We start from the raw sequence: 57,671 nt of genomic DNA, 5'->3' as shown, positions 1-57,671 counted from the left end.
GGATCGACCGTCTGGTAGTCGGAACAATAGATCTCGATGCGATGCCCGTCCGGATCGAGAATATAGAGGAAGAAGGCATTGGAGATGCCATGGCGCCCGGGACCGCGCTCGATATTGGCAACCCATCCCGACGTCGCCATCAGATCGAGCAGGTCGATGATGTTGAGGGGCGTCGGCACCCAGAAGGCGGTGTGATGCAGGCGCGGCCCGCGGCCATTGGTAAAGGCGATGTCGTGCACGCCGCCCTTGCGATGGGTCCAGGCCGCCCAGAGCCGGCCGGTTTCTTCGTCCTCGGTATATTCGGTGACGCGAAAGCCGATCTCGTTGTAGAAGGCCACGGCCTCGTCGACATTGGGCGAGAAGCAGTTGAAGTGGTCGATGCGCAGCGGCTTGACGCCACGATAGAGCGCGTATTTCTGGTGGATGGGCGGCAGGCGCTCCATCTTGGCATAGAATTCGAGCGGAATGCCCTGCGGATCGCGGGTGCGGAAGGTCCTGGCCTGGTAGGGGCGCTCGATCCATTCGACCGGCAGCTCTCTGCCTTTGAAGAAATGCGCCGCCCTGTCGAGGTCGTCCTCCGAATAGACCTTGAAACCGAGGTCGCGCGCCTCGGCGGTCTCGGCCTTTTTGAGGACGATGCAATGATGGCCGCGCTCCTCCATCGCCCTGAGATAGATGGTGTCCGATGTCTCGTCGGTCACCTGCAGGCCGAGAATGTCGACATAGAAGGCGCGCGACTTGGCCAGATCCGTCACGGCGAGCTCGACATGGCTGAGCCTGACGATGTTGAAGGGCGGATGGAGAACAGGTTGGGGTAGGGGCATCGGGTCTTCCTCCCGCCCGCTCCCATCGAGGGGCGGGCTGTATTCTATGACGGCTAGGCCTGGGGCCTATTCATGAAGTACCGGTTTGAGGCGTCATCCTCAGCCCAACTTGCGATGCAACTTGGGGCGACAGCGCCACCGCAGGTGGCGGGAAGGGGATCCAGGAGTCGTAAGTTGAGCCATTGAGCCTCTGGATCCCCTTCCCCTCGCCCTCTCTTGCTGCGCTCGCGAGTGGCTCGGCCGGGGATGACGATGTATTTCTGGTGAGCGGTCGATCAGCCGCCCAGCTTCGTGATGGCGTGGGGCTTGGTCGCGAAGGCGATGTTCTTCGTCTCCATGTAGAAGTCGAAGGACCAGTCGCCGCCGTCGCGGCCGATGCCGGAATTCTTGACCCCGCCGAAGGGCGTGGGCAGGTGGCGCACATTCTCCGAATTGACCCAGATCATCCCGGCTTCGAGATGGTCGGTGAAGCGCAGGGCCCGGCCGAGGTCGGCGGTCCACAGATAGCCCGCCAGGCCGTATTGGACGTCGTTGGCCAGGGCGAGGGCCTCGTCCTCGTCGGCGAAGGGGATCGCCGTCAGCACCGGTCCGAAGATCTCTTCCTGAGCGATGCGCATACGGTTGTTGGCACCCGTAAACAAGGTCGGCGAGACATAGCATCCCCCGCCCGGTCCCTCGACCTTGGTGCCCCCCGCGGCCACCTTGGCACCTTCGGCCTGGCCGATGGCGATATAGTCGAGCACCTTCTTCTCATGCACCGGGTGGATCAGCGGCCCGATCACCGTTTCCGGATCGAGCGGATGGCCGACCTTGATCCGGCTGGCCTTCTCGGCGATCAGTGCGGTGAACCTGTCGTAGATGCTCTCCTCGACGAGCAGGCGCGAGGAGGAGGTGCAGCGCTCTCCGTTCAGCGAATAGATCATGAAGACGGCAGCGTCTGCCGCGCGTTCGAGATCGGCATCGGCGAAGACGATCACGGGGTTCTTGCCGCCCAGTTCGAAATGCATGCGCTTCAGGGTTTCGGCGCCCTGCCGCATGATCATCGCGCCGGTGCGGCTCTCACCCACGAAGCCGATCGCCTTGATCAGGGGATGTTCGGTGAGGGCGCGGCCGGCATCCTCGCCAAAGCCATTGACGAGGTTCCACACGCCCTTGGGCAATCCGGCCTCCTCGGCGATCTCGACCAGCAGCCTTGCCGTCAGCGGCGAGAATTCGGCCGGCTTGTGCACGACGGTGCAACCGGCGGCGAGCGCCGGCGCGATCTTCCAGGTCGACAGCATGAAGGGTGTGTTCCAGGGGGTGATGATGCCCACTGGTCCGATCGGCACGCGCGTGGTGACGTTGAACTGGCCCTCGGTGCGCAGGGATTTGCCGTCACGGGCCTCGGGTGCCCGGTCGGCGAAGAAGCGGAAATTCTCGGCGCCGCGCAAGGCTGCCTTGGCCATGAATTTCAGGGCCTGGCCGGTATCCATGCATTCGACGAAGGCGATTTCCTCGGCGCGTGCCACGATGGCATCGGCGATCTTGTGCAGGAGCTTCTTGCGAGCCCCGCCCGGCATGGCCGCCCATTCGGCGAAAGCCGCCTTGGCCGCCTTGGCGGCGCGATCGACATCGGCGCTCGAGCCGCGCGCCACGCGGGCCAGCGGCTTCAGATCGATCGGCGAGATCGTCTCGAAAGTGGCACCATCGGCTGCTGCGACGTCTTCGCCGCCAATGCGGTTGGGCACGACCATGCCCTCGAAACGAGCCAGATAGGCTTCGGCCTTGGCCAGGTTTTCCTGCAGTGTCGACATGAATGGATCTCTCGGTGATCGGGGGCAGCCGTCGCGCAGGCTATTTGCCGCGAAGGCGCGGATGGATGGCATTGCGCTTCCAGCTCAGCTCCGGGTCGATTTCCCGGATCTCCAGCGAAAGCGCGAAATGAGGGGTTGCGAACAGGGCAGCGAGCACCTCGCCCGCCGCGGCGAACAGGGCCTCGCCCGTACGCTTCTTTTCATCGGCACTGCGGCCGTGGCCGATGCGGAAGTTGAGGTCGACGAAGCCGTTCTCGGGCAGGCGGTCGGCTATGGTGAAATGGTCCGCCTTCAAGGCCCGAACGCGAATGGCGCCGAGCTCGAAGAGCCCCGTGGCCAGAATGGTGGCGTGCAGCCGGTCGCAGAGCGCGCCGATCTTGATGCGCCCTTCGAGATTGCCGGAATATTCCACGGTGAGGTGCGGCATGGCCTTGGCGTTTCCCGATCTATTTAATTAACATGTTAATAAAATTGTGAACGGTGTCAAGGGTCGATTTGCACAGTCTCGGCCAGTTGAAAGCTTTCTTTCAGATAACGCGACAGGCGTTCGGCGGCGTCGGGGGTCTCAGGCCGTTGCGCCAGCCAGCCGATATAGGTCAGGCTCCGCAAGAGGAGGAAGAGCGGCAGGGCCGCCAGCGCCTCCTCGCTGAGGCCGCGGCGGCTGCGATAGCCGGCGACCAGCGCCTGCTCGATGGCCGGATAAGCCGGCTCGCGCCGGTTCTTCAGCAGCGCCGTGGCAAGGTCGAACAGGCGGTAGCCGTGGCCGCAATCGTCGAAATCGATGAAGGCCACGCCGCCATTGGTCATGAAGACGTTCTCGCGCACGAGGTCGGCATGGATGAGGCCGTAGTCGAGGCAAGGGGCGTGGCTGTCGAGGGCCTGGCGGAGCCTGATCCGCAGCTTGGCAAGAGCTTCGCTTTCCCGTGGCGAAAGGCCCGGACAATCCCAGAACCGTCCCCAGAGCGGCTGCTCGCCCACCAGCCCTTCGATATCCCAGGCTGGCCGATGGAAACCGGATGGCCGCTGCCAGGCATCGGCGAGATCATGCATGGTGGCCATGGCCTGGCCGATCCTGAAGAAAAGCTCGGCCTGTTTTTCCGGTGGCTGCGCCAGGGGCATTCCCGTTTGGCCGAGCGGCACGCCGTCGATCCAGCTGACGATGTCGGCATGTTGGGCAGCAAAACGGTGAGTGGCTGGCAGCGCGACCAGGGGGTGCCCATCCTCGGCCGGAATGGTGGCGGGTACCGCCAGGCCGCCCTGCCGCAGGGCCGTCATCCAGGCCAATTCCGATTGCAGTGCTGCCTCGTCGTGATAGCCCGCCCGGTGCAGCCGCAAAGCCGCCGGCCGGCCATCGGCGAGGACGACACGGAAAACCGCATTCTCCCGATATTTGAGGAGTTGCGGCTGCTGGGCCGGCGCCGGCCAATGCTGCAGCGCTTCGCTGGCTCGCTCAAACAGCGTGTTCTTCAGTTCTTGCGCCGGATCGCCCATCATCACCGCCTCACAGACCCGACAGCACATCGTCGAGGGTCGACAGCATCAGATCGGCATGTTCCTTGGAGAACGGCATGGGCGGGCGGATCTTGGTGGCGCATTGATGCACACCGATCTTGCCCATCAGCACGCCGCGCTCGCGCATGGCGTTGACGATGCGGCTTGCCTGCTCCGGGGCCGGCTCCTTGGTCGTCCTGTCCAGCACGAATTCGGTGCCCATGAACAGGCCGCTGCCGCGGATGTCGCCGATGAGGGCATGCTTGCCTGCGAGACGCTCGAAGCCTGCGCGCGCATGGGCGCCGACGGTGCCGGCGTTCTCGATCAGCCTTTCTTCCTCGATCACGTCGAGCACCGCCATCGCCGCGGCGCAGGAAACAGGATTGCCGCCGAAGGTGTTGAAGTAGCGGAAGGCCTTGCGGAAGGTGTTCAGCGTATCGATGTTGGCGACCACGCCGCCGACCGGATGACCATTGGCCATGGGCTTGCCCAAAGTGACGATATCGGGAAGGAAGCCGGCGCGCTGGTGGCCCCACATATGGCTGCCCGTTCGGCCGAAGCCGGGCTGGACCTCGTCGGCGATGACGAGTCCGCCGGCCTTGCGCACGGCTGAGACCGTCCGGTCCAGAAAGCCCCGGGGCAGATCGGGAAAGCCTTCATTGGCGAAGAAGGGATCGATGATCAGGGCGGAAAAGCCGTGCGGGCTCGCCTCCAGCGAGGCGATCGCCTCCTCGATCTTGGAGGCGAAGGCCCCCGCGAAGGCCGCGCCCGGCGCCCCGCCCAGCGGGCGGTAGCTGTCCGGCGCCGGCACGTGGCGGACATGGCCACCGAAGCCGCCGACGGGCGGCATGCGGGTGGAGAGCTGCGATACCGCCGCGGTATTGCCGTGATAGGTGTGGTCGGTGGCAATCACCCCGATCCGGCCGGTCATGGCCTGCGCCATGCGCAAAGCGACGTCATTGGCCTCGCTGCCTGTACAGGTGAGGATCGCCGCGTTCAGGTTGGTGTCGAAGGTCGCGGTCAGGCGTTCGACATAGTCGAGGATGCCCTCATGCAGATAGCGTGTATGCGTGTTGAGCGTCGAAGCCTGGCGCGTGATCGCCTCGACCACGCGCGGGTGGCAATGGCCGACATGCGGCACGTTGTTGTAGCAGTCGAGATAGCGCCGGCCCTCATCATCCCAGAGCCAGACGCCTTCGCCGCGCACCAGATGCACCGGCTCCTGGTAGAACAGCGACATGTTGCGCCCGAGCAGCCTTTCGCGGCGCGCGAGCAGAGCGGCATTGCCGGCCATCTCAGCGTCCTCCCGCCGCGGTCAGCCCGGCATCGAGGGCGGCAACGATGCGCGCGACGTCCTCGGCGCTGATCACCAGCGGCGGCGAGATGATGACATTGGCGCCGGAGGTGCGCACCAGCACGCCGGCCTCATAGGCGACGTCCTGCACCTTCTGCACCACATCCTTGGCGGCCGGCGTCTTCTTGGCGCGGTCGCCGACCAGTTCGAGCGCCCACATCAGGCCGATGCCGCGCACGTCACCGACCAGTTCGTGCCTGGCCTTGAGGTTTTCGAGCCCTTGGCCCAGTTCCGCGCCGCGGGCGGCGGCGTTGGCGGCGACGTCGAGCCGGCGGATTTCCTTCAGCGTGGCGATCGCCGCCGCCGCGCCGATGGGGTGGCCGGAATAGGTGTAGCCATGGCTGATGGTAGCGAGCGTGTTCTTGTTGCTCTCGAAGGCCTGAGCGATCGTCTCCGAGATCATCGCCACGCCGAAGGGGAAATAGCCGTTGGTGATCGCCTTGGCTGTGGACATCAAATCGGGCTTGATGCCCCACAGGCGCGCCCCGGTCCAGGCGCCGGTGCGGCCGAAGGCGGTGATCACCTCGTCGGCGATCAGGAGAATGCCGTGCCGGTCGCAGATCTCGCGCATCAGCGGCAGGAAGCTCTCATGCGGCACGATGATGCCGCCGGAGCCGAGCACGGGCTCGAGGATCAGGGCCGCGATGGTATCGGCGCCCTGGAAGGCGATTTCCTCCTCGAACAGCCGGCCGATCGCCGCCGTGATCTCGGCGCCATCGCTGGTCCCGAACGGATTGCGGTAGGGCCAAGGTGCCGGCAGATGGTATACGCCCGGCAACAAAGGCTCGTAATTGCGGCGGAAATGCTGGTTGCCGTTGACGGAGGCGCCGCCGAAATGGGTGCCGTGATAGCCCTTCTTCAGCGCGATGAACTTGGTACGCTCGGGCTGGCCGCTGACCCGGTGATATTGCCGCGCCAGACGCAGGCAGGTTTCCACCGAATCCGAACCGCCGGAGGTGAAGAAGGCGCGGCTGAGTCCGTCCGGCTTAAACCACTCCGCCAGCTCATAGGCGAGCTCGATCGAGGGCGCGTTGGTGGTGCCCCGGAAGGTCGAGTAATAGGGCAGTTCGTCGAGCTGGTCCTTGATCGCCTGTTTGATCGGGTCGCAGGAATAGCCCAGATTGACGTTCCAGAGGCCACCGACGCCGTCCAGCACCGTCTTGCCGTGGATATCGGTGATCTCGACGCCCCTGGCCGAGGTGATGATGCGCGGCGGATTGGCCTGCATGTCGGCCGGATGCGCCATCGGATGCCAGAGCTGGCGTGCATTGTTCTCGATCAGGAAATTGGTCTCACGCATCGTTCATTCCTCTTCAAATTCAAATGCCGAGCATGGCCAGAGCCTGGGCATAGCCCTGGGACGGCCGGGTGACGTCGAAATGGACATGGGGCAGGCGCACCGCTCTGGCGCCTTCGATGTTCTTGAGCTGGTCGTCGACGAAGACACAAGCCTCGCGGGGCAGGTCGAGCTCGGCGAGGACCTGCTCATAGGCGCGCGCATCCGGTTTCAGGATGCCGGTATGGGTGGCATCGACGATGACATCGAAGCGGTCGATCAGGGGAAAGCGCTGGCGGAATTCGACGCCGTAGAACAGGTCGAGTTCGTTGGAGAGGATGGCGAGCTTCAGCCCCGCTGCCTTCACCTGCAGGATGGCCTCGCGCGCTTCCGGGCGCAGCACCAGCTCGGGTTCGGCGCCGCGGGCCCGGCGCACGAAAGTCTGCATATCCGTCCAGTCTTCGCCGACCATGCGGCCGACTTCGCCGGCTCGTGTGAGCCAGTAGTCGCGCTCGCTGATCTCCTGGCGTTGCATCGAGACCCAGAGCGGATCGGTCTCCGGGGCGAAGGGGCCGCGCCAGGTAAGCGTATCAGGCGCCAGGCCGAGGGTGCGCTCTGTGACATCGTGCGTTTCGAACAGGGTGCGGGTCACCACCCCACCGAAATCGAGGATGAGGGCGCGCTCGCCGGTCATGGCCGTCCCTCCGGTACGATGCCCTCGGCCACCCATTCGTCGAAGAGCGCGAGCGCGACGTCCGAGAATTGCGGCGCGTTGATGTGGGCGTTGATCTCGCGAAGGGTGACGCTCGGGGGCAGGGCCTTGCGGATTTCATCCACGAAGGCGGCGTGGCCGGCCGGATCGTGCAGGGGCTCGCCCGGTTTGTCCCATTCCTGCAATCCCTCGATCGGCAGCAGGAAGGCGGTTCTCCCGGCGGCCCGCTTGAGCTTTGCGGCGATCACCCGGGCGATCTCGCGCCGGCCCTCGGGGGAGGCCGTCACCGAGCCGATCAGGCGGTTATGGGCGTGATAGGGGCGGTCCGCCAGGATGGGCGGCGGCTCGCGCCAGGATGGCAGGTCCACCATGTCGACGGCACCCGGGGCGACGATCTGGGGAATGCGGGCGCGTCCGGCATTCTCCAGGCGGTCGGGACCGGAGGTGACGATGCTGCCGTAATGGTGGTTGCTGACTTCCTGGATGCAGAAATCGAACACCGCCGCAAAGCCACCCTTCTCAGCGACCGCCTCGAAGGCGCGTCCGCCCATGCCGGTGGCATGGAACACCGCGACGTCATAGCCGCGCCGTTCCAGCTCGGGCTTGAGATGCTTCATATATTTGAGGCAGGTGGAGCCGAGGGACGTCATGCCGATCAGGGGACGCGCGGAATCCGGCTTCCGGCCATGTCGGGCCGCGCCGACCACGGCGCCGCAGGCCTGCGAGAGCACGGAACAGCAAATGCCGCTGAGACCGTAGAGGCCGCCAGCCCACAGGATCATCATCAGGTCTGGTGCGATGCGCTCGGGCGGAAGGAGGTGGGAGTAGGCGATCGTCGAGACGACGAATTTGGGAACGCCCACCGGCAGGACGGCCGATACGTCCAGGGCGAGGTCGGTGCCCATCGAGCCGCCGAGCGCGATGATGCCATCCACCTTGCCGGCTCGGTAGAGGTCGAGGACGAGGGCTGCCGCCCCCTGTGCCATCAGGGCCATCGCGCTGTTTTCGTCCCCGCTGGCGATGATGGCATCGATGGAGGTACCGGCAGCCGTGGCGACATCGTGCCTGGAATGATCGGGGAGATAGGGCGGATCGCCCAGGATGCTGACATCGACCATGACAGGGTGTCCGCCCGCTTCCCGGATGACGGAGGCCATGAATTGCAGCTCGTCCGATTTGGTGTCGCCCGTTCCGATGACGAGTATTCTGGGCGTCGAGACCGTCACGCTCATCAGGCAGTTCTCCCAAGACGAGCATTGGTTTCAGCGGGCCGTTCCAGACCGTAATATTTTTCCGAGATGACCTCGGCCGTTGCGACGGTCTCGGCACCCAAGGCCTTGAGGGCTGTCTTGGCGACACGCACCGTCGGAGCCGCAACGGCGATGCATCCGATCGGCTCCCCATTGGGCGCACGGATCGGGGCGGCCACGCTGACCACGCCGACCTCGAAGCCCTGATGGCCGATCGAGAAGCCGCGGGCTCTGGTTTCTTCAAGCAATTCGCCAATCCCGGCCGGGTCGGTGATCGTATGCTCGGTGAAGCGTTCCAGCGGCGATGCCAGGGCAGCTTCGATCTCCGCCGCGGGGCGAAAGGCCAGGAAGGCTAGCCCCGACGCCGTCGCGTGGAAGGGCAGGATGCCCCCGACATCAACGATGACCCGATGGGCTTTGGGTGAATCCTCGACATGGATGGTGGCGAGTTGGCTGCCCGAGAATTCAGAAAGATGCACCGTCTCGGCCGAGGCTTCCGCCAGCGCCTTGATATGGGGCAGTGCGATGCGCAGGAAGGGATAGCGGGCCTCGCGAATGCGGGCGAGGCGCACCGGCGCTGCCCCGATGCGGTATTTGCGTGTCACCGGATCCTGCTCGACGAAGCCGTGCTTGGTGAGTTCCACCAGGAAGCGCCGGGCGGTGGCCTTATCGAGGGCGCAGAGCCGGGCGATATCGGTCAGCCCCGCCTCCTCCTGCAGGCGCGACACGGTGTCCAGCAATGAAAGGGCCTTGCCGATCGTGCTCATTCTTCCTCCACCGGGGTCGGTTCGTCTTGGCTTCCGGTGCGCCGGGAGCCTTGCGGGTTCTTCTGCCGCGACCCGAGATAATTAACATGCGAAATAACTTGACAGCTGCCGCGGTTCTTTGCAAGTCTATATTTGAAGTAATGGTTCAAATAATGAACCGAAGTTCGCGCATCAATACAGACGGCCAACAAGAATAAGGGGCAGCATCGTTCGCGCCGTTTCTGACGAAACGGCGGGCGAGCCTTCCCCACGCATGCCGGCGCCTTCAACCAGGGGAACGAACGCCCATGACCGTGCAAGATTCGCGGCAAGACACGCGACAAGACTCGCAAAGCCAACCATCCAACCAGCTCCGCAAGAACAGCCTCGGCGTGGGGGCGATCACCTTTCTGGTGGTCTCGGCGGCAGCACCCCTGACGGCGGTCGCCGGCGGCGTGCCCCTGTCCATGCTGCTCGGAAATGGGCCCGGCATCCCGCTGACCTTCGTCCTGGTCACCCTGATCCTGTTGCTCTTTGCCGTCGGCTATGTCGCCATGGCCCGCCATATCCGCAATGCCGGTGCCTTCTACGCCTATACGGCGCAAGGGCTTGGCGGCCTGATGGGGGGAGCGGCGGCCCTCATCGCCATTCTCGCCTATAATTGCATGCAGATCGGCGTGTTCGGCATGTTCGGTGCGGCGACAAGGGGATTCTTCGCCGAGCAGTTCGGCCTGGACCTGCCCTGGTGGGTGTGGACCTATGTCGGCATCGCCGCGGTGGCTGTTTTCGGCTATCGCCGTGTCGATCTGTCGGCCAAGATCCTCACCGTGCTGGTCGCGCTGGAATATCTCGTCGTGCTGGTCATCGATGCGGCGATCTTCTTCAAGGGAGGCGATGCCGGCCTCACCTTCACGCCCTTTACGCCGGCGGCGTTCTGGAGCGGCACGCCTGCCATCGGCCTCCTGTTCTGTTTTGCCGCCTTCATCGGTTTCGAGGCGACGACGATCTACAGTGAGGAGGCCCGCGAACCGCACAGGACCGTGCCGCGGGCGACCTATATCTCGGTGCTGATCATCGGCGTATTCTATATGCTGACCTCATGGCTGATGGTGAACGGCGCCGGCGTCGACAAGCTCGTGCCGCAGCTGCAGGGCCTTGCCGATCCGACGACCTTCCTCTTCGGCCTCGCCGAACGCTATGTCGGCCACGGCATCACCGTGGTGATGAGCCTTCTGTTCATCACGAGCCTGTTCGCCGGTGTTCTGGCCTTCCACAATGGCGTGGCGCGCTACCTCTATGTGGCCGGCCGCGAGGGGCTTCTGCCGAGATCGGTCGGCGTGACGCATCCCCTGTTCCAGAGTCCCCATGTCGGCTCGATGATCCAGACCGTCATCGCCGCGCTGGTGGTCGCGCTGTTTGCCGCCACCGGCCTGGATCCGGTGCTGGCCCTGTTCTCCTGGCTCACCAATGTCGCTACCTTGGCGATCATCCTGCTGATGGCCTTCACGGCATTGGCGATCGTCGCCTTCTTCACGCGCAATCCCGAGCTTGAAGGCAATGTGCTGGTGACCAAGATCCTGCCGGTGGTGACCGGCCTGGTCCTGCTGGCGCTGGTCTATTTCATCGCGGTGAACTTCGGCGCGCTCGCGGGCGCCAATGGCGTGCTCGCCGTGCTGCTGCCTGGACTGGTTCCGATCGCCGGCATCATCGGCTTCCTTTCCGCCATCCGGCTCAAATCCACCGACGCCACTGCTTTTGCCCGGCTCGGCGTCGGGCAGGAGGCGTGATGAATTCCGGATGCAAAGCAGGCCGAGATCCCTCACCCCCAACCCCTCTCCCCACAGGGGAGAGGGGGGCTTCGACTGGGAGAGATGCGAGGGGATAAGAAGAAGCACAACGCTGATGCCTCCCTCTCCCGGGCCGGGAGAGGGTAAGGGTGAGGGATGACGCAATCCGCCCATCCTGCCGTCGCCCTCGACTTCGTGACCCGTTATCGTGTGAGAATTGAGAAATGCAGGACCAGATCGATCGTCTCCGGCTCCTTCCCGTCGCCCCGCAATCACTGTTCATCGGCGGCAGCTGGAGCGAGCCGCAGGATGGCGCCGTCCTGGACGTCATCTCGCCGATCGACGGGCGCAAGCTGACCACGATCGGCGACGCCGGGGCAGGGGATGTCGACCGCGCCGTGCGCGCCGCCCGTCTTGCCTTCGAGAAAGGCTCCTGGTCGAAGTCGGCGCCATCGGTGCGCAGGAAGGTGCTGCTGCGCATCGCCGAGCTGATCGAGCGCGACGCCCTAGACCTTGCCGTGCTGGGCGTGCGCGACAACGGTACGGAAATGGCCATGGCCCTGAAGGCCGAGCCGGGCAGTGCCGCGGCTACCTTCCGCTACTATGCCGAGGCGATCGACAAGGTCTATGGCGAAATCGCGCCGACGGCCGGTGACGTGCTCGGGCTCGTGCATCGCGAGCCGGTCGGCATCGTCGCCGCCATCGTGCCATGGAATTTTCCGATGATGATCGGGGCCTGGAAAATCGCGCCCGCGCTGGCGGCCGGCAATTGCGTGGTGCTGAAGCCGGCGGAAGGGGCTTCGCTGAGCCTCCTCAAGCTGGCCTCGCTCTGCGCCGAGGCCGGTCTGCCGGAAGGCGTGCTGAACGTCGTCACGGGCAGGGGAGCGGTGTCCGGCGAGGCACTCGGCCTGCACCGGGATATCGACGTCATAGCCTTTACCGGGTCGGGCGGTGTCGGGCGCAAGCTGCTGGAATACTCGGCCCGCTCCAACCTCAAGCGTGTCTATCTCGAGCTCGGCGGCAAGTCGCCCAACATCGTGTTTGCCGACGTGCCCGATCTCGACCGGGCCGCGAAAGTCTCGGCCCATGGCATCTTTCGCAATGCCGGCCAGGTCTGCGTCGCCGGCTCCCGGCTGCTGGTGCACGCTTCCGTTCGCGAGGCCTTTACCGAAAAGCTCACCGCCATCGCTTCCCGTATGAAAGTCGGTGATCCCCTGCAACTCTCCACGGAGATCGGCGCGGTTTCCAGTGAGGCTCAGTTGAGGAAGGATCTCGCTTATGCCGAACTGGCCCTCGGCGAGGGGGCCAATCTCAGGACCGGCGGCCGGCGGATCCTGCAGGAGAGCGGCGGTTTCTACATGCAGCCGACGATCTTCGACGTCACGCCCCAAATGACGCTGGCACGGGAGGAAGTCTTCGGCCCGATCCTGTCGATCATTCCCTTCGAGACGGAAGCCGAGGCCATCTCCATCGCCAATGCCAGCGATTACGGTCTTGCTTCCGCCGTCTGGACCGCCGACCTTTCGCGTGCTCATCGCATGATCCGCGCCCTTCGCGCCGGCGTCGTGCATGTCAACACCTATGGCGGCGCCGACCACACCGTGCCGCTCGGCGGCGTGAAGCAGTCCGGGAACGGTCATGACAAATCGCTGCACGCCTTGGACAAATACAGCGATCTCAAGACGGCCTGGATCCAGCTTTGACTGGGCGATCAATGGAAAGATGGCAGTGGCAGTCACTTGGCTGTGCCCAGGCCGTCGATACTGCTTATGCGATCAGGCAGCCGGCGTCAGCGAGCCGGACCAGACCCCGCTGAAACTCGGCTCGACCGGCCCCGTCAGGAAGGCGCCGCCAGCGCCGTCCCAGCGGACCATGAACATCCCGCCGTCGCATTCCACCGCGACGGTACCAGCCAGCAAGCCACGGCGCATGCCGTTGACCGCCGCGCCGCACGCGCAAGAACCCGAGCCGAGCGGAATGCCGCCGCCGCGCTCCCAGATGCGCAGGCGGATCCGCGTCGGGCTGATGACCTCGACGAAATGCACATTGGTCCTCGCTGGGAACAACGGATGGGCTTCGATCTGCGGCCCGAGGCTCGACACCTCGATGGCATCGATATCGTCGACGAAGAAAGTACAGTGCGGATTGCCCATGCTGCAGGCTGCGGGTTCGCCGGGCAACGGCAGCTTCAACGTTTCCATCTCCTTGGCCACCGGCACGTCTTGCCACCCGGTGAGCGGCGCGCCCATATCGACGGATATCAGGCCGTTCGGTTCCCGCGCGCAGGCCAGCAGGCCGCGATTAGTTCTCAGGATCGTGGATGTGGACTTGGTTTCCTCGAACATGATCCAGGCGACGCCGCGCGTGGCGCTGCCGCAGGCATCGAGCGTCGAGCCATCCGGGTTCCAGAAGGTCAGGCTGGCTGCGGCGTCTTCGCAATCCGTCATGACCGCGAGCTGGTTGAAGCCGATGCCGCGATTGCGGTCTCCCAGACGCCTGGCGATATCGCGATCGATGATATCTGCCTGGCCGCGCAGGTCGACGATGACGAAGTCGTCGCCATTGGCATGCATTTTCTGAAAACGGAGAGACATGGCTGGCTCGGGGGCTGTTCGACGCGCAAGGTAGAGCGCGCCGTGTCGCTGCCGAGAGTGGGTTGATTCCGGGCGCCAGGCAACTGGATCGGCCGATCCTCCAGCAATCGCCCCGCGGAGGGCAGGGGAAGAGGCCACCTTTGCCGGGGCGACCTCCTCAAACATGGAACGCGGCCAGGGCGCACCATGCCGGGCGTCCTGGTACGCGGGTCGACGGTTATTGATTGATCTCGGGCTCGACCAGCCGGGCTAGATTGCGCAGCGAGTCCTGCCAGCCGAGATAACAGGCATCGGGCGGGATGAGGTCGGGAATGCCGGCCTGCTCGATATTCAGCTCGGTGCCGCAGGACACTTTCTTCAGCGTCACCGTCACCACGATCTCGCCCGCCAGATTGGGATCGTCGAACTTGTCCGTATAGCGCAGCCGTTCGCCCGGGACGAGTTCGAGATACTCGCCGCCGAACGAATGGCCATGGCCCGTGGTGAAGTTGCGGAACGACATTTTGAACGTACCGCCGACCGTCGGCTCGGAGTGATGCACGGTGCAGGTGAAGCCGTTCGGCGGCAGCCATTTTGCGAGGGCATCTGCTTCGAGGAAGGCGCGGTAGACCTTCTCGGGGCTGGTGGCCAGAACGCGGTGCAGACGGATGGTGCTGGGCATGATCGTTGTCCTCTTGGCTGGGAGAAGAGCTCTTGGCTTGGAGAGCAGGAAGTCATGGTAGAAAGCATCTTGCCATGCCCCGAGGACGAACGCCGCTCTGCCCGCCCGACAGAGCGACGCAGATTTTTTGCGGGGTGCCCGCCTTTATCGGCCTCTCCCACAACGGGCAGCTCCCCGGCTACGCCCAGCAGCATGCCTTCAAGACGATTTTCAATTGGAGGTTTTGACAAGCGATCCGAGTTCAGGTCGGCGCCAGGCGGGATCGGTGCCGGTTGATTGCCTCGCAAAGCCGATTTCCGCTATATTGTTCACTCAACCGGACAACAATGATCACGGGTGGTTCTCGCGGCTGCGATGGACCGGGCGCGGCATCATCGCGGATCGAGGCTGGGGAACGTCATGGCGAGTTTCGTGCAGTTCCTGCAATATTCCGGGGTGTTTGCCGCGCAAAACTTCATGGTGGTCCCAGAGGGTGGCTTCAATCTGGTTTGCCTGCGTGACGCCAAAGGCGTTCACCTGTCCTACGATCAGGCCCGACTGCAGATCGACGATGTCCGCGTCGAGCAGGTCGAGCGCGTCGCTCAGGATTATATCGACGCCCGGTACGGCAAACAGCAAAGCCAGGAGCGCGACGACCAGTTGCTGCGGCTGCGCACTTCACTCTATGGCACCATATGGCCGCAGGCCGGGGCACGTGCCCTCAAGGTCCAGGCCAAGGGGACCGGCATTCCCCCGCTCACGGGCACGCGTGGCGGCACGGTCATCAAGCTCGATGTCGCGATCATGCCGCGCAAGAGCTACACGCTCGCCTTCAAGTTCCTCAGGCATTTCGACCAGGCGGGCAAGGTTGTCAACGCAACGAAATTCAAGCCTGATGACGCGTCCTGGTTCCTTACCCGGCTGAACTGGATCTTCGGGGCCCAGACGAACATCTTCTTCACCCCGGCCGGCGCCGACTGGATCATGGTGGAAAAGGCCCTGGGGCCGAAGATCATGCGGGATGTCTTCCGCCAGGACATCGTGCCGCTCAAACAGGGCGGCGCCGATCTCACCTGCTTTCTCGTCGGCGATTACGATGCCACGGACAGTGAGGCGGCGGGGCAGTTCCTGCCGGACGAGCAGGTCTGCGTGGTCGTCGACCAGGGTAATCCAGGAGTGTTCGACTATGGCGAGGCCTTCATCGGCGTGATGGCGCACGAGGTCGGTCACTTCCTGCACCACAAACGCAAGCTGGGCGGAAGTGGTCACCATGATCGCGGCGGCATCCTGCTTTCCAGCGGCCTCGAAAGTCTGTCGCTGGACAGGCAGCTCGTCAGCGATCTCAACGCCTGGACATAGCCGCCCGGTTTTCGGAGGCGTCCTGACCCTCCTTCGGCGGATTGAGGCCGCAAGGCTGCGACTTCAATGGGTAGGGCAAGGATACGCCCGGAAACCGTATTGGGCCTTAGCCTTAGGCCGGCAGCACGACCACCTTCGTCCCCACCGGCGTCTGGCCGTAGAGGTGGAGCATGTCCTGGGTAAGCAGGCCGGTACAGCCGCTCGTAACGCCGGAGCCGATCGACTGGGGAATGATGGTGCTGTAGAGTGTGTAGAGCGTGTATTTGCCGTTCTGATATAGATAGAGCGTGCGGGCGCCGAGCGGGTTGTTCAGGCCGGGCGGCATGCCGCCGGCATATTTAGCGGCCTCCGGCTGGCGCGCGATCATCTCCCTGGGCGGCGTCCACACCGGCCATTCGGCCTTGCGCCCGACATAGGCGTCCCCATGCCACAGGAAGCCCTGGCGGCCGACATTGGCGCCGTAACGGGTGGCGATCCCGTCGCCCTCGATGCGGTAGACATAATATTTGCTCGGATCGACGATGATCGTGCCGGCCGCTTCCTTGCTGGGGTACTGCACTTTCCGGCGATAATATTTGGGGTCGATCTTGCTGACATCGACCGCCGGGATCGGGAATTTCTCCTCGGGCACCGCCGCATAGAGCCTCGCCGCCTCGGCCCGGCTCATGCCGCCTGACGTCGCGCAGCCGGCCAGACCGAGTGCGCCAAGGCCGGCGGCGGAGCCGACCAGGAACGAGCGGCGGCTGAGAAGCCCCGATCCGAGCCCGAGCTTGGCGGCCTCGTCCATCTCGCCGGTATCGGCAATTCCACCGTCCATGATCATGATCTTCGCGTTCCCTTGTCCCGTTGTCCGACCAGAGAAGACAGCGGCATCGGCCGCCGAATGTCTCGCTGGGCTGAAATTGCCCTCCCGCGGCCCGATTGGCAAGCTTTGGGTCTTTGTGCGCGCGCAGCCTTGCACCGAAGTCTGCAAGGTCCACGCGGTCTTGCGGTCTCACTTCGCGCTGACTTCCAAGGTGGCCGGCAGCAATATGGGCGTTTTGGAACCGATTATATGAAAGGCTGCCGTTCCTAACATTTGGCTGGCTGGCACCCGGCTTTGCGAATGAATTCACCCGCAGTTGAAAGCGCGCGGCGGCCATCGTCCAGACCGGCGTTCCAAAGTGGCCAAGCGTGAATCATATGCGGCCATATCTCGAGTCGCACCGGCACATCCGCAATCCCTGCTGCTTCGGCAAGCCGCGTGGCGTCCGACAGCAACGTCTCAGCCGAACCAACTTGGATCAACAGCGGCGGAAAGCCGTGCAGATCGGCGAACAGCGGCGAGATTAGCGGGTCGCAATATTCTTTCCCCACGGGGACATAGGCGCCGGCGAGCTCCTCCAGATAGGCCTTATGGATGATCGGATCGATCGAGTCCTTGCTGGCGAGCGACGAGCCGGACATGGTGAGATCGGTCCAGGGCGAAATCAACCATGCACAGCGGGGAAGAGGGTCACCAGCGGCGCGCAGGCAAGCGATCAGGGCCAAAGTGAGATTGCCGCCCGCACTATCACCACCGACCACAATGTGTTCGGCGGCGATGCCTTGCCGCCGCAGAAAGCGCCATGCGGCGAGTGCGTCTTGGTGCTGGGCCGGAAAAGGGTGCTCGGGAGCGCGGCGATAGTCGATCGCAAGGGTTCGCATGCGCGCCGCGCGACCTGCTTCCGTCACCAGCCGGCGATGGCTTTCAATAGAGCCTGAGCAATAACCGCCGCCGTGGAAATACAGCAGCACCTTCTCAGCGTCGCTGCCCGGCGCCATCGACCATTCACCGGGGACGCCATCGCACTGGACAGCTGTGCACAGGATATCATCGGCAATAGGCCAGTTTGTTCCGACCTCATCGAGCCGTGCGCGCCGCTCGCCCCATCCGACCGGCCGAGGCTTCGAGGTCAGCAGTTCGCGGATGGCTGCGATTTCCTTCAGGGTGCGTTCGTGATCGGTCACAGCATGTTCCTTGATAAAGGTTGGCGCATCGTGACACTATGCTTGGTAATCAATCTTCGCAATTTGTAGTAATTTCAGCCGCGGAAGTGAGGTTGGGGTGAAGCGCGTAATATTTTTTGCAACAGCGGACACTCTAATCTTCTGAGACGGAGTAATGTGAGAGCGTCGTTGTGTTGCCAGGAAACCATCCCATCAGAAGAAATCGGATGGTTGGTCGTCAGGCCGAGCAGGTTGAAGAGCGCTGATTGGGCTCCAAGCGAGAGAACAGCACCCGGCGACGCGACGCTGCAATCGCTCCGAGTCCATTCGCGGTAGGAGGAGGTTGAGATCCAAATGCTGCCGATTACACATGCTGACGATGCGAAGGCCGCCTCTGGCGTGTCCCTTCCAATCGCTTACTCGACCGCGGTCCTGGGGTGGCTTCTTTCGGCTGGCGTGTACATCGCGGCCAAATGGGTGGCGCCGGAAATGGGGCCATGGGCGCTCTGCTTCTGGCGGCTGTTGCTTGCTTGCGCAATTTTGCTGCCGATCGTGCATCACCACTACCGCGCGATAATCGCGTTAATCCGATCGCGGGCGGTGGAGGTTCTGCTTATAGGAACGATTGGTCTGACCCTGTGCCAGGGCATGATCTACACAGGCCTCCATTCCACCAATGCCACCACTGCCGGCATCATAATGGCACTTTCACCCGTCATGACCATGGTTATCGCCCGGATCGTGCTTGGCGAACCGCTTGGTCTCCGGAAGGCAATCGGAGCGTTACTTGCCCTGGCCGGCATGATGGTGATTGTTGCCCACGGTGATCTCCGCGCGCTGATAGGGCTCCAGTTCAGTATCGGCGAACTGTGGATCGTAGGAAGCGCATTCTGCTGGGGCCTTTACACTGTGCTCTTGCGCCGTTCCAAATTCGGCATCGCCCTCCTGCCCACGGTCGTGGTTCTGCTCGGGGCCGGCTCCCTTGCCGCCCTTCCTTTCTATCTGTGGGAGTCAATATACGGCGGCGGCTCGGCATTGCACGCGAATGGCCTGTTGGCGCTTGCCTACTTGGCCGGGCCAGGCGGCGCACTGATGTACTACCTCTACAATCGCAGCGTCGAGGTGCTTGGCGCTGGTCGCGCCAGCATGCTGCTTTATCTGCAGACCGTCTTCGTGGCCTTGCTCGCCTATCTTTTGCTCGGGGAAAGTTTGCACTACTACGACATCTGGGGCGCGGCCTTTATCATCGCCGGTCTGGTATTTGCACATTGACCATGCAAGGCCCGACGTTGCTCAAAAAAATAAGACGGACGCCGGGGAGCCGTCGGCGCCACTTGCGCCGGCGCTGCACTCGAAGGTGCGCACTGTATAGCCCGCCGCAGCTCGACAATGGCTCATCCTGCCATGAAGCCGGCTTCGCCCGTTACCAACACCGTTTTATTTGGACCTCAAGTAATGAAACCAGGGGTAATTTGGGTGTAGTATACAGGTGTTGCGCTCTCGGGGCGGATGCACGTTGATGGATCAGGAGAGAATTCTAGCTGCCGTCCTCTTGGTCGATGTCGTGGGGAGCACGCCGCTCTATGAGCGCATCGGCGATGTTGGTGCTCTGCGGCAAATCTCGGAATGCCTGGACGCGATTCGCGAGATCACCGCCCGATACGGCGGTGAATTCATTTCCTCGAAGGGCGACGACGTGCTCAGCCTGTTCAAGAGGCCGGAGGCGGCGCTGAAGGCTGTCGGCCAGATCAGCAGCCAGCTGACGAATGGGCCGTTGAAGGCCAGGGTCGGATTGCATTTCGGAGCGGTCCTTCGAATGCGGGGCGACATATTCGGCGATGTTGTCAATGTCACCGCGAGGTTGTCGAGCACGGCAAACCCCGGGGAGGTGCTGGTCAGCCAGAGCTTTTTCGAAGCACTTATCCCGGGCAGCCGAGGTGCCTTGCGGCTCCTCGATAGCATGGCCTTCAAGGGGAAGCAGGAGCCCTTCGATGTCTATACCCTGCGGGATGACGATGGTGTTGTCAGTACGCAGCTTGCCCACCAGAGCACCGCTTTCGACAGGATTGCCAGCCCGACACGGCACCTCAATCTCGTCATCAGATATGGGGATCAGTTGCGATCCTGCCGCAACAATGAATCCGTGACCGTCGGCCGATCCCCAGAGTGCAATATCGTTGTGCCGCGGCCTTGGGTCTCAAGGCATCACGCGACCTTCACCATTTCGAACGGCAGGGCCAGGCTGGCCGAGCGAAGCTCGTCGGGCACATTCGTGTCGACGGGACCCGGCCTTGAAGTATTCGTGCGGCGTGAAGACGTTCTACTCTTCGGTTCCGGTTTGATATCGCCCGGTGTGCGATCGTCCCTCAGCGAGGCCCAGATCCTTCACTACGAGATCATCTCGGGGTGACCAGGGACAAGTTCCGGCCAAAGCGCTTCGTCCATCGCGACGGCATCGGCGGCCGGACGTCTCGCAGGGCTGAAATTGCCCGCGCAAGGCGCGATAGGCAGGTTGGGGCCTCTGCCGCGCGGATTGCCATGCACCAAGATCGCTGACGCCCCGCAGCCAAGCCGGGCGTTTCACGCCTCGTTTATGGCGCGGGGAGCCCGCGGCTTTTCCAGTCGCTGCGCGGAACCGGATTGCCGACCTGGAAGGCGAAGGCGATGACCTTCGTTACCTTCGCATCGACTTCGCAACGATAGCTCAAATTGTACCATTGTGACTTGGAGGCGAATGCTGCCTTGGAATCCTCGAGCACGGTGCCTTGCTCGAGCTGTTCGCGAGGGAGCATATCGGGGACATAGGAGGGCGAGGCATGCAGCAATTGCTCATGCAGTTCCGTGACGCAAAGCTGGCCCACCCGCTCGCCGCGAGACATGCTTCCCATCGCAAGCATCGCGTTGATGTCGTTGGTCGTCTCTTGCGAAAACAAGGTTCTGGATTCGGGCAGCTTCGGATCTGGTTGTGCCTGATTTGGGGCCTGGGGTTGGGTGGGTGCAGCCGACGCCTCTGTCGCAGCAACCTGGGGAGCCTGCTCGGTTGGGGCCGGCGTCACGGCCGGTGTGTTCGGACCATTTGTTTGAGCCGGATCAGGCCGGGCCGGGGGTAGGGCCGAGCCGTTTTCAGGGCTGTTGCCATCCGGCGCCTTTCGGGGGCCGCGATCCTTGTCGCCAAACAGAAACACCGGCTTCATGACAGGCTGCGTGCCCTGCCGTTCGTCCGCAGCCTTCGGCGGCGGTGGTTTCACGGCGCTTTCTGCCGGTGGCCGTACCGGTTTGGCTGGCGGGGGCGCTTCGGCTTTCGGCTTCGGTGGCGGATCGACCGACTGCACCAATTCGACCGTTATCGCCTGCTCTTCCTTCAGAGGCGACACCAGTGGTCGCGGCAGGATGAGCGCGGCGACCAGCAAATTGAGGAGAAGTGAGGCCAGCAGGCTCCATTTCCACCATCGCTGATCCGGCTGGTCGTTTCTCATCCCGGAAGATGTGGCGTGAAATATGGGCCGTATCAAGCACGCTGGCAGGCAGGATTGAAATATCCGTTCGGCAGGGAGGGGCTTGCCGGCGGTCGAGTTCACGGCTGCCGGTGTTAAAGCATGGTGATGCCTCGTCATTCTGGATCGTTACGGATGGTCTGAGCAGACGGACCGTTATCGCTATGCGATTGTTGGCAAGGGCGCATCTTCTTGCGGATCACACGGTGCGGATTGATCGAGGAGATGTTAGTCGGTGGCGCTGAAGCAAAACATACGTTCGACGCTGTGACAGGAATGAATAAGATCAATATCGCTGTGATCGCGGTCGTTCGGCACGGGTAGAGCGGGCGTGTTGTTGAATTGAGTAGATTTTTACCGCAATATCCTGCCACGCTTGTATTGCGAAGAATTCTAACCTGAAGCGATCCAGTTTTTAGGGCTCAGGTCACGCTACCCCCCAAAACTCCCCGCCTGCCCGAGCACCTGCGCATACCCCCTGTCGAAATAGAGCAGCGCATGGCCATCCTTGCGGCTGCGCAGATCCACCACCTCGCCGATGAAGATGTGGTGGCTGCCGATGAGATGCCGGTCGATCAGGCGGCAGTCGAAGGAGACGATGGCGTCGGCCAAAGCCTGGTTGCCGGAGGGAAAGTCGATCCAGTCGGCGGCGGCGTAGCGGGCCTCCATCTCTGTGCGCTGGCCGGCGAAATAGCCGGCGAGGTGCTGGTGGTCCGGTGTCAGCACGTTGACGCAAAAGCGGGCGTTCTCGATGAAGCGGCCTGTTTGCGCGGAGCGGCTGTTCATGCACACCAGCAGGGTCGGCGGCTCGTCCGTCACCGAACACATGGCGGTGGCGGTGAAGCCGCCGCGCCCGGCCGTACCGTTGGTGGTAACCACGTTGACGCTGGCGCATACCCGCGCCATGGCGTCACGGAAAGCGTTTTTCGAGGGGCGCTCCTGCATGGCGGCCTCATTCGGCGGCGGCGCGGGGCGGTATGGCCTCGCCGAGCGGGGGCAGCCAGGTCTCGCTCGTCCAGCCCTTCTCGTCATAATCGGCCATGCATTGGTCGACGAGGGCTTCCATCTCCTTGAGGCGCCCGCTGCGCTCGGCGCCCTTGAGCACCTGCAGGCGGACTTCCTCGGGTGCGCCGGCGTAATTGAGCTCGTAGAGGGCGTGGCGGCCGGCAAATTCCGTGCCCGTCGCATCCCAGAGCAGCTTCATGATCTTGATGCGCTCGACATGGCCCATCTCGTTGGAGCCGCGCACATATTGGGCGAGGTAGCGGTCGATCTCGGGATTGGCGAAATCCCGGGCGGAGGACGGCAAGTAGATCAGGCCCGAGGCGATGGTGCGCCTGACGATGTCGATTACCCTGGGATAGGCCTCGGATATGAAGGTGCGGTAGGCGAGCGCGGCTTCCAGGTTCGGCAGCACGGCACCATTGGCCCACGGCAGGGGATTGTGGGCCATGGCATTGGCGAAGGACCAGAACTGGTGGCGGATGGCGATCACCTCGCCCAGCATCGCCTGGTTGCCGCGAAAGGCGTCGCCCCCGGTGGCGCGCAGGGCCTTGGCCAGCAGGCCGGCGAGGAAATCGAGCTTCACCCCGAAGCGGATGCAGCCCTGGAAGCAATAGCCGTGCATGAAGCCGGATGCGGGATGGAAGGACAGGATCTTGCCGGCATCGCGCAGCACCAGCACGTCCTCCCAAGGGATGAAGACATTGTCGAGCACCAGGATGGCGTCATTCTCGTCGAAGCGGGAGGAGAGCGGATAGTCGAAGGGGTGGGCGCCGCGATTGGCCGTCTCTTCGTAGGAGGTCCGGCAGAACATCTTCACCCCGGGCGCGTTCATCGCCACGATGAACATCACGGAGAGGGATGGGTCCTCGGTGACAGTGGCTGAACTCTGGGCGAGGAAATTGTAGTGGGTGAGGGCAGAGGAGGTGGCGACCACCTTGGCGCCGGAGACGTGGATGCCGGCATCGGTCTCCCTGGTGATGTGGACGAAGACGTCCTTCACCGCATCGGCCGGCTTGTGGCGGTCGATCGGCGGGTTGACGATGGCGTGATTCATGAACAGCACGGCTTCCTGCGCCCGCTTGTGCCAGGCCAGCGCATTGTCCTTGAAGGGGCCGTACCAGTCGGCGTTGGCGCCGAGCGTGTTCATCAGCGCCGCCTTGTAGTCGGCGGTGCGGCCCATCCAGCCATAGGTCATGCGGGCCCAATGGGCGATGGCGTCCTTCTGCGCCACCAGTTCGGCCGAGGAGCGGGCGACACGGAAATATTTGTGGGTGTAGCCGCCGGAACCGGTATCGGTCGGCGCAGTCAGGATCGGCCTGGTTTTCTCGTCATGCAGCGCGTCATAGAGCCGTGCCAGCGAGCGCACCGAATTGCGCATGGCAGGGTGGGCGGTGACATCGGCAACCCGTTCGCCATTGATGTAGACCTCGCGCCCGTCGCGCAGCGAAGCCAGATATTCGGCGCCCGTGAAGGGCCGTTTCTTATCGGCGCGGAAATCTTCCGATCGCATCGCCTTCCTCCCTGATGTTCGTTGACGCCAGGCTAGGCCTTGCCGGCGGCGCGTACCATGGACAGAATGGTAAAATCACTTGTACTTTTTTAAGAAGGCGCCCGTGTCCGACAAGGTTCCCAGCTTCTTCGTTTATGGTGAGCCCGATCGCCCTGTTGATGTCGGATTCCTGCATATGGAAACGGTAATGGAGCGAAAATCGCTGCATTCAGGCCAGGTTTCCGCCCATAGACATGACAGGATGGCGCAGATCACCTTCTGGACCAGAGGCCGGGGCGAATATTTCATCGAGGACAGGCGGCTGGACTTTATCGCACCTGCGGTCAGCTACATCCCCAGCGGCGTGGTGCATGGTTTCACTGTCGCGCCTGAGGAGACCGACGCCATCGTCGCCTCGATCGCCGACAGCGCTCTGCCGCCGATCGCCGCGCTTTCGGCCCTGCCGATCGAGGAGCCGATCATGGTGCGCGGGCAGAGCGAGAGCCGTTTCTGGCTTTCTCTGGCCGCGACCATGCAGCATCTTCTCGAAGACTATCGGCAGGGGCAGATGGCGCCCCTGGGGGCCTTGCTGGCGGTGGCGATGAACGACATCGCCTTGCTCGGCCAGACCGGCCGCATCGGCGAACGCGAGGGCCATGACCTCGCCTTGGCCTTCAGGCGCCTGGTGGACCGGCATTTCCGGGACGCCTGGCCGATCGAGCGTTATGTTACGGCGCTCGGCACCACCCCACATCTGCTCGCCAGGGCCTGCGGGGCCTCCCATGGCCTGTCGGCCAAGGCCTTCATCGACAGGCGGCGCCTGATCGAGGCCAAGCGCCTCCTGGTCTTCACCATCCGCTCGGTCGAGGACGTCGCTTATGAGATCGGCTTTCACGATCCGGCCTATTTCTCGCGCTTCTTCCGCAAGCATGTCGGCGAGCCGCCGGGCGAATGGCGCATCGGCCAAGCGCGGCATGGCGGTGCCAGGACACCATGAACGGCGCCCGGAGTTTGCGCAGCGGGCAGAGTATGCAAGTAGTGCTCAAGCCCCAGAGCCGCTATCGGGTGACGATGCATGGATGAAGTAAAGGAAACGCCTCCGGTGATCGAGGAAGCAAGGCTGAAGGAAACGCGGCGTTCGCTGCCGATCGCGCTCCTGAGGGCGCGCGAGGCGGTGATGAGCCATTTTCGCCCCATGCTCGCCAATCACGGCGTGACGGAGCAGCAATGGCGTGTGCTGCGCGTGCTGAACGAAGCCGGCATGCTGGACGCCTCCGAGGTCGCCGATCGCGCTTTCATCCTGGCGCCCAGCCTCACCCGCATGATCCGCTCGCTGGAAGAGCGCGGCTTCATCACCAAGCACAAGGACAAGGGGGACGGTCGCCGCGTGCTTCTGAAACTCGCGCCCGCGGGCCAGGCCGTCATTCGTGAAGTCCTGCCCGACAGCCGCAAGATCTATGCGGTGCTGGAAGAGCGCTTCGGCCGCGAGCGCATCGATCAACTGGTCGATCTCCTGGGGGAGCTTGCGACGTTCCGCAACGATTCCGAAACACCCGAGGAGCTTGCGTGAGCCGATGACCGCCCCCGCTTCAGGCCTGCACGAGTTGCCCGGCGGCGAAGCGCTGCTCGCCTGGTTCGGCCGCAGCAGGCGCGCATCGCGCTGGAGCCGGGCAAGCCCTGAGGGCGGGACCCACTCGCCCCGACCCACTCAACTCGTGGCCAACTCAACTCGCCGCCTGGCGGGTTGAACATTCATAGATCCTGGTTCCCGTCCGCGCGTCGATGCCTTCCAGGCTCACCTCGTAACCCCAAAGGCTGCGGATATGGCGCAGCGTCGCGTCGCGGCTGTTGGGCTCGAGCACGATGCCGTCATTGACCTTGTGCTGCAGGCGCAGATGCCGGTCGCCCAGCAGGTCCACATCGACGACCTGGATGTCCGAGCGGTTGGCGCCGATGTCATAACTGTGGGCGAGGGCAGCGCGGATATTCTCGTAGCCGCGCTCATTGTGGATCGAGGCGACCTTGTAGAAGGATTCGTTGGCCGCATCGGACAAGACGAACATCCGCCATTTGCGGATCAGCGCGGGGCTGAGATATTGGCGTATGAAGGACTCATCGCGGTAATTGGCCCAAGCGTCGAGCAGGACCTCGCGCCAATTGCCGTTGCCCGCGAATTCGGGAAACCAGTCGCGATCTTCTTGCGTCGGTTCGGTCGAGATGCGTTGGATGTCCTGCATCATGTCGAGGCCGAGCGCATAGGGATTGATGCCGGAAAAGCGGGGATCGTCGAAGCCCGGCTGGAACACCACGTTGGAATGGTTGCGCAGGATCTCGAGCATGGCGCCCTCGCTGATCCGACCTCGGTCGAACAGCGCGTTCATCAGGGTGTAATGCACGAAGGTCGCGCAGCCCTCGTTCATCACCTGGGTCTGCCGCTGCGGATAGAAGTATTGTGCGATGACACGCACGATCCTGACGAGTTCACGCTGCCACGGCTCGAGGATCAGGCTGTTCTTCTCCAGGAAATAGAGCAGGTTTTCCTCAGGAAGATTAAGCGACTTCTTCCGTTCGGGCATGCCGTCCTTGGCCTCCTCGGCCCTGTCCCCGCCCTTGGAGGCCGGTAGCGTGCGCCAGAGATCGTTATAGGTGCGTTCCTCATATTCCAGCCGCTCGCGCACCCCTTCGCGCTGTTTTTCCGAGGACAGTTTGGGCGGGCGGCGATATCTGAACACGCCCTGTTCCATCAGCGCGTGGGAAGCGTCGAGAATGGCCTCCACCGCGGCGACGCCATGGCGTTCCTCGCAGCGGGTGATGAAGCCCTTGGCAAAATCGAGATAACCCAGGATCGCGCCGGCATCCGTCCACTGCTGAAAAAGATAGTTGTTCTTGAAGAAGTGATTATGGCCGAGCGCCGCATGAGCCGTCACCAGGGCCTGCAGCGCCATGGTGTTTTCTTCCATCAGATAGACGACGCAAGGATTGGAATTGATGACGATTTCATAGGCGAGCCCGCGGCCACCCTTGCGATACATCAGTTCCTGATGCAAGAAATGCTTGCCGAACGACCAATGCCGATACATCAGCGGCATCCCAACGGATGAATAGGCATCGAGCATCTGTTGGGACGAGATGATTTCCATCTGCACGGGATAGATGTCGAGGTGGAGTTCCTCGACCGCCAGCGCCTCGATGGCGTCATAGGCCCGAGACAGCGTCTTGAAATTCCAGTCCGAGCCTGAGAACAGCAAGTCGGCATTGGGCGCATGCTTGGGCGTAGGCTTGGGCATCGACGCTCCTTTTAGCCGCCCTTCGAGGCGGACTGCCTGGTAAAGAGCCGGCGGAAAACCGGGTAGATGTCCGAAGCCTTGGCGATGCGGCTCATCTGGAAGTTCGCCCAGCGCTCGGTGACGGCCGCATAGGCCTGCCAGAGTGAGGTTCCGTTCTCGGTGCCACCGAAAATGTGGCTCTCACGTTCATCGATGATCTCGACATAGGCGAAATACTGGCAAAGGCGCATGATCTCGCCATCGAGCAGTGCGATGCAACGCCCGGAATCGGTAGCGATATTGTCGCCGTCCGAGGCCTGGGCGGCATAGATGTTCCATTCATTGGAGGGGTAGCGCTCCTTGATGATGCGCTGCATCTCCTCGAGGGCTGTAGAGACCACGGTGCCCCCGCTCTGCGTCGAGTAGAAGAAGGTTTCCTCGTCGACCTCCTGCGCCTCGTGAGTATGCCGGATGAAGACGATGTCGGTGCGCTCGTAGCGCCGTTTCAGGAAGAGGTGCAGCAGGACGAAGAAGCGCTTGGCCAGATCCTTTTCCCGCTCTCCCATCGAGCCGGATACGTCCATGAGGCAGAACATCACCGCATTGGCGTTCGGTACGGGCTGCGCGTCGAAACGGTTGAAGCGGATGTCGACCGGATCGATATAGGCAATCACCCGGCGCCGGCGCTCCAGGCGGTCAAGCTCCTCGCGCAGTTCCGCGATGCGCTGGTCGGCTGCGGCACCTGCCGGGCCGGCTTCCAGCCCTTCCAGCTCCTGGAGGATCGTATCCATCTCCTCCTGTTTCGGACGCTTGAGGGCGATGCGGCGGCCATGGCTGTTGCGCATGGTCCGCCCGACATTGATGTTGGTCGGGGAGCCGCTCACCGCATAACCCGCTCGCCGCGGCTTGACGATCAGGATCTCCTTGAGATTGAGCTTGATCATGTCGGGCAGTTCGAGATCCTCGAAGAAGAGGTCCAGCACCTCCTCGCGGGTGAGCACGAAGCGGAAATCATCCTCCGAGTCGCTCAAGCCGGGAGATGAGCCCGACCCGGCGCCTTGATTGGGCTTGGAGACCCTGTCACCCGGTGCGAACTGCTTGTTGCCAGGCAGGACATGATGGCGGCCGCCGCTGTCCCTCGCCTCGCGGAAGGTCGGCTCGCTCGTGCCGTGCACCGGCATCGAGACGGAATGCTTGGCATCGACATCCGCGATCTTGCCGGTCTTGATCTGGTCGCGAATGCTCTGCTTCAACTCGGCGCGCGCGCGGCGCAGGAAGCGCTGGCGATTGCCCAGGCTCTTGTCCTTGGGATTGAGGCGGCGATCGATAAAGATTGGCATGGGAACACCACCCGGCCGGGATCAACCCGCCTTGTTTACACGCATGTACCAATCCACCAGTCGACGCACCTGGCGCTGGGTGTAGCCGCGCGCCTCCATGCGCTGCACGAACTCCGTATGCCGCTTCTCGGTCACGCTGTCCTGCTTGGAGCCGAAGCTGATCACCGGCAAGAGATCCTCGACCTGGCCAAACATCCGCTTTTCAATGACTTCGCGCAGTTTTTCATAGCTGGTCCAGGCCGGGTTGCGGCCATTGTTCCTGGCCCGGGCGCGCAGGGTGAATTTCACCACCTCGTTACGGAAATCCTTGGGATTGGCGATGCCGGCCGGTTTTTCGATCTGGGACAGTTCCTTGTCGAGCACCTCGCGGTTGAGGACCTGGCCGGTATCGGGATCCTTGTAGTCCTGATCCTCCACCCAGGCATCGGCATAGGCGATGTAGCGGTCGAACAGGTTCTGGCCATATTCTGAGTAGGATTCGAGATAGGCCTTCTGGATCTCGTGTCCGATGAACTCAGCGTAGCGGCTTGCCAGCTCCGATTTGATGAAATCGAGATAGGCGGTTTCCGTTTCCTTCGCGAACTGCTCGCGCTTGATTGCCTCCTCCAGGATGTACATCAGATGCACGGGATCGGCGGCCAGTTCCTGGGTGTCGTAATTGAAGGTCTGCGACAGGATCTTGAAGGCAAAGCGCGTGCTGACGCCGGTCATGCCTTCATCGACGCCGGCGGCATCGCGATATTCCTGCACGGCCTTCGCCTTGGGATCCAGTTCCTTCAGGTTTTCGCCGTCGTAGATACGCATTTTCGTATAGAGCGGCGAATTGTCGAACTCGGCCAACCGGGTCGACACCGAGAAGCGGCTGAGAAGGTCGAGCACTTCCGGCGCGCAAGGGCTGCTGGCCAGTTCGCTCTCGCGCAGAAGCTTCTCGTAGATCTGCCTTTCCTCGGTGACACGCAGGCAATAGGGCACCTTGACCACCAGGATGCGGTCGAGGAAGGCTTCGTTGTTCTTGTTGCTCTTGAACTGCAGCCATTCCGACTCGTTGGAATGGGCCACGACGATACCCTGATAGGGGAAGGCGCCGAAATTCTCGGTGCCGTTATAGCTGCCTTCCTGCGTTGCGGTCAGCAGGGGATGCAGAACCTTGATCGGCGCCTTGAACATCTCGACGAATTCGAGCAGCCCCTGGGTCGTGCGGTTGAGCCCGCCGCTGTAGGAATAGGCATCCGGGTCCGACTGGCTGAAATGTTCGAGCTGGCGGATATCCACCTTGCCGACCAGGGCCGAGACGTCCTGATTGTTCTCATCGCCCGGCTCGGTCTTGGCAATGCCGATCTGGCGCAGCCGCGAAGGCACGAGCTTGACGACGCTGAATTTGGAGATGTCGCCCGACAACTCATCGAGGCGCTTGGTTGCCCATGGAGAGATCAGGCCGTTCAGACGCCGCCGTGCAATACCGTATTTGTCTTCCAGCAGATCGCCCATCCGGTCCGGATTGAAGAGACCCAGCGGCGATTCAAAAACCGGGCTTATCTTACCGCCGACCTTGAGCGTGTAGATTGGACGCTCCTCCATCAACTTCTTCAGCCGTTCCGCCAGGGAAGACTTGCCGCCACCGACAGGGCCGAGGAGGTAGAGGATCTGCTTGCGCTCTTCCAGTCCCTGAGAGGCATAGCGGAAATAGCCGACCAGACGCTCGATCGTATCTTCCATGCCATAGAAATCGGCGAAGGCCGGATAGGTCTTGACCGTGCGGTTGGCAAAAATCCGTCCGAGGCGCTCGTCCTTGCTGGTGTCGAGCAGCTTCGGCTTGCCGATCGCGTCGATCATCCGCTCGGCCGCGGAGGCATACATCGATTGGTCCTCGCGGCACGCGAGCAAATATTGCTGGAGGCTCATCTCCTCCTGGGCCGCGTTGGTATAAAGTTCCGCAAACAGGTCGAAAACGTCGCTGTTTCTCTCAGTCATGGCAGCCTCCCATGGTGGCTGATCGGGTTGACTGCGCCCTTGCTCACTCAACTGCAGGAAACCCGTAGAGTTCCGAGTGACTCACAAAGAACATCCGCTAAGATTGCGGCATATTATGGTAGTCTGGTGCCGGTAAGTATTTTTATCCAGAGTGCGATCGAAAAATTAATGTTCGTCGCCCGGCCACCTCACGCTTGTGGCTCTAGCCGCAAGTATGAATCGGCTGATCAACAGGGATCAATCTAACGCATCATCGTTGATTCGTCCGTGTGCATGCGCACCATTCACAGCCAAATCCGGTATCGAGCGGCGGGCAATTAGAGCGAATGCTGCACTGCAGCCAACATGCCGCGGCAAAGCGACGCGACCGGAGCCGGAGACTGTCTTCGCGGGGCTGAGGTCAACGATAGCTGGCAAAGACCTGGGTGGTGCCATCCTTGCGCAGCAGCAGGACGTCGTATGGCTCGGCATCGGCGCTGCCTTCTCCCATGCCGGGCGAACCGACAGGCATGTCGGGCACCGCCAGCCCAACCGCGTCGGGGCGTTCGGAGAGCAGGCGTGCAATCTCGCGGGCTGGAACATGGCCTTCGACGACATAGCCGCCGATCAAGCCGGTATGGCAGGAGGCAAGATCCTGTCGCACCCCCAGCTGCAGCTTGCGCTGCTGCAGTTCTCTCGACGGGAGTTTCCGGACATCCGTCGTATAGCCTTCTCCCTGCAGATGGCGGGCCCACCCGATGCAGCAACTGCAGCCCTCGGTGGTGAGGATCTCGATCACGGGACCGGTGGCATGGGCGAGGCCGGGCAGAGAAACCAGTATCGCAATCGAAAGGCTTCGCAGAGGTTTCAGAACATATTTTCTCTTCATGTTCATGCCTTTGCCTCGATAATTCGACGTAGTTTCTGAAGCTTGGTCTCGCGCGGTTCATGCATGTCGAGCATGCTGGCAAACTTGCCGTCAGCACCCATAACATAGACGCCGGCGGTATGATCCATGCTGTACTCGCCGCCTTCGATCGGCACCTTGCGGGCATAGGCCGCGAAGGCCTTCACCACTGCATCCGTTTCCGCCCGACTGCCGCGCAAGGCCAGGATGCGTTCATCGAACGAGGTCATGTATTGCGCCAGCAGGCCCTGGCTGTCCCGTTCCGGATCGACGGTGATGAACAGGACGTTGAAGGCCCCGGCGGCGGGGCCGAGGGCACTCATCAGTTCGGTGAGATCTGACAGCGTGGTCGGGCAGACGTCCGGGCAATGGGTGAAGCCGAAAAAGGCGAGATAGGGCTTGCCGGCCAGCCGGGCATTGTCGATCACCTCTCCCTTGTGCGAGGTGAGCCGGAAGGGTCCACCCACCGCCGCCATGTCGATGACGGGCTTTTCGAGCGCAGACTGCTTAGGTTCGCCTTTCCATGCGTCCGGCAGCAGGGCATTCGCCCCGAGCAGAAGAGCGGCGACTGCGATCGCGCTCCAGGCAGCGACGCGGATGACTTTCAGGGCGATCATTGTGCCGGTTCCTTACGCGGGCGGTGCCCTGCCAATTCCAATACCAATTTCTGTCGTCTCATTCGCTTTGGTGCGTCCTGGGCCGCCGCCTCGAAGGCAAGGAGCGTATCGGCGACCTCGGCCCTGAACCAGGACGAAGCCGGATCCTGATCGAGGCGGGCTGACCACACCATCGAAACCGCCGGCAACGTGAGATCGAGGGGAGCAGGGCCTGCCGTCAGGCCGAAGCGCGGTCCGTAAAGCTGTGCCATGCGGGTAGGGATCGTGGTGATCATCGGCGAGGCGGCGACGGTCGCCAGGACGCTCAGAAACTCGGACGATGCCGACACCACGTTGAGCTTGGCGTCGATGGCATCGAGGGCGGCCTCTAGACAGCCTTGCAGGCTGTCGGTCAGCGTGACCAGCGCATGCGGCAGCGCCAGATAATCGGCCAGGTTGATCGGCAGGTCGATATCGAGTCGGTCGGGATTGAAGACGCAACTCAAGGCCTGCTCGAACAGGAATTGTGCCTTGTGGCGCTGCGCAACGGCCTGGAAACAGCCGACGGCCAGGTCCAGCGTGCCTTCATCCAGCAGGCGATGAACCTCGTCGCTTCCCGTCTGCCGGCTGAGCAGCCTCAGGCCGGGTGCGGATCTGCGCAGGCGGGCCGTGAGCTCGGGTATCAGCAACAGCTCCACCTCGCTGGAGAAGCCGAGGCGGAATGTGCGCTCCTCCGTCGCCGGGTCGAAGGTGGAGGGCGCATGGAGAGCGGCTTGAATCTGCGCAAGGGCCACGCGAACCGGGTCGGCCAGGGCGAAGGCATAGGCGGTGGGCTGCATCACGGTGCCGACGCGGACGAAGAGTTCGTCCAGCAACAGCACGCGCAGGGTCGACAGGCTGTGGCTCATCGCCGGCTGCCCGACCTTGAGGCGGGTCGCCGCGCGCGTGACGCTGCGTTCCTGCATCAAGGCGTCGAAAGCCACCAAGAGGTTGAGATCGAAGGAACGAAGATCGAAATGGTTGATGTGCGACATGAGCCGTATCGATTTCTAATATGACATCGATAGCGCTAAATCCTGCATCGGACAATGCCGTCCTTCGAGGCGGTAGATGTGGAGCAGAATATGGAACAGGACACGGAACAAGCCCTCGGATCCTATCGGGTCGGCGCAGCCACCATCACCAAGATTCCGGAGTTGGCCCTCGAGGGGATCGATGCCGCTCTTCTCTATCCCGAGTACGATTCCGAGGCGGGAGCCGAGGAAGTGCGAAAGCTGGGCCCGGGATCGGTCGACCGGCAGACGGGGCTGTTGCGCCAGAGCGTTCACGCCTGGCTGGTCACCACCCCCGATCGGATCATCCTCGTCGATACGGCTTCCGGCAACGACAAGGAACGCCCCGGCCTGGCAGTGCTGCATCATCTCAATGAGCCGTTCCTCGAGCGATTGAGTGCGGCCGGCGTTGCTCCGGGTGACGTCGATCTGGTGCTGCTGACCCACATCCATGCGGACCATGCGGGATGGAATACGAGCAAGCTCGGAGAGCGATGGATCCCCACCTTTCCGAACGCCCGTTACGTCTTTTCCGCCCGCGAGCGCGCTTATAACGCGGCGCTCGCGGCGGCGACCAGCTCGGATGCAGCGATCCGGGCCGAAGCAAGCCTGGGGCCCATGGCTCGCCTGCCGCTTCCGGGCGTGTTCGAAGACAGCGTGGTTCCCATCCTCGAAGCAGGGCTTGCCCGTGAAATCGTGGTGGATGGTTCGGAAGTGGAGGAGGGCTTCTCCTTCTTTCCCAGCCCAGGGCACAGCATCGACCATGCTTCGATCGGCTTTCGCTCGGAAGGCGAATACGCCCTGTTCTGGGGCGATGTGCTGCATCACCCCCTCCAGGTCGCCAGACCGGATTGGAACTCGACCTATTGCGAATTCCCGCAGGCGGCCACGGCGTCACGCCAGTGGGCGCTGAACCATGCCGCCGAGACCGGCGCCCTCGTGCTGACCACGCATTTCGCCGAGACCTCAGCGGGCCAAGTCCGTCGTGACGGCAGCGCCTTCAGCTGGCAATTCGTCTGATAAGGAACCTGTCATGACTTCTGCCGATACCCTGTCGATGCCGCGCATCATTGCCCGGACCCTGCTGATCGCAAGTGATACGCCGGGCATCCAGTTGCAACTCCTCAACAAGCGACCGGACGGTGTGAGCACGTTCAGGTCCGAGCGCACTTTGGTGATGATGCATGGCGCCACCTTTCCCTCCGCGAGCCTGTTCGATGTGCCGGTAGGCGAGGGCTCGTTCATGGATGTGCTGGCCCGCGCCGGATACGATGTCTGGGCTGTCGACGCCCGGGGCTATGGCGGCTCCACCCGTTTGCCCGAGATGGAACGACCGCCCGAGGACGGCGTTCCCCTGATGCCGGCCCATACGGCAGTCCGGGACCTCGCCGCCGCGGTCGACTTCATCCGTAGCGAGCGCGGCATAGCGCGGCTCGGTTTGCTCGGCATGTCCTGGGGGGCGACGGTGGCCGGCATTCTTGCCAGCCAGCCGGATGCGCCGGTCGAGAAACTCGTGCTGGTGACGCCCCTCTGGCTCTCGGAAAAGCCGCTGCGCATCGATGCGGGAGGGCCGCTCGGAGCCTATCGCCTGGTGAGCCCGAGAGCTTTCGAGGCGGCATGGAAAAGCCCGGCACCGGAAGAGGCGAGAGGGACATTGATACCCGAGGGCTGGTTCGAAACCTGGGAGAAGGTGACGCTCGCGACCGATATGGGCTCGCCCATGCCCGGCACGATCAGGGCGCCCTCCGGTGCCGTGCAGGACGTGCGCGAGCATTGGACCGCTGGCAGGCCGCTCTACGACCCCTCGGACATAGGCTGTCCGGTGTTGCTGGTCGGTGCGGAGTGGGACATCGATGTCCGGTTCGACATGGCGCACGATCTGTTCGTCCGCCTCACCAAGTCGCCCTGCAAGCGCTTCGTCGAGATCGGGCAGGCGACGCATATGGTGCTCATGGAAAAGAACCGGGGGCAGGCCTTCGATGCGGTGATCGGCTTCCTTAATGAAGGTTTCATGCGGGGCGATTACTTGGCTCGGTAGCAGGCGGGCATTGGCGCGAGCTTGGCCTGCTCTGGTTTACGGGTCGGGTCGCCGAGATCGGCGGGCCCAAGGAGGCGAAAGCATGAGGGCGAGTGCGATCGGCTGGCGCAGAACCGGGATGACTCTCGCCATCCTCGCCACACTGGCCGGCCTGGTCCTGTTTTTCTTTCTCTCGCGCTTTCTCGATCCCGATGCCCTCTGGAAAATCGTCAACGGGCAATGCGTGCCGGAACAACAGCAGCAGGCCGAGCGCCGGCATTGCGCCGAGGTCGACATCAGCAAGGGTGTGGATCGCGGTTTCGCCGTCCTCAAGGACAATGCCCCGACAAAACCCTACAATTATCTGCTCATTCCGACGAAACGCATCACCGGGATCGAGGATGCGACCCTCCTGGCGCCCGGTGCCGAAAACTATTTCGAGCATGCCTGGGCCGCGCGGTCCTATCCCGGTGCAATCCTCAAGCGCGACCTGGATTGGAATATGGTCGCGCTTGCCGTGAATTCGGCGAAGGACAGATCCCAGAACCAGCTTCATATCCATGTCAGCTGTGTCAGGGCGGGCATTCGCAACGCCCTGAAGAACAATGAGGCGAAGCTTTCGGAAGGCTGGGTGCCCCTGAAGCCGACAGCGTCCGATCCTTCTTATCTCGTTTTCAGGCTGAAGCGGGACTACCTCTCCGGCTTCAATCCATTCCAGGCGGTTGCCGACGGCATTCCCGAAGCCAGGGCCGCGATGGGCTTTCAGACCATCGTGGTGGTCGGTGCGGTCTTCAGGGATGGAAGCAGAGGCTTCTACATTCTCAGCCGCCGTCGGGAGGATGGTGCGCCGGCTCATGGCGAGGACCTGATCGACCCGACTTGTCAATTGGTGAAGCAGGCGCAATAGGGTGGCTCGAGGGCGCTGCACAAGACGGGCCCAAGCTCTATGTCGAAATGAGTTTCGCCCTTATGGAAGCCGACCAGGGCATCCTTGGTTCCGTCTCGATGGCGCGTGACGTCACAGAGGGGATCGAACGGGAACGGCAGGCGCGGCCCGATAGAGAGGTTTCAGGCGCCTGGAGCCACCAAATCCAGGACATGGCACTCAATCGACGATGCCGTCCCTGCCTTCGATCGCCATGAGCGTCGCGGTCAGCACGGCGGTCAGCCGTTCCTTGCCCTCGCTCTGCGCAAAGACTTCGGCCTGTGCAAGCGTCAGCGTGCGCCCGGCCTTGACCACCTTGCCGCGCGCCACGATACGCTCGCCCGCCGCCGGGGCCAGGAGATTGATCTTGAACTCGACCGTCAGCACGCCCTGGTCCATCGGCATCAGGCTGAGGGCAGCATAGCCTGCCGCGCTATCGGCAATGGCGCTCACGGCTCCGGCGTGAACGAAGCCATGTTGTTGAGACACCGCGCTGCTGGGCACGAGAGCGATCTCGACCCGGCCCGGCAACACGCTGGCCAGCGTTGCCCCGAGCGTATCCATAAGGCCTTGCTTTGCGAAGCTGGCCCGAATGCGGGCTTCGACCCGCGGGATTTCCAGTTCCGTCACCTAGCCTCCATTCGGATAGTGCTCGATGGGGCATTATCCATGATGCGTCTCGCTGGCACCACATTATTTGAAACTCAGCCGCTGATGCCTCGATGAAGTCGTACAAGAACATGCTTCCGGCCTACCGAAAATCCTGATCGGAAAACGTCTTGCATTCTACGTTGGATGGGCCGGCCAGGATAATAAGACGCATTGAAGTTACTGGGCTTTCTTGAGATAATGATGCCAGTGCAAAGAACGCCTGCCGAGGATGTTCTCAAGCAAGGCACGGTTGTCCTCGCGGGCGTTTGAGCAAAGCTCATGGCCTTGAGAGGAGGCGCATTATGGCAACGTTCAACGTCATGGGGCCCTTGGGGCTTTTGCAACACCGACGCTGGGAGGACATCGCCTTGATGATCCTCGGCGTCGCGATCGCCATCTCTCCCCTATGGTTCGGTAGCACCGAAACGCCCACCGTGATGCTGGTCACGGCCCTGGTGGGCGCGGCCGTCGTGGTGCTTGCCGGGCTGGAGGTGGTGTTCCTGCGGCGCTGGGAGGAAATCTTGTCGCTCGCCTGCGGTCTGTGGCTGGCAATACAGCCATTCGTGTTCGCCTATGGTTCACCGCTGCGCAACTGGCACATCGTGCTTGGGGCGCTCGTGGCCATACTCGCGATCCTGGAACTCTGGCAGGATCGCAATCGCGATATGGCGGCGTAGGTTGCGTCGGCAGCGCGATCGGGCCGGGTCTCTTGTGGGCCCCGGCCTGTTCACACGAGTGTCCTCCACCAAACCCGGATTATGCTCTGGCGCTCTTGCCGCGACTAAGGGGCTCCAAGGATCAGCTACGAGGCGTGGGACCCGGCAGGTGAAAGCAGCAAATCGGACAGGCTCTGGTCGTGGCGCAGTCTCAACAGATCGGCCGCATCGCGTACCACTTTCGAGATTTCCAGGAGTTGTTTGACGAGGGGGCTGGTCTTGCGCCAGATCATGCCGATGGTGCGCGAGGGTTGGGGATCTGCGAAACGGGCGATGGAGACATGCGCCGAGCGTGTTTCCATCGGCACTGCCATTTCCGGGATCAAGGTGACCCCGATACCGGCCCCGACCATTTGAACAAGTGTCGACAAGGAACTGCCGTCCAGCAATTCGCGCGTCCGCAGGGATGGGGCATTGCAGAAGGCGAGCGCCTGATCGCGGAAGCAGTGACCCTCTTCCAGCAAGAGCAGCCGCATCTCGCTGAGCATTTCCCGGTCCGGCACCGGCTTTCCCTCGTCCTCACTCGGCCTCACCAGCACGAAGCTTTCGGCGAACAACGCGACCTCGTTGAAGGACGGCTCCGATACCGGCAAAGCGACGATGGCGGTATCGAGACGCCCGTCGATGAGTTCCTGAATCAGTCGGGGCGTCACAGTCTCGCGCACATGGATGTCCAGGCCCTCATGCGAGCGGGCGAGATTGCCGACGAGGGTCGGCAGCAGATAGGGAGCAACCGTCGGGATGATGCCAATGCGCAGCGGCCCGACCAGTTGGTCCTGCCAGGCTTGGGCCAGGTCTCCCAACGCCTCGACTGCGCGCAGAATGTCGCGGGCCCGTGTGGCGAACTCGTTGCCGAAGCTGGTGAGCCTGATCTGGCGCGCGCCTCTTTCGAACAGCGCCAGGCCCAGGCCTTCCTCCAATTCCTTGATCTGCATCGACAAAGCGGGCTGGGAGATCGCGCACGCATCCGCCGCCCGGCCGAAATGGCTATGCCGGACCAGTGCCTCGACATAGCGCAACTGCCGGAGCGTCAGATTTTTCATAAGCTGACCTTATCGCAATAATCGGAAAAGCTGACTTAAACTGATGAGAGAACTCTAGTAAAGCTCTAAACGGGGGCGATGAGGCGAGTCGGATATGACCCAGATTCCGCGTTGTGATCCCCGAGACATGCCGCCTCGAAGGCGCACAGAATTCGGGTGGCTGCGATTAATGTCGTTTGCAGGGTGTTCTATTGCGGTCAAGCAGTTGGCGAGAAGCCATACCGCGTTCGTGAGCCACTCTCTCATGGGCCACTTTGTCATGGACCATGACACGCAATTGTCTTTCTGAGACGCGATAGTTCCTGGCCAAAGTCCTTGGCCAAGCAAATTTCATCAACAAGAACCATTGGAGACGATCATGGACGGAAGCGATACGCCGACCCCCGGCAAGTGCCCTGTTGCGCATGGGGCGCGTCCCGGCTTTGAGGTTCGCTCGAACCGTGACTGGTGGCCGAACCAGCTGAACCTGAAGATCCTGCACCAGCATTCTGCCCTGTCCAATCCGATGGGCAAGGCGTTCGACTATGCTGAAGAGTTCAAGAAGCTCGACCTTGCCGCGCTGAAGCAGGACCTGTTCGCGCTGATGACGGATTCGCAGGACTGGTGGCCGGCCGATTTCGGCCATTACGGTCCGCTGTTCATCCGCATGGCCTGGCACAGTGCCGGCACCTACCGCACCGGCGACGGGCGCGGCGGCGCCTCCTCGGGCACGCAGCGCTTCGCCCCCCTCAATTCGTGGCCCGACAACGTCAATCTCGACAAGGCCCGCCGCCTGCTCTGGCCGATCAAGCGCAAATACGGCAACCAGATCTCCTGGGCCGATCTGATGGTCCTGACCGGCAATTGCGCCCTGGAATCGATGGGCTTCAAGACCTTCGGCTTTGCCGGCGGCCGCGAGGATGTGTGGGAGCCCGAAGAGGACATCTACTGGGGCACCGAGAACGTCTGGCTCGACGACAAGCGCTACACCGGCGACCGCAATCTGGAGAACCCGCTCGCCGCCGTGCAGATGGGCCTGATCTACGTCAATCCGGAAGGGCCGAACGGCAATCCCGATCCTCTGGCGGCGGCGCGCGACATCCGCGAGACCTTCTCCCGCATGGCGATGAACGACGAGGAGACGGTGGCGCTGATCGCGGGCGGCCATACCTTCGGCAAGACCCATGGTGCCGGCGATGCGGCCAATGTCGGTCCCGAGCCCGAGGCGGCCGGCATCGAGCTGCAGGGCCTGGGCTGGCACAACAAGTTCGGCACGGGCAAGGGGGGCGATGCCATCGGCTCGGGCCTTGAGGTGACCTGGACCTCGACGCCGACCAAATGGAGCAACAACTTCTTCTGGAACCTGTTCGGCTATGACTGGGAGCTGACCAAGAGCCCGGCGGGTGCCCATCAGTGGCAGCCCAAGCACGGGGCGGGTGCCGGCTCGGTGCCGGATGCGCATGACCGCTCCAGGCGCCATGCCCCCTCCATGCTGACCACCGACCTGGCGCTGCGTGTCGACCCGGCCTATGAGAAGATCTCCCGGCATTTCTTCGAGAACCCGGAGGCCTTCGCCGACGCCTTTGCCCGGGCCTGGTTCAAGCTGACCCATCGCGACATGGGCCCGCGCGCCCGCTATCTCGGCCCGGAGGTTCCGGCCGAGGAGCTGATCTGGCAGGATCCGCTGCCGGCTGTCGACCATGCCCTGATCGACGAGAAGGACGTGGCCGATCTCAAGGCCAGGATTCTGGCTTCGGGCCTGTCGATTTCCGAACTCACCGCCACGGCCTGGGCCTCGGCCTCGACCTTCCGCGGCTCCGACAAGCGCGGCGGCGCCAATGGCGCGCGCATCCGTCTCGCCCCGCAGAAGGACTGGGAGGCCAACCAGCCGGCGCAGCTGGCCAAGGTGCTCGCCACGCTGGAGGAGATCCAGCAGGGCTTCAATGCGGCGCAGGCCGGCGGCAAGAAGGTCTCGCTCGCCGACCTGATCGTGCTGGGCGGCAATGCCGCGGTCGAGCAGGCGGCCAAGCAGGCCGGCCATGAGGTGACGGTGCCCTTCGCACCGGGCCGCACCGATGCGAGCCAGGAGCAGACCGATGTGGAGTCCTTCGCCGTGCTCGAGCCGGTGGCGGATGGCTTCCGCAACTATCTGAAGACGGACTACAGCGTGCCGGCCGAAGGGCTGCTGGTCGACAAGGCCCAGCTCTTGGGCCTGACGGCGCCGGAACTCACCGTGCTGGTCGGGGGCCTGCGCGTGCTCGACGCCAATGCCGGTGGTAGCAAGCATGGCGTGCTGACCGACCGGCCAGGGGCGCTGACCACCGACTTCTTCGTCAACCTGCTCGACATGGGCACGGCCTGGAAGGCGACCTCGCCGGCCGAGGACGTGTTCGAGGGCCGCGACCGCGCCACGGGCGAGGTGAAGTGGACCGGCACCCGCGCCGACCTGGTGTTCGGCTCCAACTCCCAGCTGCGGGCGCTGGCCGAGGTCTACGCCAGCCAGGATGCCAACGCCAAGTTCGTCACCGACTTCGTCGCCGCCTGGACAAAGGTCATGAACGCGGATCGCTTCGATCTGGCGTGATCACTGTGAAAGTTGCGCGGCTCCGTCGGGAGCCGGGCACAGCATGGAAAGCCACCCTCACAAAGGGTGGCTTTTCGCGTTCAGGGCAGGCTTTCTGGTTGCCGATGCTGCCGATATGCTCCAGTGGCGAATGAAGCGCGGTGCGAGGATTGCAGATGCCGATGTCCGATTTTCTCAAGGATCTGCTGGCGCGGTTCCCGCTCGAGCCCGGCTGCGGGGAGGTGGGAACCCTCAGCGAGTCGGCCCTGGATCATCTCGACTGGCGCGTGCGGGAAGCTGCCGCAGCGGGGGCTTTGCGCAGCCTGGAGACGGGAACCGGCCATACCACGCTTCTGCTCGCCCGCTACGCCAGATGGCACAGCGTCTATGCCGACGGCGGGCAGGCTACATTGCCGGCGGGCAGAGGCTTCACGGCGGAAAACATCACCTGGATCGACGGCCCGGTTGCCAGAGCCATGCTGGTGCAGCCGCCGCGGGAGGAAGTCGACATCGCCGTTCTCGGCGGCGCCGACGGCTATCCGGCGGCCGATCTTGCCTTCGCCGCCATCCGCGAGCGGCTGAAGCCGGGCGCCTTGCTGGTGATCTCGGACATCCGCATCCCCAGCGTCCATCAACTCTATCGCTTTCTTCTGACAGACGACGCCTTCCAACTCGACAAGGTGGCCGTTACCACCGCCTTCTTCGATTACCGGTCGGGAGCCGAGGCCAAGGGGCTCGCCGCAACCTGGTGGCAGCAGCGCTATAACGCCCAGCTCTTTCCGGCCTTCGCGACGGGGGAGTTGGAGGTTGGAGCGAGCCTGCCCGTGCGCCTGGCCTTCGATGCCGTGCTGCATCGCCGCTCGCCCCACCTCCTGCGCGGCTTTGCCCTGGAGGATGGCCGTCCGGTCAGCGAGGGTCGCGAATCCCATCTCACCTTGAAGTTCGCCGAGCCACAAACGGGAAGGCGGCGGGTCGTCATCGAGCTCGAGCCGATGGCGGTCTCAGCGCGGCGGCAGGCAGGGCTTGCGCCGGGTGTCACGATCCGCGTCGGGTCCTGGGAGGCTGCCTCGATCCGGTTCGAGGATGACCGGCGTCTTGCGGTCGCGTTCAGCCTGGATCCGAAGGCGGAGGACCGGCTCGACCTCGTCTTCCAGCACGAGGGCCTGCCCATGGCCGACAGGAGCCTGAACGGCCGGCAATGCAATTTCCGCCTGCACGCTCTCGAGGTTTCCGCCGAGCGGGCGGATGCACCGGTCAATCTCGTGCAGCGGGTCGACGGCTCCGTGATGTCGTTCGATCAGGCTGGCCGGCGCTTTTCCTTCTTCGTAGATGATCTCGGCGATTCCGTGCAGAACTTTCATGTCCACGGCCGCTTCTACGAGCTCGATGATCTCGAGGCGCTGCGAAGCTTGGTTGGCAGCAAACCACGTATCCTGGAAGTCGGCGCGCATGTCGGCAACCACACGGTCTATTTTTCCCATTTCTTCGACGCCGCCATCGTCGTGCCTGTGGAACCCAATCCACGCTCCCAGGCGATCCTGCGCCTCAATTGTCAGCTCAACCATTGCCGGAATGTCGATCTCAGCCGCGTCGATCATGCGCTCGGAGCGAAGGCCGGGCGGGGCAGGGTGGTCGCGGTGGCGGACCACAATTCGGGCGGAGCAATGGTCGAGCCCGGGAATACCGGCCCTCTTGCGATCGTCAGGGGTGACGACCTTTTCGCGAGTGAGGATTTCGACCTCGTCAAGATCGATGTCGAAGGCATGGAGTTGGAGGTCCTCGGCGGTCTCGACGGCCTGATCGAGCGCTGCCGCCCCCTGCTGTTCATCGAAGTTCGGGACGACCATGAAACGACCCTGGAGCGCCTGCTCGCCTCCTGGCATTATCGGATCATGCGGCGAAGCCGGATGTATGAAGGGCTGACGAACGTCGTTGCGCGCTTCGAAAAGGAGGAGGAAGCCTCCCCGCCGCGACGTTTCGGCTGGGTGTTTCGCCGTTGATCCCGCCATTCTTTCTCGTCGTCCCTCTATGATTGAGGGGATGAACGCGTGGCGGCAAAAAATTCTCCTAAAATACTATAATGTATCACCATAATTATTTGAAAATATTGGATATTTAATAGAATTTTTGTAATGAGACATGATGCGGAGCCATTGGTGTGACTGGCTGCGAGTAGGCGCGGCCACAGTCTTGCACCATCCGGGCGGCCAGTCTTTTCACCACCCGAACGAACAGGATTTCTACCCGTCCGGGCGTTTCCAACCGCGGCAAAACGCGATCTGCTAAGCCAACCAAAAATCCCCAGGACGAAGCATTCGGGGGAACAGGCAAGAGGCCGGTGTCGGGCTGCCTGCGGGATCATGGATGGATGACGGGGGACGCCTTGGATGGATGAGAGCAGGCCACTCAGTTTCCGCGAGGACGTGCGCAGCCTGCTGTTCAGGCTGCTCCTTTCTGTCGTCAGTGAACGCGAGCCTTCTCTGGCCGCGGTGCTGGCCGGCACCGAGCCTCTGGATAGGCTCGACAAGAAGCAGCGCATCTGCGCGCTGCAGGCGACCGGAATCTGGTTCCAGCTCGTCGCCATTGCCAACGAACTCCTCGCCGTGCGCGCTCGGCGCGAGCTCGAACAGATCGGCGGCGCCGACGAAATCGTCGGCTCCTTTTCCAACGTGCTAGGCGAGATCGCCGCCGCCGGCTATCCGGCCGAGGAAGTGCAGGCGGCGCTCGACCAATTGTGGGTCGGGCCGACCATGACGGCACACCCGACCGAAGCCAAGCGGGTCACCGTTCTCGAGATCCACCGGCGCATCTATCGCAAGCTCACCGAGCTGGAACAGCATCGCTGGGCGCCGCGCGAGCGCGAGCAGCACGTCAACGACCTCGCTAGCGAGATCGAGCTGCTGTGGATGTCGGGCGAATTGCGGCTCGAACGGCCATCGGTCGAGCGCGAAATCGCCTGGGGCCTCCACTTCTTTCGCGAGGTCATCTTCGAGGCGACGCCCCGGATCTACGAGACGGCCAAGGAGGCACTGGGGCGCCACTACCCGGAATATGACCTCAAGGTACCCTCCTTCCTGCATTTCGCCTCCTGGATCGGCGGCGACCGCGACGGCAATCCCAATGTCACGGCCAAGACCACGGCCTATGCACTCGATGCTTGCCGCCAGGCCGTCATCGGCTGGTATATTCAGCAGGTGCGCCGCCTGGTGACCTTGCTCAGCGTCAGCGCCAACGTCGTCGACATTCCCGAGGATTTCGGCCAGGCCCTGGCGCGCCTCCTGAGCTCGACGGGCACGGCATCGGCCGTGACGGCACGCAATCCCGGGGAGCCCCTGCGCCAGTTCGCGGCGGGCATGCTGGAGCGTCTGCGCGCCCTGCGCAGCGAGTCTCTCGCCGAGCCCTATGCCCGGGCGGATGCCTTCAACGCCGATCTCGGCGATCTCGAAAACGTCCTCATCAAGCTTGGCGGCTCGCTGACGGCGCGGCGCCTCATTCGCCCCCTGCGCCAGCAGGTCGAGAGTTTCGGCTTCCGCACCGTCTCGCTCGACATCCGCCAGAATTCCACGGTCGTCAATCGCGTGCTGGCCGAGTTATTCGGCCAGATCGCGGCAGACGAGGTGCCGCAGCCAGAAACCGGGCAATGGAGCACTCGCCTGCGTTCCGAGCTGCAATCAGGCAGGAGACCGACGCTTGATCGGGCGGCGCTGTCCGACGAAGCCCGGGAATTGCTCGACCTCTTCGACGTCATCCGCGACGCGTCGGTGGATCCGAGCACAGGCGCCATAGGTGCCTTCATCCTGTCGATGACACGCTCCTGCGACGACCTACTCGCTGTCTATCTGCTCGCCCAATATAGCGGCCTGGCCACGGCCGCCGACGGCAGCGGCACCATCAACCTGCGCGTGGTGCCGTTGTTCGAGACCATCGCGGATCTGCGCACTGCCCCCGACATTCTCGACCAATTGTTCGGGATTTCGATCGTGCGCCGATCGGTGCGCGAATTCGCCAACCGCCAGGAAGTCATGCTCGGCTATTCCGACAGCAACAAGGATGGCGGCTTCCTCGCTTCCAACTGGGAGCTGAGCAAGGCCCAGCGGCGCATCGCTGCGCTGGGTCTCAAGCGCAAGGTCAAGATCAGCTTCTTCCATGGCCGCGGCGGCTCGGTCAGCCGTGGCGGGGCGCCCACCGGCCGCGCCATCGCGGCCCAGCCGGCCGGCACCATCGACGGGGTCATGCGTGTGACCGAGCAGGGCGAGGTGGTGTCGTCGAAATTCGCCAATCGTGGTACCGGCCTCTACCAGCTCGAGATCCTGGCCGCGAGCGTGTTCGCCCACTCTGTCAAGTCGCGTAACGAGAGCGAGCTCAAGGACATCCCCGAGTTCAACGAGGCCCTGGAAGCGCTCACCGGCATGTCGCAGGCTAGCTATTCCGGCCTGATCCGCGAGCCCGGCTTCATCGACTATTTCAACCAGGCCAGCCCGGTCGAGGAATTGTCGCTGCTCAAGATCGGATCGCGCCCGGCGCGGCGCTTCGGCGCCCGCGACATCTCGGATCTGCGCGCCATTCCCTGGGTCTTCGCCTGGAGCCAGAACCGGCACCTGATCACCAATTGGTATGGCATCGGCAGCGCGCTCAACTCCTTCGTGGGCGTTCGCGGCGATGCCGGCCTCGACCTCCTGCGTCAGATGTTCGAACGCTCGCGCTTCTTCCGGCTCGTCGTCGACGAAGTGGACAAGGGGCTCTACCAGACCGACATGGAGATCGGGCACCTCTATGCCTCGCTGGTGCAGGACAACGAGGTGGGTGAACGCATCTATCGCAAGATCGCGGCCGAATATGACCTGACCCGCAAGATGATAGGCGAGGTCAATGGCGGACTGGCCCTTTCGGAGCGATTTCCCTCTTTCAAACGCCATTTCGACCAGATCCGCCCGCAGATGGATGCGATCCACCGCCTGCAGGTTCAGCTTTTACGGGAAGTCCGTACCCAGGACGGCAAGTCCGCCAGCCCCAAGCGGGCGGTCAATGCCCTGCTGCTTTCGATCAACTGCATCTCGGCCGGGCTCGGTTGGACCGGCTGACGATGGTCATATCAGCGCCTCCGGGCGTCACAAGGGAGAGTTTCATGGATAGCCCAGTCAGATCCGGCAGCACCGATACCGGCCATTTCTTTCGCGATACCCTGTCCAAGGCCGATCCGGCGGTCAGCGGTGCCATCGGCCGCGAGCTTCATCGCCAGCGCGAGGAGATCGAACTGATTGCCTCCGAAAACATCGTCTCCAGGGCGGTGCTTGAGGCGCAGGGCTCCGTCCTTACCAACAAATATGCCGAGGGCTATCCCGGGCGCCGCTACTATGGCGGCTGCCAACACGTCGACGAGGTCGAGGAACTTGCCCGCGAGCGGGCGCGGCAGTTGTTCAACTGCAGCTTTGCCAATGTGCAGCCCAATTCGGGCAGCCAGGCCAACCAGTCGGTGTTCATGGCCCTGATGCAGCCGGGCGATACTTTTCTCGGCCTGAACCTTGCCGCGGGTGGCCATCTCACCCATGGTGCGCCCGTCAACCAATCGGGCAAGTGGTTCAATGTGGTTTCCTATGGCGTCGACCCCAAGACGCATCGGATTGATCTCGACGAGGTGCGTGCCCTCGCCAAGACCCACCGGCCCAAGCTGATCCTGGCCGGTGGCTCGGCCTATCCGCGCATCATCGACTTCAAAGCCTTCCGCGAGATCGCCGACGAGATCGGCGCCAAGCTGTTCGTCGACATGGCGCATTTTGCCGGCCTGGTTGCAGGCGGCGTCCATCCCAATCCGCTCGACCATGCCCATGTGGTGACCACCACAACGCACAAGACCCTGCGCGGCCCGCGCGGCGGCATGGTGCTGTCGAATGACGAGGACATCGGCAAGAAGATCAATTCGGCAGTCTTTCCCGGCCTGCAGGGAGGGCCCCTGATGCACGTCATCGCCGCAAAGGCCGTCGCCTTCGGCGAGGCGCTGACGCCCGAGTTCAAGACCTATGCCGCCAATGTCGTCGATAACGCCAAGGCCCTGGCGGAGGGACTGTCCAGTGGCGGCGTCGACATCGTGTCTGGCGGTACCGACACCCATCTGATGCTGGTGGATCTCACCCGCAAGAACCTCACCGGCAAGGCGGTGGAAGCCGCGCTCGGACGCGCTCACATCACCTGCAACAAGAACGGTATTCCGTTCGATCCCCAGGGACCGATGGTCACCTCCGGCGTACGCCTGGGCACGCCGGCCTGCACGACCCGCGGCTTCATGACCGAAGAGTTCAGGCAAGTTGCACGCCTGACGCTCAAGGTGATCGACGGTCTTGCCGCCGATGGCGAAGAGGGCAACGGCGCCGTGGAAACCGGCGTGCGCGAGGAGGTGCAGGACCTGCTCGCCCGCTTCCCAATCTATGATTGAATCAGAGTGAAGTGGAAGGCCATGGCCATTGTCCAAGTCATGGCCTTCTACCCGCTGCCGTGGCCTGGGCCTGCAATTCTGAAAACGTGCCGGTGTCGGGGCCGCGTCAGTTCGGATCGTTGAGATCGACCGGCCCGGCCTCGGAAACCGGTCGGCCGAGCGTATCGGCCACCCATCGCGCCACGCTCGGACCGATGACCAGCACGATGATCAGCCGAACCGTCTGCAAGGCCATGACGAAGGGAGTGTCGACATGGGTCGAGGCCGCGATGATGGCGGCCGCATCGACCCCGCCCGGGCTGGTGGCGAGATAGGCCGTCAGCGGATCGACATGCAGGAAGATCACGAGCAGCCAGGCCAGAAAACCGCAGAAGGCCATCAGAAGGACGGTAGCGCCCACGCTCGGCAGCAAGGCCCGGGCGGCTGCGGCCAGGATCTGCGGCGTGAAGCGCAAGCCGGTGTTCCAGCCGATCAGCGTATAGCTCGCGATGAGCACGATCGGCGGCAATTCAATCCGGACCCAGCCCAGCACATTGAAGAGCGCGCCGAGTGCCAGGGGGCCGAGGAGCATGCCCGCGGGGATGCGCAGGAGGCGGCCGATGCCGCCGCCGGCAAGCGCGATCGCTGCCGTCGCCAGGAGATCGCTGAACGCCATCGGCGGGAAAAAGCCGGTCGCGAAGCGGCCGCCGCCGTCCTGAACGAAAAGGAGGGCGATCAGCGAAGCGGCCGCAGCCACCAGAACCACGCGCAGATATTGCATGAAGGCGACAAGGCGGAAATCCGCACCATAGGCTTCCGCCATCGCCATCATCACGGTGGCGGCGCCCGGCAGCATGCCCCAGACTGCCGTGCTGCCGGCAATGATGCGCAAGCGGCTCATGCCCCATCCGATCAGCGCGCTCGCGGCGACGGCAAGGCCCACCACGGCACAGAATACCGGCCATTGCCGGGCAAGGCTGGCAAGGATCGTCGGATTGATCGCCTGGGCGATGAGGCAGCCGATCACCATTTGTGCTGCTGCGTTCAGGGACGAGGGAACCTTGACCGCTCCACCCGCCATCTGGAGCAGGACGCCGGCAGACAGGGGCCCGAGCATGAAGGCCGCGGGAAGCTTCAACCCTTGCAGCAGGCCCGCAAGCAGGATGGAACAGGCCAGCAATGCGGCCCAACGCCGAGCCGGCGGCGCGGATTGAAGAGAGAGGCGGGCAGGGCCCGGCCATCGAGCCAAGCGTTTCATGGCTGGAGCGTGACCTCGTCGGCCTTGGTCACGCGGGCGAGGAGCGGGAAGATGCGTTCGAAGGCGAAGGCATGCATGTCTGCAGCGCGGCCCGTGCAGGCGTCCTCCACCAGCACGACGGCATAGCCATGCTCATGGGCGGTTCGGGCGGTCGACTCCACGCCGATATTGGTGGCGATGCCGCCGATGACCACGGTGGTGATGCCGCGACGCCTCAGCTGCAGGTCGAGTTCGGTGCCGTAGAAGGCGCCCCATTGGCGCTTGGTGACCCGCAGATCGGAGGGTTCTGCAAGGCCGTCGGCCAGATCGGCCCAGCCGTCGGGAAAACCGCCGGGCGGTATTTTCATCGGCTGATCGACCGCTCCCGTGGGCGCGTCGCCGAAATCCGGAGAAAAGGCGACATTGACGAGAATGACGGGGGCGCCAGCGGCGCGAAACCGCCTGGCCAGGAGCTGCCCTTTGGCAAGCACGTCGGAGCCGGAATAGGGCTCGGTCGGCGTACCGACAATGCCCTTTTGCAGATCGATCAGAATGAGGGCCGTGGTGCGGGCGGGTAGGGCGAGCATGGAACCATCCTTTCGCCGGGTTCTCGACCGTCCTGTGCCGGGTTGCGCCGTGCGGGGAAGGTCGCTATTTATTTGAGGAATTGCTCAAGCAACATATCTATTTGAGGGTGGACTCAAATTTGTCAAGCCAGAAACGCAAAACCCTGGCGCCGCAGCGCGAGGTCGGCCGCCAACGCGTGGCGGAACTGCTGGAGGCGGCGGCGGAGGTGATCCAGGAGCGCGGGTTCGAAGCGACGACGATGGCGGAGATCGCCCTGCGCGCCGATGCCCGCATCGGCTCGCTCTATCGCTTCTTTCCCAGCAAGGACGCGGTGGCGGATGCCCTGATGGACCATTATGCGACGGTCCTTGCCGCGGCCTATGATTCCGTGCGCGACCAGGCAGGACATGTCACGCCGGAGGAACTGGCGGACCTCCTGATCGAGCTCCTGGTAAAGCTTCATCCCAAGGCACGGGCCGTCACGGCCTTGTTGGATTCGAGGACAGATTGGACGCAGATCCGCCTCCGCTTCCGCGCCCAGGCTCTTGCCGGCGTACGCGCAGCGCTGAAGGCCAACGCGCCAGGCCTGGCCGAGGCCGAGGCGGACGATATAGCGGCGGTCGTGCTCAACAACATGAAGACCATGGTCGGCATGATGCGCAGGGATGCACCCACGACCCCCGGTGCTCCCGACCAGCTCAGATTGATGAACCGTCTCTATCTGGCAGCCAGCCTGGCGCCCGCGCGGCCATGATGATTGATAGTCTGGGCGCGCTGTAGCTCTCTCTACCCTGGCGCAATCGCGTCATGCCCATGAAATCTTAAACCTCTAGCCTGATTTTGCTTGTCAAGGCGATGGAAGGTGCCGCAAGTACGATCCAGTTTGAGGATGCCGTGTCCATGCGTTCGAGTGTGTTGCCCGTTCTAACTTTCCTTGGTCTGGGTGCCGGTTCGCTCGTCTCCGGCTTGCCGGCGCATGCCGATGAACGCTCTCCCTATTCGGTACTGAACTTCTCCTCGCAGCCTGATGCCGGTCCGGACTGGATCGTGACATTGGGCGTTGGGGTTCAGTACGGGCCGACCTATGAAGGCGCTTCGAAAACCAGCGTCACGGTGCTGCCCTCCGATTTCGACATCAGGCGCGCCGGGGAAGCGCCAGGCTGGGGCGCCCCCGACGATGCGTTCTCCTTCGCCTTGTTGGAGAGCCATGGCTTTGCCATCGGGCCCGCGGCCGATTTCCGCGGTGGCCGCTCACGGTCGGATGAGCGGGACCTCACCGGGGTGCATACGGTACCCGCGACGCTGGATGCCGGCCTGTTCATGGAATATTGGCTGATCGAGAACCAGTTGCGTGCCCGGGCGGAGGTACGCCAGGCCCTGCGGGCGGGGCAGGGGCTGGTCGCTGATTTCTCGGCCGATTGGGTGCAGCCCTATGGCGCCTTCACTTTTTCCATAGGCCCGCGCCTGTCGGTCGGCAACGGGACCTATATGCGCTCCTCCTTCGGCGTGACGGAGCGCGATGCCCTGCGTAATGGGCAGGTGATACCCTACGACCCCTCGGCCGGCATCAAGGCTTATGGCGCCCTCGCTTCGGTTTCCTATCAATTCTCGCCAGCCTGGAAGGCTACGGTCTACGACAAGTTCGAGCGCCTGACGGGCGATGCCGCCGACAGCCCGGTCACAAAGCGCTTCGGTTCGGTCAATCAGAACACGGTCGGCCTCAGCCTGAGCTATTCCTTCGGCCTGAAGTTTCGCTAGAACGCGCTTTACGCCAAGACTTGTTGAGATTCAGGCCTTCCCATTGAAGACTGATTACGATTCAAGCTTTGGGTGGAACGATTTGTACTGCCCCCCACGCGCCTACCATGAGCGGAAAGTCGATCGTGACTTTCGCGCGGCTTTCCAGGCGAACTTCAGGATGGGGGCGGTGGTATTCAGCCCAGCCAAAAAGACGATGAGGGTTCGTCATCAAGCGACTAGGTTACCAGATTATAGTATGAACGAATGTTGCCGTATCTGCGCGGTAAGGCAATGCGGTTGACAGGCTTGCTGTCGCGCAATCACCTCATTGAGAAGGATCGTGCTTATGGATGAAGCCACTTCAACCGCGACACCGAAGACGGTACCTGCCCCGCGTGACCAGCATCTCCGCGACATGGCAGATTGCATCAGGTTCCTGTCGATGGATGCCGTGCAGAAGGCCAAGAGCGGTCATCCCGGCGCGCCCATGGGCATGGCTGACATCGCCACTGTCCTCTACAAGGATTTCATGACGTTCGATGCGGCGGAGCCCCACTGGCCCGATCGGGATCGCTTCGTTCTCTCCAACGGCCATGCCTCGATGCTGCTCTACAGCCTGCTTTACCTGACAGGCGAGAAGGACATGCCGATCGAAGAGCTGGAGCGTTTCCGCCAGGTTGGCAGCAAGACACCAGGTCACCCCGAATACGGCCATGCCGCCGGCATCGAGCTCACCACTGGCCCTCTTGGGCAGGGCATCGCGGATTCGGTCGGCATGTCTCTGGGCGAGCGCATCCTGAATGCGACCTTCGGCGACGATCTGGTCAACCATTACACCTATGTCTTTATGGGCGATGGCTGCCTGATGGAAGGCATCAGCGAGGAGGCGATCTCGCTGGCCGGCCATCTCAAGCTGGGGCGGCTCATCGCCTTCTGGGACAACAATTCCATCACCATCGACGGGGCGACCAGCCTCGCCGTGTCCGACAACGAGATCGAGCGCTTCCGGGCCTCCGGCTGGCATGTTCAGGAGATTGACGGCCATGACACCGACGCCATCCGCGAGGCGATCACGGCCGCCCGCGCGGTGACGGACAAGCCGTCGATGATCGCCTGCAAGACGATCATCGGCTTCGGCTTCCCCACCAGGGCCGGCACGCAGAAGGCCCATAGCGATGCGCCAGGGGAAGAGGAGATCGCCGGTGCCCGCAAGATACTGGGCTGGGACTCGCCGCCCTTCGTGATCCCCGACCACCTCCTGAAGGCCTGGCGCGACATCGGCTCGAAGGGAGCAAGCGCTCGCGCCGCCTGGCTGGAGCGTGTCAAGGCCACGCCGGAGCCGCTGCGCGCGGAATTCGAGCGCCGCCACAGGGGCGAACTGCCGGCAGATTGGAAGAGCGCCATTGCCGCCGCCAAGCAGGAGTTCATCGCTGGCGACAAGGGCATGGCAACCCGGCAGGCGAGCGGCGCCGTGCTCGAACACCTCGCCAACGCGATCCCCGAATTGCTTGGCGGCTCGGCCGACCTCACGCCCTCCAACAACACGAGGACCAAGAGCCAGGTCGAGATCAGGCCGGGCGCCTATGCCGGGTCTTACGTCCACTACGGCGTGCGCGAGCATGGCATGGCGGCTGCGATGAACGGCATCGCGCTGCATGGCGGCCTCGTCCCCTACGGCGGAACCTTCATGTGCTTTTCGGATTATTGCCGCCCAGCCATCAGGCTTGCGGCGCTGATGCGCATCCGCACGATCTTCGTGATGACGCATGATTCGATCGGTCTGGGCGAGGACGGCCCCACCCATCAGCCTGTCGAGCATCTGGCGGCACTGCGTGCCATCCCGCATCTGGGTGTCTACCGCCCCGGCGATCCCGTCGAGACGGCCGAATGCTGGGAACTCATCCTCGATCAGCCGCGCCGTGCCGCACTCATCGCACTGTCACGCCAACCCATGCCGCTGCTGCGCCGGGAGGCGAGCCTGGAGAACAAATCCGCCCGCGGTGCCTATGTCCTGCTGGAAGCCGAGGGCGGAGCGCGTAAGCTGACCATCCTGGCGACAGGTTCCGAACTTCATCTCGCCGTCGAGGCCCGCGAAATCATGCAGCAGGAGGGAGTGCCCACGGCCGTTGTCTCCATGCCCTGCCGCCTGCTCTTCGAGGAGCAGGATCTTGCCTACAAGAAGGCGGTGCTCGGCGAAGGGACCGCGCGCGTCGCCGTGGAAGCAGCGGTGGAACTCGGCTGGGAGCGCTATCTCGGCTTCGAGGGGCGCTTCGTTGGGATGCACGACTTCGGTGAATCCGGCAAAATCGACGATGTCTACAAGAAGTTCGATATTACGACGGATGCTGTCGTTCGTGCCGCCCGTGCTGTCGTCAGCGGAGATGGTTCGTGAAACGGCATAGGTCTAAGTGACCGCCAAAGTGGCTGAGAACGACCAGCGCAAGAAGCCTTTGGCCCTCCTTGCCTTGTGCTGGCGTTTCCTCGACTTCTGACCGCGCGCAATTGCTGCGCGGTCATTGGACGTCCGTCAGCACAAATCTGTGCAAGCAAAGCTTCGAAACCATAACTGACGACACGCCCTAGAACGAGTTGACGATCCGGCCCGCCCGCATGTCGCTGATCATGGTATGGGCGTGGTAATGCATGGCGCATTTGATCGCATAGATCTGCATCACCACCGGCGACTGGCGACGCTTGAGCATCGTCCACAAGCGCTGGCGATAGACCCGACGCAGTTCCTTCTGGGGCACCCGGCGCATCAGGCGCAGGAAGATACCGGCGGCTTCGAGCATCCACATCAGGTTGAGCTTCGCCAGGCGCAGCGGATGGCGGCGCAGATGCCGCAGCCTGGAGCGCTCCGGCTTGATGCGTTCGTCGAGATAGAGCGCGTCCAGCCGGTCGAAAAAGGCCTGGGGCTGGTGAAGATCGGCCATCACCTCCAGATAGCCGTCGCGCAGTGCCTCGCGGCTCAAATTGAGAGGGATGACATTGGTGCCGTAGGGCTGCAGGTCGGAGAGATCGAGACGGCCTTCCTTAGCGAGCCGAGCGTAGAGCGGCGTCTTGGGAATGGCGGCGAGCATGCCGACCATGGCGTTGACGATGCGGGACTCCCGGATGAAAACGCGCTGGGCTTCGAAGATGGAGGCATCGTCGCTGTCGAAACCCAGGATCATGCCACACCATACCTCGATGCCGCTGCGCTGGATGGTGTGGACCTTTTCCAGCATGGTGGCGCCTTTGCGCACGTTCTGCAGCTTCTTGGTCTCGCGCAAAGCGGCTTCATTGGGCGTTTCGATACCGATGAACACCACCCGGATATTGGCGTCGACCATCAGTTCCATCAGTTCGGCGTCGTCGGCGAGGTCGATGGAGGCTTCGGTGACGAAGGTCATCGGATAGTCATGCGCGACCTGCCAGGCGACGACGTCGCGCAGCACTTCCTTGATCGCCTTCTTGTTGCCGATCAGATTGTCGTCGACGATGAAGGCGGTATCCATCCCGGTCGCCAGCAGCGCCTCCAGTTCGGCGATGACCTGCCGGCTGGTCTTGATGCGGGGCTTGCGGCCAAACACCACGATGATGTCGCAGAACTCGCAGGTGAACGGGCAGCCGCGCGAGAATTGCACGCTGCCGACCGCATAATCGTCCATCTTGAGGAGATCGAAGCGCGGCACCGGCACCGTTGACATATCGGTCTTGTCGGCCTGCTCGTAACGACGGGCATGGCGATTATGGACCCAGTCATCCAGAAAGTGTGGCCAGCTCTCCTCGGCTTCGCCGATGAAGGTGACGTCGGCGTCGTCGCCAAAATAGTCCTCGCTCACCGTGATCCAGGGACCGCCGACCGCTACGAAGCACTTGCGACGCTTCAACTCATCGAGGATCTCGCGCATGCGGAAACGCTGCACGATCATGCCGGTGAGGCCGACGATATCGGCCCGGGCGCAGAGCTCATAGTCGATTGCCTCGACGTTTTCGTCGATCAGGGTGACGGTGTGTTCGGCCGGTGTCAGCGCCGCCAGCAAGGGCAGGCAGGCGACCGGCAGGTTGGCCTTGGCATCGAACAGAGGCAGGGCATGTTCCAGGCCCCAATAGGAAGCCTCGAAGCGCGGATTGATCAGCACGATATGGGCCATGGTCGTCACCGTTCGGTGGAGTTGAGGGAGATTCTTGCGGCTATTCCATCATTTCGTTTGGTTCAGGGGGCAGTCCGGGCAGACTGAGAGGAGACGAGTCGGGCGCGTCTCCTCAGGCTACGTTTCCAAGCTGGGCGTCTACGGGCGTAAACTTGCTGGCCGCCGGCCGACGTTCGGCGCTGATATAGTCGCGGGTCATCGGCAGGGTCTGGTTGGACCGGGCGAGCTGGATCTGGAACACCACCAGATCCTCGCAGCGGAAGGCGACCTCGGCGGCGGCGAGGTAATATTCCCACATCCGGCAAAAACGCGCGTCATACAGCGCCTCGGCCTCGCCCCAGCGTGACAGGAAACGTTCGCGCCAGGCCCTCAGCGTTTCGGCGTAATGCAGGCGCAGCACTTCCACATCGGTGACGATCAGCCCGGCCCGCTCGATGGCCGGCAGGATCTCCGAAAGCGAGGGGATGTAGCCGCCGGGGAAGATGTATTTGTCGAGCCAGGGCGTGGTGAAGCCGGGTTCGGACGAACAGCCGATGGTATGCAGGAGCATCACGCCGTCGTTGGCCAGAAGCCGGGCGGCGGTCCGGAAGAAGGTCTCGTAATAGGCAAGACCGACATGCTCGAACATGCCGACGGAAACGATGCGGTCGAAGCGTCCCTGGACACTGCGATAATCGATCAGGTCGAAATGGACGCGGCCCTCGACAACGCCCTTGGGCCGTTCGCGGGCAAAGGCGAGCTGTTCTTCCGACAGGGTGACGCCTCGGACCTCGGCAGCTCCGGCCTCGGCGATCGAGCAGGCGAGACCACCCCAGCCCGAACCGATGTCGAGCACCCTGTGCTGCGGCCCCACCCGAAGCTTTGCGATGATGTGCTGCTTCTTGGCGGCCTGGGCGTCTTCCAGGCTCTGGCCGGGATATTCGAAATAGGCGCAGGAATATTGCCGGTCGGCATCCAGGAACAGGTTGTAGAGGCGCCCGTCGAGATCATAGTGATGCGCGACATTACGCTTGGAACGGCCCGGCAGGTTGCGCAGCCGGAACCGGCGCAGAGCGGCGCGGGCCCGATCGATGAGGCGCGCGGGCAGGGGATGGGTCTGGTTCTGGCCCTCGCGCAGGATGAGATGGACGAAATCGTAGATCGAGCCCTCCTCGACCAGGAAGCGCTCGTCCATGTAGAGTTCGCCGAGCCGCATGTCCGGATCGGCCAGCAGCGCCAACACAGCAGCCCGGTCCGTCAGGCGGACGGTGACAGGTTCGCCGCTGCCGTCACCGAAGACGAGCCGGGTTCCGGCGGGTGTCACCACCGTCAGATTGCCGCGGCTGACGATCCGGGCAAAGGCCCAGCGCACGATGCGGTCCAGGATGGCATCCATCTCATGATCTCCTATGGGGCGGCGTCAAAGCGTTTTGCGGTTCGTCGGAATCGCCAAGAATCGCAAAGACGCGTCGAAACAAAACAATGAGAGCAACGCGCGTTCACACCTGAACGCGCTTTGCTCTAGGAGCGCGGCCCGACCGTCTTGGAGACGGTGATGTCGTATTTCTTCAGCCGGTGCCAAAGGCTGCGTTCATTGATGCCGAGCAGTTCGGCTGCGCGCACCTGCACGCCGTCGGCCCGCTTCAGGGCTTCGACGATGAGGCCGCGTTCGAAGGCGGCAGCTGCATCGTCTAGTTGAATGGGAAAATCCTGCGCTGCGCCGTTGCCGGGCTTTTCGGCGATATAGGGCGGCAGGTCGGTGGCCGAGATCACCGGGCCGCGCGCCGAAATCAGTGAACGTTCTACGCAATTCTGCAGTTCGCGGATGTTGCCGGGCCAGCGATAGGCGGTCAGCACGCGCACGGCGTCGGGGCTGAAACGGATGTCGCGCTTGCCGAGCGTGGGCGCGAGGTCGTCGGCGAAAAGATCGAGAAACAGCGGAATGTCCTCGGCGCGTTCGCGCAGAGGCGGCAAGGCGATCGGGAACACGGCGAGGCGGTAGTAAAGATCCTCGCGGAACTTGTTCTCGGCCACCATCTGGGTGAGGTCGCGGTTGGTCGCGGCGATGATGCGCACATCGGCCGTGCGTGAGCCCGTGGCTCCCACCGGCTCATATTGGCGCTCCTGCAGCACGCGCAGGATCTTGGCCTGCAGGTTGAGCGGCATGTCGCCGACTTCGTCGAGGAAAAGGGTGCCACCCTCGGCCTGGGCGAAACGGCCGACGCGATTGCTGACGGCGCCGGTGAAACTGCCCTTCACATGGCCGAAGAACTCGCTTTCCAGCAGTGCCTCGGGAATGGCGGCGCAATTGACCGCGACGAAGGGTTTGCGTTGGCGCGGACTGTTGAAGTGGATGGCGCGGGCCACCACTTCCTTGCCCGAGCCACTCTCGCCGGTGAGCAGCACCGTGGTGCGCTGCTCGCACACCTCGCTCACGGCACGCAGTACCTTCTGGAAGGCGGGGGATTTGCCCACCAGCGTGTCGAACTTGTAGCGTCCGGCCAATTCCTGGCGCAGGCGCTCGTTGTCGCGCAAAGCCTCGTGAAGCCGCAGGGCGTTGGCGAGGGTCGTCGCCAGCTCCTCCTGTTCGATCGGCTTGTCGATATAGTCGAAGGCTCCGTCCTTGATGGCCTGGACGGCGTCGCGCACCGTCGAGTAGGCGGTCATGATCACCACCGGCATGGAAGGATGGCGGCGGTGAATTTCGGCCAGCAATTCCTGCCCGCTCATGCCGGGCATGCGCAGATCGGTGAGCACGAGATCGACCGGTTCCTGCTCCAACCGCTCGAGCGCGGCGGCACCGCTGCTTGCGGTAA

At 63.1% G+C, this 57,671-nt stretch carries 47 protein-coding genes (2 of these 47 cut by a window edge); 18 read left to right on the top strand and 29 right to left on the bottom strand.

The genetic code is table 11. The features are described from left to right. The 9 genes from hpaD to ACZYTC_RS26015 all read right to left on the bottom strand — a co-directional run. A protein-coding gene (gene hpaD / locus ACZYTC_RS26055) for a 3,4-dihydroxyphenylacetate 2,3-dioxygenase (RefSeq protein WP_434960698.1) crosses the window boundary here: on the bottom strand, positions 1-824 show its 5' portion. The gene continues 157 nt to the left of window position 1, outside the view; only the first 824 of its 981 coding nucleotides appear in the window; the start codon lies at positions 822-824; its stop codon lies beyond the left edge, outside the window. 275 nt (positions 825-1,099) lie between these two features. Beyond that, on the bottom strand, positions 1,100-2,617 hold the full coding sequence (gene hpaE / locus ACZYTC_RS26050) for a 5-carboxymethyl-2-hydroxymuconate semialdehyde dehydrogenase (protein ID WP_488990906.1): 1,518 nt from the start codon (positions 2,615-2,617) through the stop codon (positions 1,100-1,102). A 40-nt stretch (positions 2,618-2,657) separates the two neighbouring features. After that, positions 2,658-3,044 (bottom strand): 5-carboxymethyl-2-hydroxymuconate Delta-isomerase, encoded by a 387-nt coding sequence (locus ACZYTC_RS26045; RefSeq protein ID WP_488990905.1) that lies wholly within the window; start codon positions 3,042-3,044, stop codon positions 2,658-2,660. 56 nt (positions 3,045-3,100) lie between these two features. Further along, the gene (locus ACZYTC_RS26040; RefSeq protein WP_488990904.1) at positions 3,101-4,111 is read right to left on the bottom strand and encodes a phosphotransferase enzyme family protein; all 1,011 of its coding nucleotides are present in this window, start codon (positions 4,109-4,111) and stop codon (positions 3,101-3,103) included. Positions 4,112-4,118: 7 nt separating this feature from the next. Further along, complete coding sequence (locus ACZYTC_RS26035; protein ID WP_488990903.1) at positions 4,119-5,402, bottom strand: aspartate aminotransferase family protein; 1,284 nt, start codon at positions 5,400-5,402, stop codon at positions 4,119-4,121. Position 5,403: 1 nt separating this feature from the next. Next, positions 5,404-6,762, bottom strand: a complete 1,359-nt coding sequence (locus ACZYTC_RS26030) for an aspartate aminotransferase family protein (protein ID WP_488990902.1) — start codon at positions 6,760-6,762, stop codon at positions 5,404-5,406. A 19-nt stretch (positions 6,763-6,781) separates the two neighbouring features. Then, complete coding sequence (locus tag ACZYTC_RS26025) at positions 6,782-7,432, bottom strand: HAD family hydrolase (protein WP_434960704.1); 651 nt, start codon at positions 7,430-7,432, stop codon at positions 6,782-6,784. Beyond that, the gene (locus ACZYTC_RS26020; protein WP_488990901.1) at positions 7,429-8,682 is read right to left on the bottom strand and encodes a Tm-1-like ATP-binding domain-containing protein; all 1,254 of its coding nucleotides are present in this window, start codon (positions 8,680-8,682) and stop codon (positions 7,429-7,431) included. The genes ACZYTC_RS26025 and ACZYTC_RS26020 overlap by 4 nt, the downstream gene beginning before the upstream one ends. Then, a complete protein-coding gene (locus tag ACZYTC_RS26015; protein ID WP_488990900.1) occupies positions 8,682-9,467 on the bottom strand; it encodes an IclR family transcriptional regulator in 786 nt (261 codons plus the stop codon). Before ACZYTC_RS26015 ends, ACZYTC_RS26020 begins: the two co-directional genes overlap by 1 nt. A 287-nt stretch (positions 9,468-9,754) precedes the next feature. On the opposite strand from ACZYTC_RS26015, the gene ACZYTC_RS26010 reads away from it, so the two are divergent. Beyond that, on the top strand, positions 9,755-11,233 hold the full coding sequence (locus ACZYTC_RS26010) for an APC family permease (RefSeq protein WP_454817815.1): 1,479 nt from the start codon (positions 9,755-9,757) through the stop codon (positions 11,231-11,233). Between the two features lie 224 nt (positions 11,234-11,457). Continuing rightward, positions 11,458-12,936, top strand: a complete 1,479-nt coding sequence (locus ACZYTC_RS26005; RefSeq protein WP_488990899.1) for an aldehyde dehydrogenase — start codon at positions 11,458-11,460, stop codon at positions 12,934-12,936. A gap of 72 nt (positions 12,937-13,008) precedes the next feature. Here ACZYTC_RS26005 and dapF read toward each other — a convergent pair whose 3' ends face one another. Then, entirely contained in the window at positions 13,009-13,827 is an 819-nt protein-coding gene (gene dapF / locus ACZYTC_RS26000; RefSeq protein ID WP_441770687.1) for a diaminopimelate epimerase, read from the bottom strand. 217 nt (positions 13,828-14,044) lie between these two features. Further along, on the bottom strand, positions 14,045-14,488 hold the full coding sequence (locus ACZYTC_RS25995) for an SRPBCC family protein (protein ID WP_434960709.1): 444 nt from the start codon (positions 14,486-14,488) through the stop codon (positions 14,045-14,047). Positions 14,489-14,887: 399 nt separating this feature from the next. Here ACZYTC_RS25995 and ACZYTC_RS25990 point away from each other — a divergent pair, with 399 nt between their 5' ends. Continuing rightward, on the top strand, positions 14,888-15,826 hold the full coding sequence (locus ACZYTC_RS25990; protein WP_434960710.1) for a hypothetical protein: 939 nt from the start codon (positions 14,888-14,890) through the stop codon (positions 15,824-15,826). A gap of 112 nt (positions 15,827-15,938) precedes the next feature. On the opposite strand, the gene ACZYTC_RS25985 is transcribed toward ACZYTC_RS25990, so the two are convergent. Together ACZYTC_RS25985 and ACZYTC_RS25980 are read right to left on the bottom strand one after the other, a co-directional pair. Next, complete coding sequence (locus ACZYTC_RS25985) at positions 15,939-16,649, bottom strand: L,D-transpeptidase (RefSeq protein WP_488990898.1); 711 nt, start codon at positions 16,647-16,649, stop codon at positions 15,939-15,941. 248 nt (positions 16,650-16,897) lie between these two features. Beyond that, positions 16,898-17,815, bottom strand: a complete 918-nt coding sequence (locus ACZYTC_RS25980) for an alpha/beta hydrolase (RefSeq protein ID WP_434960712.1) — start codon at positions 17,813-17,815, stop codon at positions 16,898-16,900. Between the two features lie 333 nt (positions 17,816-18,148). Between ACZYTC_RS25980 and ACZYTC_RS25975 the strand changes: the two genes are divergently transcribed. Both ACZYTC_RS25975 and ACZYTC_RS25970 read left to right on the top strand, forming a co-directional pair. Further along, entirely contained in the window at positions 18,149-19,066 is a 918-nt protein-coding gene (locus ACZYTC_RS25975; protein WP_441770691.1) for a DMT family transporter, read from the top strand. A gap of 247 nt (positions 19,067-19,313) precedes the next feature. Continuing rightward, positions 19,314-20,204 (top strand): adenylate/guanylate cyclase domain-containing protein, encoded by an 891-nt coding sequence (locus ACZYTC_RS25970; protein WP_434960714.1) that lies wholly within the window; start codon positions 19,314-19,316, stop codon positions 20,202-20,204. A gap of 181 nt (positions 20,205-20,385) precedes the next feature. Here ACZYTC_RS25970 and ACZYTC_RS25965 read toward each other — a convergent pair whose 3' ends face one another. The 3 genes from ACZYTC_RS25965 to ACZYTC_RS25955 form a co-directional block, all read right to left on the bottom strand. Beyond that, on the bottom strand, positions 20,386-21,270 hold the full coding sequence (locus ACZYTC_RS25965; RefSeq protein ID WP_488990897.1) for a DUF930 domain-containing protein: 885 nt from the start codon (positions 21,268-21,270) through the stop codon (positions 20,386-20,388). A 450-nt stretch (positions 21,271-21,720) separates the two neighbouring features. After that, on the bottom strand, positions 21,721-22,233 hold the full coding sequence (locus ACZYTC_RS25960; RefSeq protein WP_434960716.1) for a flavin reductase: 513 nt from the start codon (positions 22,231-22,233) through the stop codon (positions 21,721-21,723). A gap of 7 nt (positions 22,234-22,240) precedes the next feature. Beyond that, the gene (locus ACZYTC_RS25955) at positions 22,241-23,803 is read right to left on the bottom strand and encodes a 4-hydroxyphenylacetate 3-hydroxylase N-terminal domain-containing protein (protein ID WP_488990896.1); all 1,563 of its coding nucleotides are present in this window, start codon (positions 23,801-23,803) and stop codon (positions 22,241-22,243) included. 103 nt (positions 23,804-23,906) lie between these two features. On the opposite strand from ACZYTC_RS25955, the gene ACZYTC_RS25950 reads away from it, so the two are divergent. Continuing rightward, entirely contained in the window at positions 23,907-24,779 is an 873-nt protein-coding gene (locus tag ACZYTC_RS25950) for a helix-turn-helix domain-containing protein (RefSeq protein WP_488990895.1), read from the top strand. 78 nt (positions 24,780-24,857) lie between these two features. Then, the gene (gene hpaR / locus ACZYTC_RS25945; RefSeq protein ID WP_434960719.1) at positions 24,858-25,352 is read left to right on the top strand and encodes a homoprotocatechuate degradation operon regulator HpaR; all 495 of its coding nucleotides are present in this window, start codon (positions 24,858-24,860) and stop codon (positions 25,350-25,352) included. 154 nt (positions 25,353-25,506) lie between these two features. Here the strand turns inward: hpaR and ACZYTC_RS25940 are convergent, their stop codons facing one another. The 6 genes from ACZYTC_RS25940 to ACZYTC_RS25915 all read right to left on the bottom strand — a co-directional run bounded on the left by ACZYTC_RS25940 (position 25,507) and on the right by ACZYTC_RS25915 (position 32,875). Continuing rightward, positions 25,507-27,069: a SpoVR family protein gene (locus ACZYTC_RS25940; RefSeq protein WP_441770695.1), complete on the bottom strand. Its 1,563-nt coding sequence runs from the start codon at positions 27,067-27,069 to the stop codon at positions 25,507-25,509. Between the two features lie 11 nt (positions 27,070-27,080). Next, positions 27,081-28,388 carry a YeaH/YhbH family protein gene (locus ACZYTC_RS25935; protein ID WP_434960721.1) on the bottom strand — a complete coding sequence of 436 codons (1,308 nt, stop codon included), beginning with the start codon at positions 28,386-28,388 and terminating at the stop codon, positions 27,081-27,083. Positions 28,389-28,409: 21 nt separating this feature from the next. Beyond that, on the bottom strand, positions 28,410-30,359 hold the full coding sequence (locus ACZYTC_RS25930; RefSeq protein ID WP_434960722.1) for a PrkA family serine protein kinase: 1,950 nt from the start codon (positions 30,357-30,359) through the stop codon (positions 28,410-28,412). 400 nt (positions 30,360-30,759) lie between these two features. After that, positions 30,760-31,233: a DUF411 domain-containing protein gene (locus ACZYTC_RS25925; RefSeq protein ID WP_488990894.1), complete on the bottom strand. Its 474-nt coding sequence runs from the start codon at positions 31,231-31,233 to the stop codon at positions 30,760-30,762. Beyond that, entirely contained in the window at positions 31,230-31,862 is a 633-nt protein-coding gene (locus tag ACZYTC_RS25920) for an SCO family protein (protein ID WP_454817844.1), read from the bottom strand. The genes ACZYTC_RS25925 and ACZYTC_RS25920 overlap by 4 nt, the downstream gene beginning before the upstream one ends. Then, the gene (locus ACZYTC_RS25915; RefSeq protein WP_488990893.1) at positions 31,859-32,875 is read right to left on the bottom strand and encodes a LysR family transcriptional regulator; all 1,017 of its coding nucleotides are present in this window, start codon (positions 32,873-32,875) and stop codon (positions 31,859-31,861) included. Before ACZYTC_RS25915 ends, ACZYTC_RS25920 begins: the two co-directional genes overlap by 4 nt. 90 nt (positions 32,876-32,965) lie before the next feature. Here ACZYTC_RS25915 and ACZYTC_RS25910 point away from each other — a divergent pair, with 90 nt between their 5' ends. The 3 genes from ACZYTC_RS25910 to ACZYTC_RS25900 all read left to right on the top strand — a co-directional run bounded on the left by ACZYTC_RS25910 (position 32,966) and on the right by ACZYTC_RS25900 (position 35,817). Then, positions 32,966-33,913 carry an MBL fold metallo-hydrolase gene (locus ACZYTC_RS25910; RefSeq protein WP_488990892.1) on the top strand — a complete coding sequence of 316 codons (948 nt, stop codon included), beginning with the start codon at positions 32,966-32,968 and terminating at the stop codon, positions 33,911-33,913. A 13-nt stretch (positions 33,914-33,926) separates the two neighbouring features. Beyond that, positions 33,927-34,931 carry an alpha/beta hydrolase gene (locus tag ACZYTC_RS25905; RefSeq protein ID WP_488990891.1) on the top strand — a complete coding sequence of 335 codons (1,005 nt, stop codon included), beginning with the start codon at positions 33,927-33,929 and terminating at the stop codon, positions 34,929-34,931. 82 nt (positions 34,932-35,013) lie between these two features. Further along, a complete protein-coding gene (locus ACZYTC_RS25900) occupies positions 35,014-35,817 on the top strand; it encodes a CDP-diacylglycerol diphosphatase (protein ID WP_488990890.1) in 804 nt (267 codons plus the stop codon). A 198-nt stretch (positions 35,818-36,015) separates the two neighbouring features. Here the strand turns inward: ACZYTC_RS25900 and ACZYTC_RS25895 are convergent, their stop codons facing one another. Continuing rightward, on the bottom strand, positions 36,016-36,399 hold the full coding sequence (locus ACZYTC_RS25895) for a PaaI family thioesterase (RefSeq protein ID WP_488990933.1): 384 nt from the start codon (positions 36,397-36,399) through the stop codon (positions 36,016-36,018). A 389-nt stretch (positions 36,400-36,788) separates the two neighbouring features. Between ACZYTC_RS25895 and ACZYTC_RS25890 the strand changes: the two genes are divergently transcribed. Next, positions 36,789-37,163 (top strand): SPW repeat domain-containing protein, encoded by a 375-nt coding sequence (locus ACZYTC_RS25890; protein ID WP_434960729.1) that lies wholly within the window; start codon positions 36,789-36,791, stop codon positions 37,161-37,163. Between the two features lie 125 nt (positions 37,164-37,288). Here ACZYTC_RS25890 and ACZYTC_RS25885 read toward each other — a convergent pair whose 3' ends face one another. After that, positions 37,289-38,245 (bottom strand): hydrogen peroxide-inducible genes activator, encoded by a 957-nt coding sequence (locus ACZYTC_RS25885; RefSeq protein WP_434960730.1) that lies wholly within the window; start codon positions 38,243-38,245, stop codon positions 37,289-37,291. Positions 38,246-38,603: 358 nt separating this feature from the next. Between ACZYTC_RS25885 and katG the strand changes: the two genes are divergently transcribed. From katG to glyA, 4 genes are all read left to right on the top strand, one after another. Further along, the gene (katG, locus tag ACZYTC_RS25880) at positions 38,604-40,808 is read left to right on the top strand and encodes a catalase/peroxidase HPI (protein ID WP_488990889.1); all 2,205 of its coding nucleotides are present in this window, start codon (positions 38,604-38,606) and stop codon (positions 40,806-40,808) included. Between the two features lie 155 nt (positions 40,809-40,963). Beyond that, positions 40,964-42,787 (top strand): FkbM family methyltransferase, encoded by a 1,824-nt coding sequence (locus ACZYTC_RS25875; RefSeq protein ID WP_488990888.1) that lies wholly within the window; start codon positions 40,964-40,966, stop codon positions 42,785-42,787. Between the two features lie 387 nt (positions 42,788-43,174). Beyond that, a complete protein-coding gene (locus ACZYTC_RS25870) occupies positions 43,175-45,868 on the top strand; it encodes a phosphoenolpyruvate carboxylase (protein ID WP_488990887.1) in 2,694 nt (897 codons plus the stop codon). Positions 45,869-45,912: 44 nt separating this feature from the next. Next, a complete protein-coding gene (glyA, locus tag ACZYTC_RS25865; RefSeq protein WP_434960734.1) occupies positions 45,913-47,217 on the top strand; it encodes a serine hydroxymethyltransferase in 1,305 nt (434 codons plus the stop codon). A 106-nt stretch (positions 47,218-47,323) separates the two neighbouring features. Here the strand turns inward: glyA and ACZYTC_RS25860 are convergent, their stop codons facing one another. Both ACZYTC_RS25860 and ACZYTC_RS25855 read right to left on the bottom strand, forming a co-directional pair. Continuing rightward, entirely contained in the window at positions 47,324-48,454 is a 1,131-nt protein-coding gene (locus ACZYTC_RS25860; protein WP_488990886.1) for an AbrB family transcriptional regulator, read from the bottom strand. Next, positions 48,451-49,020 (bottom strand): hydrolase, encoded by a 570-nt coding sequence (locus ACZYTC_RS25855; RefSeq protein ID WP_441770708.1) that lies wholly within the window; start codon positions 49,018-49,020, stop codon positions 48,451-48,453. Before ACZYTC_RS25855 ends, ACZYTC_RS25860 begins: the two co-directional genes overlap by 4 nt. Before the next feature lie 119 nt (positions 49,021-49,139). On the opposite strand from ACZYTC_RS25855, the gene ACZYTC_RS25850 reads away from it, so the two are divergent. The 3 genes from ACZYTC_RS25850 to tkt all read left to right on the top strand — a co-directional run bounded on the left by ACZYTC_RS25850 (position 49,140) and on the right by tkt (position 53,132). Continuing rightward, complete coding sequence (locus ACZYTC_RS25850) at positions 49,140-49,754, top strand: TetR/AcrR family transcriptional regulator (RefSeq protein ID WP_441770709.1); 615 nt, start codon at positions 49,140-49,142, stop codon at positions 49,752-49,754. Between the two features lie 146 nt (positions 49,755-49,900). Beyond that, positions 49,901-50,758: a MipA/OmpV family protein gene (locus tag ACZYTC_RS25845; RefSeq protein ID WP_441770710.1), complete on the top strand. Its 858-nt coding sequence runs from the start codon at positions 49,901-49,903 to the stop codon at positions 50,756-50,758. Positions 50,759-51,086: 328 nt separating this feature from the next. Then, entirely contained in the window at positions 51,087-53,132 is a 2,046-nt protein-coding gene (tkt, locus tag ACZYTC_RS25840) for a transketolase (protein ID WP_454817874.1), read from the top strand. Positions 53,133-53,319: 187 nt separating this feature from the next. Here the strand turns inward: tkt and ACZYTC_RS25835 are convergent, their stop codons facing one another. The 3 genes from ACZYTC_RS25835 to ACZYTC_RS25825 all read right to left on the bottom strand — a co-directional run. Next, positions 53,320-54,876, bottom strand: coding sequence for a B12-binding domain-containing radical SAM protein (locus tag ACZYTC_RS25835; protein ID WP_488990885.1), 1,557 nt, complete (start codon positions 54,874-54,876; stop codon positions 53,320-53,322). Between the two features lie 112 nt (positions 54,877-54,988). Further along, complete coding sequence (locus ACZYTC_RS25830) at positions 54,989-56,251, bottom strand: class I SAM-dependent methyltransferase (RefSeq protein WP_441770713.1); 1,263 nt, start codon at positions 56,249-56,251, stop codon at positions 54,989-54,991. A 125-nt stretch (positions 56,252-56,376) separates the two neighbouring features. Beyond that, on the bottom strand, positions 56,377-57,671 hold the 3' portion of the coding sequence (locus ACZYTC_RS25825) for a sigma-54-dependent transcriptional regulator (RefSeq protein WP_434960742.1). It continues 88 nt past the right edge of the window; only the last 1,295 of its 1,383 coding nucleotides appear in the window; its start codon lies off the right edge, out of view; its stop codon occupies positions 56,377-56,379.

The organism is Labrys sp. F242 (genome assembly GCF_057813875.1).
This window is presented reverse-complemented; position numbering and strand designations above follow the sequence as displayed.

Excerpts from the sequence above, each read along its gene's own strand:
- hpaE (WP_488990906.1), bottom strand. The coding sequence starts at position 2,617 with ATGTCGACACTGCAGGAAAACCTGGCCAAGGCCGAAGCCTATCTGGCT.
- ACZYTC_RS26045 (WP_488990905.1), bottom strand. The coding sequence starts at position 3,044 with ATGCCGCACCTCACCGTGGAATATTCCGGCAATCTCGAAGGGCGCATC.
- ACZYTC_RS26040 (WP_488990904.1), bottom strand. The coding sequence starts at position 4,111 with ATGATGGGCGATCCGGCGCAAGAACTGAAGAACACGCTGTTTGAGCGA.
- ACZYTC_RS26035 (WP_488990903.1), bottom strand. The coding sequence starts at position 5,402 with ATGGCCGGCAATGCCGCTCTGCTCGCGCGCCGCGAAAGGCTGCTCGGG.
- ACZYTC_RS26030 (WP_488990902.1), bottom strand. The coding sequence starts at position 6,762 with ATGCGTGAGACCAATTTCCTGATCGAGAACAATGCACGCCAGCTCTGG.
- ACZYTC_RS26025 (WP_434960704.1), bottom strand. The coding sequence starts at position 7,432 with ATGACCGGCGAGCGCGCCCTCATCCTCGATTTCGGTGGGGTGGTGACC.
- ACZYTC_RS26020 (WP_488990901.1), bottom strand. The coding sequence starts at position 8,682 with ATGAGCGTGACGGTCTCGACGCCCAGAATACTCGTCATCGGAACGGGC.
- ACZYTC_RS26015 (WP_488990900.1), bottom strand. The coding sequence starts at position 9,467 with ATGAGCACGATCGGCAAGGCCCTTTCATTGCTGGACACCGTGTCGCGC.
- ACZYTC_RS26010 (WP_454817815.1), top strand. The coding sequence starts at position 9,755 with ATGACCGTGCAAGATTCGCGGCAAGACACGCGACAAGACTCGCAAAGC.
- ACZYTC_RS26005 (WP_488990899.1), top strand. The coding sequence starts at position 11,458 with ATGCAGGACCAGATCGATCGTCTCCGGCTCCTTCCCGTCGCCCCGCAA.
- dapF (WP_441770687.1), bottom strand. The coding sequence starts at position 13,827 with ATGTCTCTCCGTTTTCAGAAAATGCATGCCAATGGCGACGACTTCGTC.
- ACZYTC_RS25995 (WP_434960709.1), bottom strand. The coding sequence starts at position 14,488 with ATGCCCAGCACCATCCGTCTGCACCGCGTTCTGGCCACCAGCCCCGAG.
- ACZYTC_RS25990 (WP_434960710.1), top strand. The coding sequence starts at position 14,888 with ATGGCGAGTTTCGTGCAGTTCCTGCAATATTCCGGGGTGTTTGCCGCG.
- ACZYTC_RS25985 (WP_488990898.1), bottom strand. The coding sequence starts at position 16,649 with ATGATCATGGACGGTGGAATTGCCGATACCGGCGAGATGGACGAGGCC.
- ACZYTC_RS25975 (WP_441770691.1), top strand. The coding sequence starts at position 18,149 with ATGCTGCCGATTACACATGCTGACGATGCGAAGGCCGCCTCTGGCGTG.
- ACZYTC_RS25970 (WP_434960714.1), top strand. The coding sequence starts at position 19,314 with ATGGATCAGGAGAGAATTCTAGCTGCCGTCCTCTTGGTCGATGTCGTG.
- ACZYTC_RS25965 (WP_488990897.1), bottom strand. The coding sequence starts at position 21,270 with ATGAGAAACGACCAGCCGGATCAGCGATGGTGGAAATGGAGCCTGCTG.
- ACZYTC_RS25960 (WP_434960716.1), bottom strand. The coding sequence starts at position 22,233 with ATGCAGGAGCGCCCCTCGAAAAACGCTTTCCGTGACGCCATGGCGCGG.
- ACZYTC_RS25955 (WP_488990896.1), bottom strand. The coding sequence starts at position 23,803 with ATGCGATCGGAAGATTTCCGCGCCGATAAGAAACGGCCCTTCACGGGC.
- hpaR (WP_434960719.1), top strand. The coding sequence starts at position 24,858 with ATGGATGAAGTAAAGGAAACGCCTCCGGTGATCGAGGAAGCAAGGCTG.
- ACZYTC_RS25940 (WP_441770695.1), bottom strand. The coding sequence starts at position 27,069 with ATGCCCAAGCCTACGCCCAAGCATGCGCCCAATGCCGACTTGCTGTTC.
- ACZYTC_RS25935 (WP_434960721.1), bottom strand. The coding sequence starts at position 28,388 with ATGCCAATCTTTATCGATCGCCGCCTCAATCCCAAGGACAAGAGCCTG.
- ACZYTC_RS25930 (WP_434960722.1), bottom strand. The coding sequence starts at position 30,359 with ATGACTGAGAGAAACAGCGACGTTTTCGACCTGTTTGCGGAACTTTAT.
- ACZYTC_RS25925 (WP_488990894.1), bottom strand. The coding sequence starts at position 31,233 with ATGAACATGAAGAGAAAATATGTTCTGAAACCTCTGCGAAGCCTTTCG.
- ACZYTC_RS25920 (WP_454817844.1), bottom strand. The coding sequence starts at position 31,862 with ATGATCGCCCTGAAAGTCATCCGCGTCGCTGCCTGGAGCGCGATCGCA.
- ACZYTC_RS25915 (WP_488990893.1), bottom strand. The coding sequence starts at position 32,875 with ATGTCGCACATCAACCATTTCGATCTTCGTTCCTTCGATCTCAACCTC.
- ACZYTC_RS25910 (WP_488990892.1), top strand. The coding sequence starts at position 32,966 with ATGGAACAGGACACGGAACAAGCCCTCGGATCCTATCGGGTCGGCGCA.
- ACZYTC_RS25905 (WP_488990891.1), top strand. The coding sequence starts at position 33,927 with ATGACTTCTGCCGATACCCTGTCGATGCCGCGCATCATTGCCCGGACC.
- ACZYTC_RS25900 (WP_488990890.1), top strand. The coding sequence starts at position 35,014 with ATGAGGGCGAGTGCGATCGGCTGGCGCAGAACCGGGATGACTCTCGCC.
- ACZYTC_RS25895 (WP_488990933.1), bottom strand. The coding sequence starts at position 36,399 with ATGGATACGCTCGGGGCAACGCTGGCCAGCGTGTTGCCGGGCCGGGTC.
- ACZYTC_RS25890 (WP_434960729.1), top strand. The coding sequence starts at position 36,789 with ATGGCAACGTTCAACGTCATGGGGCCCTTGGGGCTTTTGCAACACCGA.
- ACZYTC_RS25885 (WP_434960730.1), bottom strand. The coding sequence starts at position 38,245 with ATGAAAAATCTGACGCTCCGGCAGTTGCGCTATGTCGAGGCACTGGTC.
- katG (WP_488990889.1), top strand. The coding sequence starts at position 38,604 with ATGGACGGAAGCGATACGCCGACCCCCGGCAAGTGCCCTGTTGCGCAT.
- ACZYTC_RS25875 (WP_488990888.1), top strand. The coding sequence starts at position 40,964 with ATGCCGATGTCCGATTTTCTCAAGGATCTGCTGGCGCGGTTCCCGCTC.
- ACZYTC_RS25870 (WP_488990887.1), top strand. The coding sequence starts at position 43,175 with ATGGATGAGAGCAGGCCACTCAGTTTCCGCGAGGACGTGCGCAGCCTG.
- glyA (WP_434960734.1), top strand. The coding sequence starts at position 45,913 with ATGGATAGCCCAGTCAGATCCGGCAGCACCGATACCGGCCATTTCTTT.
- ACZYTC_RS25860 (WP_488990886.1), bottom strand. The coding sequence starts at position 48,454 with ATGAAACGCTTGGCTCGATGGCCGGGCCCTGCCCGCCTCTCTCTTCAA.
- ACZYTC_RS25855 (WP_441770708.1), bottom strand. The coding sequence starts at position 49,020 with ATGCTCGCCCTACCCGCCCGCACCACGGCCCTCATTCTGATCGATCTG.
- ACZYTC_RS25845 (WP_441770710.1), top strand. The coding sequence starts at position 49,901 with ATGCGTTCGAGTGTGTTGCCCGTTCTAACTTTCCTTGGTCTGGGTGCC.
- tkt (WP_454817874.1), top strand. The coding sequence starts at position 51,087 with ATGGATGAAGCCACTTCAACCGCGACACCGAAGACGGTACCTGCCCCG.
- ACZYTC_RS25835 (WP_488990885.1), bottom strand. The coding sequence starts at position 54,876 with ATGGCCCATATCGTGCTGATCAATCCGCGCTTCGAGGCTTCCTATTGG.
- ACZYTC_RS25830 (WP_441770713.1), bottom strand. The coding sequence starts at position 56,251 with ATGGATGCCATCCTGGACCGCATCGTGCGCTGGGCCTTTGCCCGGATC.